Origin of the sequence: Limosilactobacillus reuteri (assembly GCF_034259105.1) — a bacterium.
Classification (GTDB): Bacteria; Bacillota; Bacilli; order Lactobacillales; family Lactobacillaceae; genus Limosilactobacillus; species Limosilactobacillus reuteri_G.
The window spans coordinates 1,761,028-1,818,698 of sequence record NZ_CP139478.1 but is presented as its reverse complement, the minus strand read 5'-3'; the positions used below and the strand labels follow the sequence as shown (position 1 = coordinate 1,818,698).

General features: G+C 39.0%; 48 protein-coding genes, 9 pseudogenes, 1 riboswitch and 1 other annotated feature (2 of these 59 only partly in view). Of the genes and pseudogenes, 41 read left to right on the top strand and 16 right to left on the bottom strand.

Features of this window, described 5'->3' with window-relative positions; all coding sequences use genetic code 11:
- The 5 genes from SH603_RS10075 to SH603_RS10055 all read left to right on the top strand — a co-directional run.
- Positions 1-192, top strand: partial view of an ABC transporter permease gene (locus SH603_RS10075; protein WP_169471537.1) — the 3' portion only. Its footprint begins 615 nt before the window's first position; the window shows 192 of its 807 coding nt (coding positions 616-807); its start codon lies off the left edge, out of view; it ends in the stop codon at positions 190-192.
- Positions 192-1,010, top strand: coding sequence for an ABC transporter permease (locus SH603_RS10070; protein ID WP_102816872.1), 819 nt, complete (start codon positions 192-194; stop codon positions 1,008-1,010). The genes SH603_RS10075 and SH603_RS10070 overlap by 1 nt, the downstream gene beginning before the upstream one ends.
- Positions 1,007-2,080 (top strand): ABC transporter substrate-binding protein, encoded by a 1,074-nt coding sequence (locus SH603_RS10065; RefSeq protein ID WP_152744893.1) that lies wholly within the window; start codon positions 1,007-1,009, stop codon positions 2,078-2,080. The genes SH603_RS10070 and SH603_RS10065 overlap by 4 nt, the downstream gene beginning before the upstream one ends.
- A 112-nt stretch (positions 2,081-2,192) precedes the next feature.
- Positions 2,193-2,843 (top strand): hypothetical protein, encoded by a 651-nt coding sequence (locus tag SH603_RS10060; protein ID WP_225436778.1) that lies wholly within the window; start codon positions 2,193-2,195, stop codon positions 2,841-2,843.
- Between the two features lie 9 nt (positions 2,844-2,852).
- Positions 2,853-3,278: a hypothetical protein gene (locus tag SH603_RS10055; protein WP_225436779.1), complete on the top strand. Its 426-nt coding sequence runs from the start codon at positions 2,853-2,855 to the stop codon at positions 3,276-3,278.
- 287 nt (positions 3,279-3,565) lie between these two features.
- Here SH603_RS10055 and SH603_RS10050 read toward each other — a convergent pair whose 3' ends face one another.
- The gene (locus SH603_RS10050) at positions 3,566-4,870 is read right to left on the bottom strand and encodes an MFS transporter (protein ID WP_169471043.1); all 1,305 of its coding nucleotides are present in this window, start codon (positions 4,868-4,870) and stop codon (positions 3,566-3,568) included.
- A gap of 181 nt (positions 4,871-5,051) precedes the next feature.
- The gene (locus tag SH603_RS10045; RefSeq protein ID WP_169471042.1) at positions 5,052-6,443 is read right to left on the bottom strand and encodes an APC family permease; all 1,392 of its coding nucleotides are present in this window, start codon (positions 6,441-6,443) and stop codon (positions 5,052-5,054) included.
- 128 nt (positions 6,444-6,571) lie between these two features.
- Between SH603_RS10045 and SH603_RS10040 the strand changes: the two genes are divergently transcribed.
- From SH603_RS10040 to SH603_RS10020, 5 genes are read left to right on the top strand one after another with little or no spacing between them, the layout of a single operon-like run.
- Positions 6,572-6,982 carry a bis(5'-nucleosyl)-tetraphosphatase gene (locus SH603_RS10040; protein ID WP_169471041.1) on the top strand — a complete coding sequence of 137 codons (411 nt, stop codon included), beginning with the start codon at positions 6,572-6,574 and terminating at the stop codon, positions 6,980-6,982.
- 6 nt (positions 6,983-6,988) lie between these two features.
- Positions 6,989-7,561, top strand: coding sequence for a guanylate kinase (locus SH603_RS10035; protein WP_169471040.1), 573 nt, complete (start codon positions 6,989-6,991; stop codon positions 7,559-7,561).
- A 40-nt stretch (positions 7,562-7,601) separates the two neighbouring features.
- Positions 7,602-8,039, top strand: a complete 438-nt coding sequence (locus SH603_RS10030; RefSeq protein WP_169472945.1) for a Fur family transcriptional regulator — start codon at positions 7,602-7,604, stop codon at positions 8,037-8,039.
- A gap of 59 nt (positions 8,040-8,098) precedes the next feature.
- On the top strand, positions 8,099-8,578 hold the full coding sequence (locus SH603_RS10025) for a hypothetical protein (protein WP_169471038.1): 480 nt from the start codon (positions 8,099-8,101) through the stop codon (positions 8,576-8,578).
- A gap of 18 nt (positions 8,579-8,596) precedes the next feature.
- A complete protein-coding gene (locus tag SH603_RS10020; RefSeq protein WP_153703505.1) occupies positions 8,597-9,436 on the top strand; it encodes a DUF6681 family protein in 840 nt (279 codons plus the stop codon).
- Positions 9,437-9,489: 53 nt separating this feature from the next.
- Here the strand turns inward: SH603_RS10020 and SH603_RS10015 are convergent, their stop codons facing one another.
- Complete coding sequence (locus tag SH603_RS10015) at positions 9,490-9,741, bottom strand: PspC domain-containing protein (protein WP_003664828.1); 252 nt, start codon at positions 9,739-9,741, stop codon at positions 9,490-9,492.
- 318 nt (positions 9,742-10,059) lie between these two features.
- Here SH603_RS10015 and SH603_RS10010 point away from each other — a divergent pair, with 318 nt between their 5' ends.
- The 7 genes from SH603_RS10010 to SH603_RS09980 all read left to right on the top strand — a co-directional run bounded on the left by SH603_RS10010 (position 10,060) and on the right by SH603_RS09980 (position 17,213).
- Positions 10,060-10,596 (top strand): TetR/AcrR family transcriptional regulator, encoded by a 537-nt coding sequence (locus tag SH603_RS10010; protein ID WP_144227591.1) that lies wholly within the window; start codon positions 10,060-10,062, stop codon positions 10,594-10,596.
- A gap of 36 nt (positions 10,597-10,632) precedes the next feature.
- Positions 10,633-13,500, top strand: coding sequence for a YhgE/Pip domain-containing protein (locus SH603_RS10005; RefSeq protein ID WP_169477370.1), 2,868 nt, complete (start codon positions 10,633-10,635; stop codon positions 13,498-13,500).
- Between the two features lie 275 nt (positions 13,501-13,775).
- On the top strand, positions 13,776-14,768 hold the full coding sequence (locus SH603_RS10000) for a D-2-hydroxyacid dehydrogenase (RefSeq protein WP_243678783.1): 993 nt from the start codon (positions 13,776-13,778) through the stop codon (positions 14,766-14,768).
- A gap of 224 nt (positions 14,769-14,992) precedes the next feature.
- Complete coding sequence (locus SH603_RS09995) at positions 14,993-15,175, top strand: CsbD family protein (protein WP_169472947.1); 183 nt, start codon at positions 14,993-14,995, stop codon at positions 15,173-15,175.
- Between the two features lie 2 nt (positions 15,176-15,177).
- Positions 15,178-15,426: a GlsB/YeaQ/YmgE family stress response membrane protein gene (locus SH603_RS09990; protein ID WP_035156102.1), complete on the top strand. Its 249-nt coding sequence runs from the start codon at positions 15,178-15,180 to the stop codon at positions 15,424-15,426.
- Between the two features lie 205 nt (positions 15,427-15,631).
- On the top strand, positions 15,632-16,597 hold the full coding sequence (locus tag SH603_RS09985; protein WP_321533916.1) for an IS30 family transposase: 966 nt from the start codon (positions 15,632-15,634) through the stop codon (positions 16,595-16,597).
- Between the two features lie 91 nt (positions 16,598-16,688).
- Positions 16,689-17,213: an SA1002 family membrane protein gene (locus SH603_RS09980; protein ID WP_169478104.1), complete on the top strand. Its 525-nt coding sequence runs from the start codon at positions 16,689-16,691 to the stop codon at positions 17,211-17,213.
- 67 nt (positions 17,214-17,280) lie between these two features.
- Here SH603_RS09980 and hflX read toward each other — a convergent pair whose 3' ends face one another.
- From hflX to SH603_RS09965, 3 genes are all read right to left on the bottom strand, one after another.
- Positions 17,281-18,558, bottom strand: a complete 1,278-nt coding sequence (gene hflX, locus SH603_RS09975; RefSeq protein WP_169473486.1) for a GTPase HflX — start codon at positions 18,556-18,558, stop codon at positions 17,281-17,283.
- Positions 18,559-18,587: 29 nt separating this feature from the next.
- A complete protein-coding gene (locus tag SH603_RS09970; RefSeq protein WP_169473489.1) occupies positions 18,588-19,241 on the bottom strand; it encodes a histidine phosphatase family protein in 654 nt (217 codons plus the stop codon).
- Between the two features lie 73 nt (positions 19,242-19,314).
- On the bottom strand, positions 19,315-19,965 hold the full coding sequence (locus SH603_RS09965; RefSeq protein WP_321533915.1) for a DedA family protein: 651 nt from the start codon (positions 19,963-19,965) through the stop codon (positions 19,315-19,317).
- A gap of 219 nt (positions 19,966-20,184) precedes the next feature.
- Here SH603_RS09965 and helD point away from each other — a divergent pair, with 219 nt between their 5' ends.
- From helD to SH603_RS09925, 7 genes and pseudogenes are all read left to right on the top strand, one after another.
- Positions 20,185-22,491 carry an RNA polymerase recycling motor HelD gene (gene helD, locus SH603_RS09960; RefSeq protein ID WP_263863262.1) on the top strand — a complete coding sequence of 769 codons (2,307 nt, stop codon included), beginning with the start codon at positions 20,185-20,187 and terminating at the stop codon, positions 22,489-22,491.
- A gap of 153 nt (positions 22,492-22,644) precedes the next feature.
- A complete protein-coding gene (gene tnpA, locus SH603_RS09955) occupies positions 22,645-23,043 on the top strand; it encodes an IS200/IS605 family transposase (RefSeq protein WP_041816984.1) in 399 nt (132 codons plus the stop codon).
- Positions 23,043-24,218 (top strand): annotated as a pseudogene (locus SH603_RS09950) (RNA-guided endonuclease TnpB family protein). Before tnpA (SH603_RS09955) ends, SH603_RS09950 begins: the two are co-directional and overlap by 1 nt.
- 202 nt (positions 24,219-24,420) lie before the next feature.
- A complete protein-coding gene (locus SH603_RS09945) occupies positions 24,421-24,741 on the top strand; it encodes a hypothetical protein (RefSeq protein WP_169471607.1) in 321 nt (106 codons plus the stop codon).
- Positions 24,693-25,548 (top strand): annotated as a pseudogene (locus SH603_RS11410) (FAD-dependent oxidoreductase). Before SH603_RS09945 ends, SH603_RS11410 begins: the two are co-directional and overlap by 49 nt.
- A gap of 28 nt (positions 25,549-25,576) precedes the next feature.
- Positions 25,577-25,756, top strand: coding sequence for a hypothetical protein (locus SH603_RS09930; protein WP_263863514.1), 180 nt, complete (start codon positions 25,577-25,579; stop codon positions 25,754-25,756).
- Positions 25,757-25,851: 95 nt separating this feature from the next.
- Positions 25,852-26,760 (top strand): annotated as a pseudogene (locus SH603_RS09925) (NAD(P)/FAD-dependent oxidoreductase); the annotation flags it as partial.
- On the opposite strand, the gene SH603_RS09920 reads toward SH603_RS09925, so the two are convergent.
- Positions 26,747-27,619 carry a DMT family transporter gene (locus tag SH603_RS09920; RefSeq protein ID WP_169473568.1) on the bottom strand — a complete coding sequence of 291 codons (873 nt, stop codon included), beginning with the start codon at positions 27,617-27,619 and terminating at the stop codon, positions 26,747-26,749. The pseudogene SH603_RS09925 and the gene SH603_RS09920 overlap by 14 nt on opposite strands.
- A gap of 224 nt (positions 27,620-27,843) precedes the next feature.
- Between SH603_RS09920 and SH603_RS09915 the strand changes: the two genes are divergently transcribed.
- The gene (locus SH603_RS09915; RefSeq protein WP_321533912.1) at positions 27,844-28,974 is read left to right on the top strand and encodes an IS30 family transposase; all 1,131 of its coding nucleotides are present in this window, start codon (positions 27,844-27,846) and stop codon (positions 28,972-28,974) included.
- A gap of 148 nt (positions 28,975-29,122) precedes the next feature.
- Entirely contained in the window at positions 29,123-31,219 is a 2,097-nt protein-coding gene (locus tag SH603_RS09910; protein WP_169478098.1) for an LTA synthase family protein, read from the top strand.
- Here SH603_RS09910 and SH603_RS09905 read toward each other — a convergent pair.
- A complete protein-coding gene (locus SH603_RS09905; protein ID WP_321533911.1) occupies positions 31,209-32,921 on the bottom strand; it encodes an IS1182 family transposase in 1,713 nt (570 codons plus the stop codon). The genes SH603_RS09910 and SH603_RS09905 overlap by 11 nt on opposite strands.
- Before the next feature lie 441 nt (positions 32,922-33,362).
- Here SH603_RS09905 and coaA point away from each other — a divergent pair, with 441 nt between their 5' ends.
- Positions 33,363-34,286 carry a type I pantothenate kinase gene (coaA, locus tag SH603_RS09900; protein WP_085650501.1) on the top strand — a complete coding sequence of 308 codons (924 nt, stop codon included), beginning with the start codon at positions 33,363-33,365 and terminating at the stop codon, positions 34,284-34,286.
- Here coaA and SH603_RS09895 read toward each other — a convergent pair.
- Positions 34,283-35,473, bottom strand: a complete 1,191-nt coding sequence (locus tag SH603_RS09895; RefSeq protein ID WP_099979829.1) for an ATP-binding protein — start codon at positions 35,471-35,473, stop codon at positions 34,283-34,285. The two genes, coaA and SH603_RS09895, sit on opposite strands and share 4 nt — an antisense overlap.
- A gap of 514 nt (positions 35,474-35,987) precedes the next feature.
- On the opposite strand from SH603_RS09895, the gene guaA reads away from it, so the two are divergent.
- Both guaA and SH603_RS09885 read left to right on the top strand, forming a co-directional pair.
- Positions 35,988-37,541: a glutamine-hydrolyzing GMP synthase gene (guaA, locus tag SH603_RS09890; RefSeq protein WP_169473437.1), complete on the top strand. Its 1,554-nt coding sequence runs from the start codon at positions 35,988-35,990 to the stop codon at positions 37,539-37,541.
- 299 nt (positions 37,542-37,840) lie between these two features.
- Positions 37,841-38,620: pseudogene (locus SH603_RS09885) on the top strand (OFA family MFS transporter); the annotation flags it as partial.
- 215 nt (positions 38,621-38,835) lie between these two features.
- Here SH603_RS09885 and SH603_RS09880 read toward each other — a convergent pair.
- A complete protein-coding gene (locus SH603_RS09880; protein ID WP_169473439.1) occupies positions 38,836-39,393 on the bottom strand; it encodes a TIGR01440 family protein in 558 nt (185 codons plus the stop codon).
- Between the two features lie 123 nt (positions 39,394-39,516).
- Here SH603_RS09880 and tnpA (SH603_RS09875) point away from each other — a divergent pair, with 123 nt between their 5' ends.
- From tnpA (SH603_RS09875) to SH603_RS09850, 6 genes and pseudogenes are all read left to right on the top strand, one after another.
- On the top strand, positions 39,517-39,915 hold the full coding sequence (gene tnpA, locus SH603_RS09875; protein ID WP_041816984.1) for an IS200/IS605 family transposase: 399 nt from the start codon (positions 39,517-39,519) through the stop codon (positions 39,913-39,915).
- Positions 39,915-41,090: pseudogene (locus SH603_RS09870) on the top strand (RNA-guided endonuclease TnpB family protein). The gene tnpA (SH603_RS09875) and the pseudogene SH603_RS09870 overlap by 1 nt, the downstream one beginning before the upstream one ends.
- 171 nt (positions 41,091-41,261) lie before the next feature.
- On the top strand, positions 41,262-42,422 hold the full coding sequence (locus SH603_RS09865) for an MFS transporter (RefSeq protein WP_169473263.1): 1,161 nt from the start codon (positions 41,262-41,264) through the stop codon (positions 42,420-42,422).
- A 90-nt stretch (positions 42,423-42,512) separates the two neighbouring features.
- On the top strand, positions 42,513-43,580 hold the full coding sequence (locus tag SH603_RS09860) for a LysM domain-containing protein (protein ID WP_321533910.1): 1,068 nt from the start codon (positions 42,513-42,515) through the stop codon (positions 43,578-43,580).
- A gap of 12 nt (positions 43,581-43,592) precedes the next feature.
- On the top strand, positions 43,593-44,057 hold the full coding sequence (locus SH603_RS09855) for a hypothetical protein (protein ID WP_169473267.1): 465 nt from the start codon (positions 43,593-43,595) through the stop codon (positions 44,055-44,057).
- Between the two features lie 215 nt (positions 44,058-44,272).
- Positions 44,273-44,794: a GNAT family N-acetyltransferase gene (locus SH603_RS09850; protein ID WP_169473269.1), complete on the top strand. Its 522-nt coding sequence runs from the start codon at positions 44,273-44,275 to the stop codon at positions 44,792-44,794.
- A gap of 92 nt (positions 44,795-44,886) precedes the next feature.
- Here the strand turns inward: SH603_RS09850 and SH603_RS09845 are convergent, their stop codons facing one another.
- Both SH603_RS09845 and cytX read right to left on the bottom strand, forming a co-directional pair.
- The gene (locus SH603_RS09845; RefSeq protein ID WP_321533909.1) at positions 44,887-45,993 is read right to left on the bottom strand and encodes a low temperature requirement protein A; all 1,107 of its coding nucleotides are present in this window, start codon (positions 45,991-45,993) and stop codon (positions 44,887-44,889) included.
- Positions 45,994-46,054: 61 nt separating this feature from the next.
- Positions 46,055-47,224: a putative hydroxymethylpyrimidine transporter CytX gene (gene cytX / locus SH603_RS09840; RefSeq protein WP_225436817.1), complete on the bottom strand. Its 1,170-nt coding sequence runs from the start codon at positions 47,222-47,224 to the stop codon at positions 46,055-46,057.
- 75 nt (positions 47,225-47,299) lie between these two features.
- Positions 47,300-47,406: riboswitch (TPP riboswitch) on the bottom strand.
- A 312-nt stretch (positions 47,407-47,718) separates the two neighbouring features.
- Here cytX and SH603_RS09835 point away from each other — a divergent pair.
- Positions 47,719-48,234 (top strand): annotated as a pseudogene (locus SH603_RS09835) (DUF4767 domain-containing protein).
- 180 nt (positions 48,235-48,414) lie between these two features.
- Here SH603_RS09835 and SH603_RS11405 read toward each other — a convergent pair.
- From SH603_RS11405 to SH603_RS09820, 3 genes and pseudogenes are all read right to left on the bottom strand, one after another.
- A pseudogene (locus SH603_RS11405) lies at positions 48,415-49,203 on the bottom strand (ISL3 family transposase); the annotation flags it as partial.
- Positions 49,204-49,371: 168 nt separating this feature from the next.
- Positions 49,372-50,975, bottom strand: a pseudogene (locus SH603_RS11400) (IS1182 family transposase); the annotation flags it as partial.
- A gap of 176 nt (positions 50,976-51,151) precedes the next feature.
- The gene (locus tag SH603_RS09820) at positions 51,152-52,117 is read right to left on the bottom strand and encodes an IS30 family transposase (protein ID WP_321533908.1); all 966 of its coding nucleotides are present in this window, start codon (positions 52,115-52,117) and stop codon (positions 51,152-51,154) included.
- A 114-nt stretch (positions 52,118-52,231) separates the two neighbouring features.
- Here SH603_RS09820 and SH603_RS09815 point away from each other — a divergent pair.
- The 5 genes and pseudogenes from SH603_RS09815 (at position 52,232) to SH603_RS09795 (ending at position 56,760) form a co-directional block, all read left to right on the top strand.
- Positions 52,232-53,287 (top strand): annotated as a pseudogene (locus SH603_RS09815) (zinc-binding dehydrogenase).
- Between the two features lie 305 nt (positions 53,288-53,592).
- Entirely contained in the window at positions 53,593-54,207 is a 615-nt protein-coding gene (locus SH603_RS09810; protein WP_321533907.1) for a sugar permease, read from the top strand.
- Positions 54,208-54,230: 23 nt separating this feature from the next.
- Positions 54,231-54,917 carry a matrixin family metalloprotease gene (locus SH603_RS09805; RefSeq protein ID WP_321533906.1) on the top strand — a complete coding sequence of 229 codons (687 nt, stop codon included), beginning with the start codon at positions 54,231-54,233 and terminating at the stop codon, positions 54,915-54,917.
- A gap of 59 nt (positions 54,918-54,976) precedes the next feature.
- Positions 54,977-55,226 (top strand) — a binding site (T-box leader).
- A gap of 78 nt (positions 55,227-55,304) precedes the next feature.
- On the top strand, positions 55,305-55,781 hold the full coding sequence (locus SH603_RS09800) for an S-ribosylhomocysteine lyase (protein WP_003664767.1): 477 nt from the start codon (positions 55,305-55,307) through the stop codon (positions 55,779-55,781).
- Positions 55,782-55,896: 115 nt separating this feature from the next.
- Positions 55,897-56,760 carry a MetQ/NlpA family ABC transporter substrate-binding protein gene (locus SH603_RS09795; RefSeq protein WP_085650571.1) on the top strand — a complete coding sequence of 288 codons (864 nt, stop codon included), beginning with the start codon at positions 55,897-55,899 and terminating at the stop codon, positions 56,758-56,760.
- A 490-nt stretch (positions 56,761-57,250) separates the two neighbouring features.
- Here the strand turns inward: SH603_RS09795 and SH603_RS09790 are convergent, their stop codons facing one another.
- Positions 57,251-57,671, bottom strand: the end of a protein-coding gene (locus SH603_RS09790) for an IS30 family transposase (protein WP_321533905.1). Its footprint extends 545 nt past the window's final position; 421 of the gene's 966 nt are visible here — the last part of the coding sequence; its start codon lies off the right edge, out of view; it ends in the stop codon at positions 57,251-57,253.

Below are 57,671 nucleotides of genomic sequence, written 5' to 3'. Positions count from 1 at the left end.
CTCTCCCTCTTTATGATTACCCGCTTGATTGGTGGAAATCGTGTAATTACTTTAGGGACTGCGATTGAAGAACATTTCCTCACAACGCAAAATTGGGGAATGGGTTCAACGATTGGGGTCGTGCTGATTATCGCAATGTTTATTATTATGTTTATGACTGGTGATAAGAAACAGAAAGGAGGACGCCATTAATGAAAAAGCGGCGATGGTCATGGGGAAAAGCATACCTGGCGTTAGTTTTTGTGATCTTATATGCGCCAATTTTGTATCTAGTTGTTTTTTCCTTTAGCAGCGGACAAACAATGGAAAAATACCATGGCTTTTCTTGGCAACACTATGCGGATTTGCTTGCGGATACGCGAATGATTACCATTGTTATTAATACCTTGTTAGTAGCATTTTTGGCGTCACTATTAGCAACGATTATCGGTACATTAGGAGCCTTGGCAATTAAGGATGCACGGCGCCCGTGGAAGAATAGTTTATTATCCTTGAATAATGTTTTAATGGTCTCGCCCGATGTAATTATTGGGGCAAGCTTTTTAATCTTTTTCACCATGCTGGGGGTAAGACTAGGCTTTGTCTCAGTCCTCTTAAGCCATATTGCCTTTTGTATTCCAATTGTTGTTTTAATGGTGTTGCCAAAATTAAATGAAATGTCCCCAACATTAGTAGATGCTGCCTATGATTTAGGGGCCAGTCGCTGGCAAGTTCTTTCTCGGGTAGTACTGCCGTCAATTGCCCCGGGTATTTTTGCGGGCTATTTTATGGCTTTTACGTATTCACTTGATGACTTTGCTGTGACCTTCTTTGTTACTGGAAATGGCTTCTCGACATTATCGGTGGAAATATATTCGCGGGCGCGGCAAGGAATTAACCTTGAAATCAATGCCCTCTCTACGTTGATGTTTATTGTTTCGCTTCTGTTAGTAATTGGCTATTACCTTATTAGTAAACGGGGCGGTCGACGGACACGGATTGTGGCTGTTAAAGAGGGGGATGCACAATGAAAAAGATATTTACTGCATTCCTCGCAATTGTCGTTATTTGTATTTTGCTAGCGCTTGGGGATGTTGCTCTCAACCAGCAAAAAACTGGTGGTGGAAAACAAACTCTGACAATTTACAATTGGGGAGACTATATTGATCCAGCATTGATAACGAAATTTGAACATCAAACTGGCTATCATGTAGATTATGAAACCTTTGATAGCAACGAATCAATGTTAACCAAGATTCGGCAAGGTGGGACTAATTATGATGTCGTTGTGCCGAGTGAATACACTGTTCAACGGATGAAAAAGGAGCATTTAATTGCACCTCTTAACCATCAGAAATTACCTAACCTTAAGTATATTGATCCGCAATTTTTAAATCGTTCTTTTGACCCCGACAATCGTTATTCTGTACCATACTTTTGGGGAACGTTAGGTATTATCTATAATGATCAAAAAGTAAATGGCAAAGACGTCCAGCATTGGGAACAACTTTGGAATCCGCGCTTAAAGAATAATGTCATGTTGATTGACAGTGCGCGGGATGTGTTTGCGGTTGCACTTATTACTCAGCATCATTCTGTTAATACGACTAACTACCATCAATTGAAGCTTGCGCAGGCCCATTTAAAGCAGTTGACGCCCAATGTAAAAGCGATTATTGCTGATGAGATGAAGATGTACATGGAGCAAAATGAAGCAGCCGTGGGTGTGACCTATTCTGGTGACGCGCGCGAAATGATGAATATTAATCCGCACCTTCACTATGTTGTGCCAAGCGAAGGAAGCAATATATGGTTTGATAACATGGTGATTCCTAAAGCAGCACGTAATAAAAAGGCGGCTTACGAATTTATTAACTTTATGTTAGATCCCCAAAATGCGGCTCAAAATGCTCAATACGTTGGATACGCGACACCAAATAAAGCGGCTAAAAAAGAATTACCTAAGAAAGTTACTAATGACAAAGCTTTTTATCCTCCTGAAACAACGATGAAGCATTTGCAAGTATATCGTGATTTGCCATTACGCGTTTTAGGTGAATACAATGATTTATTTTTAGAATTTAAGATGTTTGCTAAATAAAAAGCTAATAGGACTTCTAGCATTAAAAATCATGTTAGGAGTCCTATTCTTTTTCTTTTATAAGGGGATGTGGTTTACTAAAAATAAAAGGCAAAGTGATCGGAGGTTGCTTATGAAGAAAATTTTAGCAATTAACCATGAATTTGTTGCTCGAAGCTATATTCTATTTCCAACGTTGCTATTTGCATTCTCTATCATTGCCCATGCAAATATAATCACATTTGTTTGGCCGTTCATTTTTGTTTACACCGTTGAAAAAGTAATGCCCTTTATTCTCGATGGACGCCTAAATTTAGCTTCTTGGTCTGGTGTTACTAAGTTTTGTTCGGTTATTGCTTTTATTGGGGGAACCCTTGCTTCTATTGGAATTTATTTTCGCTTTGAGTGGCTTGCTAGCTTGGCGGCGATCTTGATCGGTTTTGGCGTGACAGGATTAAAATTGCTCGGCGATCCTAATAAGGAAATTTCCGGGATTGATTTGAAGCGAGTAAATGTTATCGCGGGCTTTAGTGTAATTATCGGACTGATCGCCCTCGGGATTTTACTGATGAAGCTGCCGTTAGTTGTCGGTTTTGTTTTTTATACTTTTTTCCTGGGCTTGGAAGTTATTTACGCTTACGTTGTTGTTAAACGAGATAAGACACCATTGGATTTAAAATTCTCTTTTAATTTAAAAACGGCTTTTCCTGCCATCGCCGTGCTTACCGTGGTTTTTATTATTAGTTTCTTTAAGAAGACGGGGCAAATTTCTGATTTTAGCTAGGCCCTAATCGTGCTAGCAATTATTGGGATTATCCTTGAACTACGAAATATTCTGGGACAACCTTTTAAACTATTTCGTATTTGGCTCGGAGCGATCAAGAATTATGTCATTATCTATACTTTACTATTTGCTTTTCAACAGAATAAAGCTTATTGGATTTTCATTGTTTTTATCGAATTGATGCTTTCGGGAATGTTAGTAGGCGCATTGAGTCCTAAATTGCAAAAGATTCCATTAACTACTCGCTATAAAACTACCCTTATCTGTCTTACTCTTGGCTTATTCTTAACGTATACCGATTACCTATATTTGCTTGGGACAGCGATAACAGTCTTTTGTGCCATCTTATTAGGAAAGTGGGCACGAAAACAAGTTCCCGATAAATATAGCAGTATCGATCAAAAACTATCCGTATTTGGTTCGCTTTGTAATTAAATTATTTTATTTGGTGCTTTGGAATTAATTTCATATTTTCAACTTGATAATAAGAGCGCGCTCCTTATTCCGTATATCGATCACCAACAGGAGCTGCAATATAGTCGCGGGATGTTTTACTTGCGAGTTAGCATGATTACTTTATTTGTTATTACTGGTATTTTTGTGATTTATCATGATCGTAAGTATTTATTTGTTAAAAATTGATTAGTCTATTGGATTGATGTTTAAAACTAAAAATGGTCGGTGAAAAATTTAAAATTTTTCCGACCATTCTATTATTAATGTTAAATATATTTTGGTGAAGTTTCAGGTGCCCATAAAAGACAGATAGTACCACCTATAAGTAAAACAAGAGTACAAACTAGCATTGCTAAAATGGGACCGCCAAGATGAGTTAAGATTGGTAATAAGAATGTTCCACTAGCAGCCCCAAAACGACTGATAGTGATACAAGTACCAACTCCACTGGCTCGAACCTTAACATCAAATAGTTCTGTTGGATATGGATAATCAAGGACAAGTCCTGAAGATAAGACTATCGCAAAGATCGCAAAAACGCTAATTTGGAAGAAAGGTGAAAAGTTATTGCCAATTATTAATAAGATAAGGGCTGCTGCTGAAAGGAAAAATGTTCTTACCAAAAACATCCGCCTGCTAAGAATCTTGAAGATTAAACTACCGAAAATTACGCCGATAAGGACGCAACTATTATAGATAATCCCAGAGAGGTTGTTATTACCAAGATCCATACTTTTTAGGAGAATTGGTAAGAAGATACTGATACCGAAAAATGAAAATGCCTGACAAGCATAGAATAAGCCACCAACAATGGTTTTTCGGCGATAAGGGGGATTAAATAGGGTTTTAAGAGAGACATCTTTTGGTTTTTTACTACGAATTTGTTTTAATGATAATCCCCATTTTTTCCCGAGATGTTTTTGAATTAGTTTTTGAGCAGTTTTATTTCTCCCTTGACTTGCTAACCAGCTCGGAGATGCAGGAATTTGGAAGATTGACCGATAGATTGCAGCCATCAGTCCCGGAACGACACTTGATGCAAGGATAACTTGCCAATTATGAGCACCAAACCCTGTTACTAAAATTCCCGCGATGTATGAAGTAATAAAGCCAATTGTCCAATAAATGATTAGTTGGCTTTGTAGGCGTCCGCTTTCTTTTGCTGGTAACCATTCTACCAATAGAGCATTCCCAACAGTATAGTCAATGGCAATCATTAAACCAATTAAAATCCGTAAGATAAACAGGATAATAAGATTCATTGTTACTAATTGTAAAAGAGAAAATATAGAAAAAAGATACATATCGAGCATCAACATTCTTCGCCGGCCAAATTGGTCAGCGATTTTACCCATTAAAGCACTCCCAGCGAGTCCAATTAAACTCCCAGCACCAATTAGGCCAACCCAAAAGTCGGTAATATTGATATAATCGATTGCTTGGGAAAGGGCAGTTCCACTAATTCCAAGAGCAAAACCACAAGCAATTTGTCCAAGAGCGAGGGCAAAATATATTCGAAAGTGAATTGATGATAAAGGTGCTTTTTTGTAATTCTTCTTTGTATATTCCATAAAAAATTAGGCATATGTGATCAAAATTTGGCCTAACTAATTGATTCCTCCTTGTGAATAAAAAAGTAAGTAATACTACCTTAACAAAAAGATGGTATTTAATGCAAATTGCTATCTTAAATAAAAAGGGAGTGGAAAAATAATTTTCTCACTCTCTACATAACTCTTAAATTTTTTGCTATTAATTCTTATCTGCTAACTTACTGTGCCAGTAGCCGTAAGTGAAGTAGATGATAATTCCGATTCCAAACCAAATTGCTGCTCCAATATATGTTTCTTTTTGCAACTGGGTCATCATGCCAAGGCAGGCGAGACCAGAAAGAATTGGAAGCACAGGGTAGAGGGGCACCTTAAAGCCTCCACGATTACCGATATCCTTTCGCTTACGAAGCGGAATAATCCCGAATGAAACGAGCATGAAAGCAAACAAGGTTCCGATGTTAACTAAACTTGTAAGTTGATCAAGGGAAACAAGTCCTCCCATGACGGCGATAATAATCGCAACAATCCATAATGCAACTTGTGGCGAGTGGCTCTTTTTATCAAGCTTTCCTAAGAATGAAGGAAGCAAACCGTCACGACCAATTGCATAGATCAAACGAGAACTAGAATAGATCATTGAAACCATCATTGTGAACATTCCGATCAAAGCCCCAATTGACAATAATTCTGCCAGCCAGTCTTGATGAACCATCTGTAAGGCGAATGCCACTGGATTGGCAACGTCAAGTTTGGTGTACTTAACCATCCCAGTTAGGACTACGGCAACACCAGTATATAAGATTGTTGCAACAGCAAGTGTCCCAATAATTCCTAGAGGCATATTTCGTTTAGGATTCTTAACTTCGGCAGCCGAACTGGAAACACAGTCGAAACCAAGGTAAGCAAAGAAACCGATCGTTGCCCCGTGAATCACACCCTTCATGTGGTATGGAAGGAAAGGATGGTAATTTTTGGACTTAATGAAGAAGAAACCAACAATAATAAAGATCAAGATAATTGCAATTTTAAGGAAAACAGCAATGTTATTGATACGCAATGAGGATTGCATTCCTCGTGAAAGCATTACTGTAATTAAAAGAACAATTACAACCGCCACGATATTTATGTAGGTACCATGGGCTGGATCAAATGGACCTGAGAGTGCTTTAGGAAGATGAATACCGAATCCTTCAAGCAATGTATTGAAGTAGGCTGCCCAACCTGTAGAAACAGATGCAACAGCTAACATGTATTCAAGAACTAATGCCCATCCAAGCAACCAGCCAAGGAATTCACCAAACACTACATTTCCGTACGAGTATGCACTCCCAGCAACTGGTAATGCAGAAGCAAACTCAGCATAACACATTGCAGCTAGCGCACAGACAATCGCTGAAAACAGAAATGACAATGACACTCCTGGTCCAGCTGAATTTGCGGCAATTGTTCCAGGGAGAATGAAAATCCCAGTACCAATAACAGTACCGATCCCAATTGCCATGAGATCACGAGCATTCATTGATTTAACGAAAAGCTTGTCTTCACCAAGATACCGATCGAGACTTTCTTTTCGCATAATGTTTAAGCTCATCTTTAACCCACCTTTGCTATAATAAATTGTACGTGCCGAAATGGTTCATCACGTTTATAATTAATAATGATACCTTAGTTAATATTAAAAGTAAATTAGAAAAATTTAATTACAAAAGAGGGATAAAAATGGCAATTGAAGTTACTAGTGGCGCAGTTGTATATCGTCAAGGCGAAAATGGAATTGAGTATTTACTCTTAGAAAGTCAAAATAAGGGACACTTCTGGGGATTCCCGAAAGGTCACATTGAAGGCAATGAATCACTAGAAGAAACAGCAATTCGTGAAATAAAGGAAGAAACGCAATTAGAATTACCAATTGATACAAGTTTTAAGGTGTATACCGAATACGACTTACCAAATGGCAATCATAAGCAAATGACCCTTTATACTGCCGAGTTAGATAACAAGGAAGACATTCATCTGCAAGCAGAAGAGATTAAGAATTGCGGATGGTTCAACTATCAAGATGCTCGTGAACGGTTAACCTACGAGAATTTAAAAGAATTATTGGATCAAGTTAACGATCATTTAAAATAAGCAATTATGAAAAATAATAAGTATGTGTTTATTGTGACAGGAGCAGCTGGCTCAGGTAAAACAACTGTCGCTAACTATCTTCAAAATCATTATGATATGCATCGGGTAATCACCCATACGACGCGGCGGCCACGTCCAGGGGAACAAGGTGGGGTAGACTATCATTTTGAAACACCGACTTCCCTGAAAAAACTCCATTTACTTGAGCAAGTAACTTATGACCAGTTTCAATATGGTTCTTCATTAGAAGGTTTAGAAGAAGGATGGAAACAAGGGGAAAATGATGTGATTGTTCTTGACACAGCTGGTGCGATTACTTACCATCAACAACTTGATGCTCAAGCAGTGATTATTTTCTTGACCGTTACCCATATGGCTTCTTTAGCTAAGAGAATGACACTGCGGGGCGATAAATTGAGTGCGATTCGTTCTCGTTTACATAGCAAAGAGTATCACCGTGATCTTGCTTTACCAGCGGCTTTAAAAGGGATCGCTTATGTTGTAGTTAATGATCAATGGAAAAATACTAAACAACAAATAGATATAATTGTTAGGCAGATATTATCCAAAAAGAATTAAAATATGATACAATATCATCTTTAATCGGGAGGAAAAAAGATTGGAGAAATTAATTGATCAAGCACAGGCCATTATTAAAGACCATCATTTGCGGTGGACTAAGCAACGTAAAATGATGATTGAATCAGTTGCACGACACCCTGATCGTTACTTTCATATTGTAGAAATTGACCAATATCTTCGAGAACAATTCCCTGGATTAAGTCACGATACTATTTATCGGAATTTTAAAGAATTTGAGAAATTGGGCATTGTCGAATTGCGTCAACATCATGATCAGATGCAGGTTAAATATTCGTGTGATTTTACTCATCACCATCACTTTATTTGTGATATTTGTGGACGAGTTCAAGAAATTCAAATGCCACCAATTGATAAGAAATTCTTTGAGGAGCAGTTGCCAGGAGTTAAAATCACTGGGCATCGGTTTGAATTGCATGGGATATGTGCCCAATGCCAGAAAAAATCTTTACAATAAATTCATATTTATTGGGCCAGTTTTCGTGTATTATATACTCTGGAAAAGGAGAATGAGACATGGGAGCAAAGATACCGCCATTAGTAACCCCATTTGCACTTGTATCATTGGTACTTGCGTTGGGTGCCACCAATGTAGTGGTTAATAAAGCAACGCATACTTCTGAGGGTGCAAAAGTAACATCAGTATCAACAAGTCGCCAATTTCAGCAATCGGGTGATGAGGAAAGCAATCAATCAAGTCGGAATTCACAAAGCGATCGTGATGATGATAATGATGAGAGTGCAAGTAGTTCATCAACTACCCGGACAAGTAATAGCAACAATACAGCGGATGATACTGGGGATACTAATCAAACTACACGGTCAGCAGGAAACACTGGCACAGAAACATCGACAAATCGATCAGCAAATACAAATGAAAGTACGAGTGCTAATCGAAACAGTACCTCACAATCAACTGGTACAACAACTAACAATAATACAACGACACAGGACACAGCTGGTGGTAATGCTACCGGAACAACTACGACTGAATGATAAGGAGGCGGGTTATTAATGTTTAGTTTTCTTGATATGATTAACTCGTCATTGAGTTACTTTAACCTTGATGTAAAGTTAAAGAGTCGTATTTATATCATTATTGCTTCACTAGGCGATATTTATTTAGTTTATGTTACGTTCCGACTCTTTATGAATCATGTTTGGCTGCGGGCATTGTTATATTGCTTAGCAGTGATTGGATTAACATATTTTATCTATCTTAATTTTGTCTTTTACTTTCTTGAGAAGACTTCACGATTTGATTTTATTTCACCGCGTGTCGCAAAGATTACTGGTCAAAAATTTGAGGACGGCAAAGCTAAGACCCCTCTTGATGCACAACAACGACTAGCAGCAGAATTGGCAAACCGGTCAAATGGTTTGTTTGCTAATGCCGACACGATCCCAGCAGCAGTGGCAATTGACGAACATGAACAGCATAATTTACAACGTGTTGTTGACCAACTATTAATGGAAGGTGTGTTTGTTAACGGCTATGATGGTCTGAGTGAAAAAGAAATCGTTGAACAATATCAGGCAACTGAAAAACCAGTTACGGCTTTGAATTCACAATCTGTTCCTCCATACTTTGAATTGGTTCATGATGAGTTGCGACACCGTCTTGAAATCTACATCGGAATGAACCAAATGGAACGACGCCCGGTTGGTCATATTACCAAAATCGGCCTAACCGATGTCCATACTGCTCATGATAAGTATCAATTATATCTTGCAGCAGTAGTTGTTACTGGAGGCCCGAATAAGATTGCTGGGCGAAGCGGCTCAACAATTTTAACGGAAGAAGATTATGGACTACAAGTTCAAGTAGCTTATAAACAACGAAATAATGCTTAAAAAAGCTGAGATTGGAATTTCTCCCAACCTCAGCTTTTTTGCTGCAATCAACATTATTTTTCTCTGAATTCACCGTCGACGATATTGTCATCATTATTTGTCTTATTATCATTATATTCAGGCATTACGAGAGCAGCTAAGAGGTAGAAGACTCCTAGCGGGAAAAAGCCAGTAAAGACGAAAATGAGAATTCCGATTATCCGCACGAGGGTTTCATCAAGACCGAAGTAGTCAGCGATACCCCCAAAGACACCAAGAAATACTTTATCTTTGGATTTAGTTAAATGTTTTTTAGTTTTTGCCATTATGAAGCCTCCAATCGCATAGCTTTGATACTTTTATTATACAGTATTTTAGAGAAGAGATTTAGCAAGTTAATAATTATTTAATACGTTTTACTATAAAAGAGCGATAAAGTTATTACTGCCGTGCTTGACCATTTAAATTTAGGAGCATATTATAGTTTTCGTTTGATTAAGATACAAACAAGAGCCTTTTTTTACGAACGAAAAGCTATTTTTGTCTTATTGTAGGATAATTATCTTTAATTACCCCTGTTGTGCTGAATTGCAATAAGTTAGAATAATCATGTTAAATTTGTATTATTTGGGGAGGCAAGAGTTATGCGTGTTACGAGAACTATTCGTGACTTTGAAAATGCATTGATAACGTTATTAGAGAAAAATTCTTTTGAAAGTTTGACGGTTGATCAAATTTGTAAAGAAGCATTGATGCACCGGAGCAGTTTTTATCGCTATTTTAGTGATAAATATGACCTCTTAGAGCAAACGTTAAATGCACAAATTAATAAATTGACGGAGAATACAGATTCTGAAGATGACATTATTAAGCAATTATTATCATACATTGATAAAAATAAGGATGTTATCCGTCATTTAGCACCTAATAGTGCACGAAGCTCTTTGTATACCGAAATTTTAAATATTTTAAGTCAGGTTCTTTTAGAGCGGCGTAATCTTGATACTAATGATCCAATTGTAACGGCGCTGCAAAAGTCTGATAATCCTGAGATGCTTGCTTACGTATTAAGTGGAGCTATTATCGGGACTTTTTACTGGTGGCAAGGCAATAATTATGACGTACCAACTGAGGACGTTATTAAGTTTGCAAGAGCAGCTACCAAGTCATTAACAAACTAAAATTATGAAAGGATAAATTTTGAGGTGAAGTATTAAATGTGGAGCATGATTAAAGGCGAATTTCGTCATATTATTCATAACCGTTTACTGCTTTTATCAGTAACGGTTATTTGCTTCATACCTTTCCTATATAGTATTTTCTTCTTAAAATCAGTATGGGACCCGTATGGAAGTACACGTAACTTACCAGTTGCGGTGGTAAATAAGGACATTCCGGTTGAATACCAAGGCCAGAAAATGGATGTTGGGAAACAGACCGTTAATGAATTGAAGAAAAATCACCAATTGAAGTGGGAATTCGTATCCGCTAAAGAAGCAAAATATGGTATGAGTCATCGCAAGTACTATGCTGTTGTTACGATTCCTAAAGATTTCTCTGAAAATGCAACGACTGTTTTGCAAAAGCATCCTAAGACGATGAAGTTACATTACCAAACTAATGGTTCCTTGAACTACATTGGACAGGTAATTGTCCAAACAGGGATGACACGGCTAAATGAAAAAATTCGTGCCCAGGTTACTAACGCTTACGCAACGGTAATGTTTAAGCAATTACATGTTGTAGGTAAGGGGATGAACAAGGCCGCTGATGGTGCCCAACAAATTGGTACCGGAATGGTGACCTTGAGTGATGGTGTAAATCGTTATGTTGCAGGGGTTTCCCAAGTAAATAACGGGGTTCAAACCTTGCGTGTTAGCGTTGCACCATTAGCTTCTGGGGCGCAACAACTTGCTACCGGGAGCCAAACCTTAGCAAATGGTATCATGCAATATACTGGTGGGGTTAGCCTCCTCGGCAATGGTGTTGGTCAATTAATGGCTAATTCCGGTGCACTAAATTCCGGTGCTAACCAGTTGAGCAGTGGCTTAGGTACTTTGATGGCTAACTCTGGTGCGTTAAATTCTGGTGCTAGTCAGTTGAATGCTGGATTAAATACTTTAATGGCTAACTCTGGTACGTTGAGCTCAGGGGCTAACCAATTAAGCAATGGTTTGAATACGTTAAGTGGTAATTCGGCTCACTTAAGAGATGGTTCAGGTCAATTAGCATCGGGCGCTAATCAGTTGAATTCAACCGTTAACAGTCAGTTAGGAAACATTAACTTTAACGGTATTATGGGGGCCATGGATCAAGCACAAAATCTTCAGCAAGGGTTAGGTCAACTCCAGACCGGTTTGGCAACTGCCAAGAATGCTCTTGCTGGTGTTCAAAGTAATGCTGCTAGTCTTCAACAAGCTTCGGGAGCATTATCTGGTGCTGTCGGTGCTGGTGACAAGCTTAAAGGTATTGCAACTAACGATGGTCAAATTGCTGGATTAGCACAACAAATTCTTAGTGATGATAAAGCTAGTGATCAATCTAAGAAGGCCGCTCAACAAATTGTACAAAATGCTAGTGCTAATGTTGCTGCTATTCAAGGATTAAGTGGAACTCTTGGTCAATTAAGCAATCTTCAAGGAAGCTTGAGTGGTATGCAGCAACAATTAGGTCAGCTCTCACAAATGTCTGCTGTGTTAGATAATGCAGATGGGACTATTCGTCAAGCTAACTCATTATTAGCAACCTTAAATGGTTATAAAGGTACCCTAGCCGCAATGCCAGGTGCTGTTGATCAACTTAAACAAGCCACAAGTCAAATTTCCACTGGAGCAAGTACGCTTAATAGTGGTGTAAATCAATACACTAATGGTGTTGATAGTGCTGCTGCCGGTGCTGGTACGCTTAATTCAGGAATCGGTCAATACACAGCTGGAGTCGCTCAAGCTGGAGCTGGTGCTAATCAACTAGCTAGCGGAATCGGTCAATACACAGCTGGTGTTGCCCAAGCTGGAGCCGGAGCTGGTCAATTGGCTAGCGGAATCGGTCAATATACAGCCGGTGTTGGTCAATTAGGTAACGGAATTGCCCAGCTTAACGCTAATAGCGGGGCCTTGAACTCTGGTGCAGCTCAATTAGCTGGTGCGCTTGGTCAACTAAACGGTCAAGTTCCTGCTCTTGTTGCCGGTGTAAACCAATTAGCTGCCGGAACTCAACAACTTCAAGATAATTCTCCAGCTCTTATTTCGGGAATTGCGCGGTTGAATGCTGGTGCTTCTCAACTGGCTACATCGCTTGCAGGTGGTGCAAAACAAATTAACGGTATTAAGACTTCGCCACGGAATGCCAAGATGTTTGCAGAACCAACTGCTCTTAAGCACACGGATTACAGTTATGTACCAAATTATGGTCACGCCTTAGCACCATACGTTCTATCATTAGCAATCTATGTTGGGGCACTTGTATTTAACTTTGTTTACCCAATTCGTCGGGTTGCTGAATTTGGTAAATCCCCAATCGCTTGGTGGGCAAGTAAGGTAACAGTTGGATCATTAGTAGCAACTGCAATGGCAATCGCGGAAGATGCAATTATGATGGCTTGTGGACTTACAGTTATTCACCCAGTTGCATTCTTTGCGACAACCATATGTTTCGGGTTAGCTTCAATGGCAATTGTTATGTTCCTTTCAATGCTCTTTGATAACCCCGGTCGATTCTTCGCTATGGTTCTCTTAATGCTCCAATTAGGTGGATCTGGTGGTACCTTCCCAATGGAAATTACGATGAAGTTCTATAATGTAATTCACTGGTACTTACCGATGACTTATTCAATCTTAGGACTCCGTGATTCAATTTCTGGTGGTTTGGGAGCACATTACACGATGTTCTGTAACACTGTTCTGATCGTAATCGCAATTGTCTTCTATGCATTGTTATTAGTCGGTATGATCTGGTTACAACACCATCACTATGCTGGTCGCTCAGAATTGGATAATAACCAAGAACTGCTTGGACCAGAAGGTGATTATGACGGTATGCACCTTCAACAACGTCGTCCAAACCAAGGAGACAACGGTGAACAATAATTAAAGATAACAGAGGGAGCGAGACAGAAGTCACTCGTGACTTCGTTTTCAACGCGAAGCTAGCCTCTGGGAGCCCCCGCAAGCAACAGTAGGCCTCCAATGTTCGGTTTTACCGGGCGTTGGAGGCCATTGTTGTACTGCGCCATTTGTCTTTTATGAAAGTAACTTGGCTTAAGTCACAGACCCGATTTTTTGTTGCTAAAATACTGATGATTAAGTAAAGGAGTGTTAAGCTATTAATGTAAGCGGTTTTTATGAAAGGAATGGGAAAACTGATGAAATTAATTATGTATAGCGTTCGTGACGCTGAAAAGCCTTATATTGAAGCATGGGCAAAGAAGACAGGCAATGAAGTCAAGATGGTTACTGAACCATTAAATGCTGATACAGTTAAGCTTGCGGAAGGATATGATGGAATTTCCTTACAGCAAACAACAAAACTTGGGGATGAACAACTGTATGAACAATTAGCAGCCATGGGAATAAAGCAATTAGCTGCTCGAATGGTTGGTGTTGATATTTTTGATTTAGATGCATGTAAAGCAAATGGCATCATTGTAACGAATGTCCCTATTTATTCACCACGAGCAATCGCAGAAATGGGTGTCACACAGGCGATGTACTTGTTACGGCGGATTGATGAATTCGAACAACGCATGAGCCATGGTGATTTTCGGTGGAGCGATGATTTAATCAGTAATGAAATTTACAATTTAACCGTGGGAATTGTTGGTCTTGGTAATATTGGTGGGGCCACTGCTCAGATTTATAAAGCATTAGGTGCAAAAGTCCTTGCATATGATCCATCATACAATGTCGAATATGAACCATACGTTGAATATACCGATTTTGATACTGTTGTTAAGAATGCGGATATTTTATCATTACATACACCGTTGTTACCAAGTACAGAAAACATGATTGCTGCACCACAATTTAAGATGATGAAAGACAATGCTTACTTGATCAACATGGCTCGTGGAAAACTGGTAAATACTGCGGACTTAATTTCAGCATTGGAAAATAAAGAAATTGCGGGTGCTGGCCTAGATACATTAGCTGACGAAACTTCTTTCTTTGGGAAACAAGTTTCACCAGATCAAATTCCAGATGATTACAAGAAGCTAGCTGCAATGCCAAATGTTCTTGTTACTCCCCATGTTGCATTTTTGACTGAAACATCTATACGGAATATGGTTGAAATTAGTTTGAATGATGCTGTAACAATTCTAGAAGGTAAGCATTCACGTAATGAAATTAGAATGTAATTAATTAAAAAACTCTACCAATTTTTGACGGTAGAGTTTCTTTTTAATTAAGATATAAATAAAGTTATTAAAGAAGACTTAAATAAATCAAAAGGATATCGCTTTCTAGGATGATAACTGTTAAGCTTAGAACTATCAAATACCACTAGTCGATTTAGGAAGGAGGAACATCCCAAAGTTGTCAGCCACTAATAGCCATATACATAAGGAAAGGACTGATAATAATGGCTAGCGATAAGCACGGAATAAAAGATAAGATAGCAGGGAAACTAAAAGAAACTGAAGGCAAAGTAACTAATGATAAGACTCGTGAAGGAGAAGGAAAACTTCAGAAACTTAAAGGAAAAGTAAAAGATGGGGTTAATGATCTTAAAGAGTCAATAAAAGGAAATAAAAAGGAGGGCTGATTATGTACTGGATTTGGGTTTTAATTGTTGGTGGATTAATTGGTTTAGCTGCTGGTGCGTTAACCCGTCGTGGCGGATCAATGGGAGTGATCAGTAATATTGTTGCTGGACTAGTAGGATCAGCAATCGGTGAAGCAGTATTAGGCGCATGGGGACCGCAAGTAGCTGGGATGGCAATTGTTCCATCAATTATTGGAGCAGTAATCTTAGTAATGATCGTCTCCTTGATTTTCGGAATTCGAACCGATTGATTAATAATTGGAAGTAAGAGAGCGAGAGCAACCCGATTCTCTGCAAGCAATAATGGCCTCTAACGTTCGGTTAATCTGAACATTGGAGGCCATTATTGTACTGCGCTGTTTATCTCTCGCCGTTTGTAAAATTAAGTTAGAAAAATAGAAAAGCCATTTGTGGTAGACTTTTGAATACCCCTAAACAAAAGAAAGGAAACCACAAATGACTTACACCCATCTTACCACAAACGAGCTGACAATCATCGCCCATTCTTTCGTGCAAAAGCTTAAAGCGTACCGAGTGGCCCAAATGATCAAACGTTGCGCCGAAACCGTTTATCGCGTTTATCGTTGCCTGGAAACCGGTGCCTCAATTGCTGATTATCAAGATCACTATATGCGCAATAAGCAACGTTGTGGCCGAAAACGTACTCAGTTGTCACTGGCTGAACTCACTTATATCAACGACAAAATTGCCCAGGGGTGGACGCCTGATACCATTATTGGGCGCGCTGAGCGCCCAATTAGTTGTAACCGGCGAACTCTTTACCGGATGTTTGAACGTGGCCAGTTCGGCTTCGATGTCCGTTCCTTGCCGATGCGAGGTAAGCGGCACCCGAATGGCTATGTCGAGCGCCGCGGGAAGGCTGGCCAATTGGGGCGAAGTATTCACGAGCGTGCCAAGGACTTTCCGCACTATGCCACTGAATTTGGGCACCTTGAAGCTGATACCGTCCAAGGCAAAAAGCACCAAGGGGCGGTAATGACCCTGACCGAACGCCAATCGAAGGTCGAAATTGTACTCAATGTGCACGAAAAGACGGCTAATGCGATTAACCAACACTTAAGTCAGTGGCTTCGGAAATTCCCGCGGCACTTCTTCAAATCGATTACCTTTGACAACGGAAAAGAATTCGCCGGCTGGCGCGAGATTGCCAATCAATTTGACCTTCACACTTACTTTGCCGAGGTTGGTGCTCCCAATCAACGAGGGCTGAACGAAAACAACAACGGTCTTTTACGCCGGGATGGCTTAACGAAACAGCTAGATTTCCGCAATCTTCCTGATGAATTGGTAACCCAACTGATGAGTAAGCGAAATAACCTGCCCCGTAAATCACTAGGCTATCGAACTCCATATGAAGTATTCATGTCTTACGTCACTGATGAGCAACTATTTTCTTTCTAACTTAAATTGACATTTAGGGTCTTATGACATTATCTTTGACGCTGCATAAATTAAAGGCATAAACTATAATCAATGGACTTGAATTGAGGGGATGGAGAAGATTATTTATTGGGTTTTATTGATCGCTCTAATAGTTATCACAATGGGAATAAATGCCCACCATACTCATAACATGGTATATATCCATTCATTAATTTTGATCACAATTATGGTAGTAATTAGTATGGTTAGTTTTATTGCAATTTTGTATTGTGTAATGGCGTTTATTTTTGACTTACGAATTTTTCATGTTAGCTCCGTTTTTAGTTTGATATTATTAATTGCTGTATTAGTGGGAATTATGTTGTCAAATTTTTTAGGCTGGTTTCAGCACCATTATCATTATCATATGACGAGTCTAACAATCATGGAATATTATATTCAATGGTCACTAATTTATACGACGATTTATCAAGTTATTTTTAACGATCTTTCAAAATCTTCAAAATATATGCTTAAGATTGTGGCCGAGAGTAGGATTATTAATCCCGATTACATAATCATGGCATTATTTCCCGCATTAATTTCAACGTGGATCGCAATTGTTATTTACAAGGTTCAACAAAAACAAATATAAGAAAATTCCCCCTAAGAAATGTTCATATCTCATTTCTTAGGGGGCATTTTCACCTGTAATTACGCCATCATGCTTTTTCGTACTTGTTAAAGCGTTGATAATCTTGAACTGACATTTCTACCGTTAATAATGTCCCATCACTTTCATAAGCAGTATCTAAAATATTAGTGTGTTCATTAAGGTAAGAAACAACGTGACCATCAGTAAATGGAATTAGAAGAGTAGTGGTGACATAGTCCTTAAATAGGTGTTTCTTAATAACATCAACAAGAAGATCTAATGAAGCATCTTGTTTAGCTGAAATTACAACTTGATCGTCACCTTCAAGAATAGGGAATTCAATCTCAGTTTTATCTGCTTTATTAAATACGTTGATCATTGGAATATCAGTAATCCCAATTTGTTTTAAGGTTTCATTAGTTGTTTCCATCATTTCCTTGTAATGTGGATCAGAATAATCAATAACTTGGATTAGTAAGTCAGCATTAGCGGCTTCTGCAAGTGTTGATTTAAATGATTCAACAAGGTGAGTAGGCAACTTGCTGACAAAACCGACCGTGTCACTAAGTAAGAAGCGTTTTTGATCTGGAAGTGTTAGTTGCCGGACACTTGTATCAAGGGTGGCAAATAACATATTCTTTTCAAAAACAGTTTTTTCTTCAGCAGCTCCATATTTTCTTACGAGGCCATTCATAATGGTTGATTTACCGGCATTGGTATAGCCGACAAGAGCAGCTGTGGGAATTGCACTCTTTACTCGTTGTTTTCGCTTGGTTTGTTCAGATTTAGCAATAGCAGCCAGTTCTTGACGAAGGTGGGAAATTTGATGTTGGATAGTTCGCCGATCCATTTCAAGTTTGGTTTCCCCGGCACCCCGGTTAGTAAAGCCGCTTCCTCCACCGGTTTGCTGGTCTAACCGCTCACTTGCACTAGTTTGCAATCGTGGTAAGCGATATTGCAGTTCCGCAATTTGTACTTGGAGTTTAGCTTCTTTGGTTTGAGCGCGGGTTGCGAAAATCTCTAAAATAAGAGCGGTTCGGTCTAGAATACGACATCCGGTTCCTTCTTCAAGATTACGTAATTGACTTGGTGATAATTCATCATTGGTAATGATAGTAGGAACGTGATTAGCATCAGCCACGTCACGAATTTCTTCGACTTTGCCTTTTCCAAAGTAGGTAGCAGGATTAGGACGATCGATGACTTGATCAATCCGATCGATAACTTCCATGTGATTTGCTTGTGCTAATTCAGCCAGTTCAACCATTGAGTAGTCAAAGTCTTCTTGACCAGTATTTAATCCAGTAATAATTACTGGTTCTAGAGTTTGTATGTTAGTCTCCATTGAAGAATAATGTTCCTCCTTTATGGATATTATTCTGGTAATTCAAGTTTGTTATAAAAATCAACAGTAGTATTATTCTTATCTAAAGTTAGCTTAGTGATGCTTCCGTTACGTGGTGAATCGCCTGGATCGTAAGCGTCAGAATAGCGTTGGACGATTGAACGAATAGTGGCTCCGTGTGAAACTACTAGTACTTCTGATCCGTCTGGCAATGCTCGTAAACGGTCAAAACCTTTATCTACCCGCTTCCAGAAAGCAACATGGTCTTCAGCAGTACCATAATTATCCGCGGCTGCAATCTTATCTTTTAATTTGTCTGGACCCCAACCGGCAACCATTTCTGTAAAGCTATGATAACCATCTGGGCCGCCAAGAAAGTCAGCAAAATGTTGGCCATCTTCTCCTTCAAAGTAGCCAAAGAATTCTTCCCGAAACGCTGGCTCTGGAATTGGCGTTGGATTATTACCAGGATGTTCAGCAAGCAAGAAACGGGTAGTTGAAACTGTTCGTGCGAGGTCGCTGCAAAATACATAATCAAATTGAATAGGAGCAAGCGCCCGTCCTACTCGTTTAGCGTCTTCTTCACCCTTTGGCGTTAGCGGACCATCAGCCCAACCTTGCATCCGATTGTAGAGATTAAGATAGGTTTGTCCGTGGCGTACAAAATAAACGTTGATTGCCATAGTTACAGCACTCCTTTAAGCGAAATAAAAATACTTATTACATTTTAACATGATTTCGCTGAAGAAAAAGCAATTATAGCATTCGGTTTCGCTTAATAATTCGTTGACGAATCGCTTTGATAAGTGCTAACAAGCCAACTCCTAACAGTGAACACACAACAAATGCTAAGATGATAAGTGAGAAGTGCTGACAGATAAACGGAATTATTCCAAAGTAATATCCACATCCAGCACCAATCGCTACCCATAATGTAACGCCAATAATATTACCAATTGTGAAACGGTGAAATGGAAACTGCATTGTTCCAGCAATTAAGGGGACAAAGGTACGAATGAGCGGTACAAATCGCCCTAATGCTACAGCTTTGATCCCATGACGGGCTAAAAATTCTTGTGCTTTCTCAAAGCGGGGACCGGCCATTCTTTTTTTGAGCCATTGCCAATGAGAAAGGGAATGACCAATATAATAATTAACTGTGTCACCAATTAGCGCCGCGAAAAAGAAGACGGGGATGACGATTTCCATTTTTAAGATCGGGTTAAAAGCGATAAAAGAACAAGTTAAAAAGACAAGCGATTCACCAGGAAGCCATGGGAAAATCACTAATCCAGTTTCCATAAAAATTAGGATAAAAAGGAGAACATAGCTCCAAGCGCCCATCCACTCAAACATGGGAATAATTATTTCCGCAATATGAGTTAGAAGATAAAAAATATGGCTCATTGTTGTTTTCCTCCTCCTGGATCATGGTTTCAATATATTGTAGCGTTATTATTAGTTATTTTGATGATCTTAGGATTAAAATTAAACGACATTTAATAATTGAAAAAATAGAAGGCGGAAAGTTAACAGACTAATTGGCGAAAATGATATAATAATTGGATGATTTTAAGATAAATTATTAAGTAAGTCGACCTGAAGATGAAAGGTAGGGAGTATGGAATGTCTACGAAAACTGAAAAAGAACTAGAACAAAAGTACCTTGATAATGTGATTGATAAAGTAAAACAGGCCGAACAAAAAGCAGAAGAAAAGATTAAAACGGCTCAACATGATATTAAGGGCATCAATAAGCAAATTGATGATATCCACTTAAATACCACTACTTATTCAGGCATGATGGATACGGCCATGTCTTTTCGTGCTCAACAGCAGATGCTAGATGAACGTCAAAATAGCTGGCAACACGCTGCAGACCGGCTAGCAACTTTACAGCGACTTGAAAAGAAACCTTACTTTGCTCGCATTGATTTTCGTGAAAAAGGTGCCAATGAATCCGAAAAGGTATATATCGGGCTTGCATCCTTTACCGATAAGCCAGATCACTTTCTTGTTTATGACTGGCGAGCGCCGATTTCGTCTGTTTACTATGAAGGGAAACTTGGGAAAGTTAAATATCAGACTCCGGTAGGCGAGCAAGAGGTAGATCTTACTCTTAAACGCCAATTTCAAATTAAAGATGGGGTAATTGTAACCATCTTTGATACCGACGAACAAGTAGGCGACCAGATGCTCCTTGATGCGCTTGGTAACCATTCCAGTACCAAGATGAAAAGCATTGTAACGACGATCCAACGGAAACAAAATGAAATTATTCGTGATACGAAAAACGAATTGTTGTTTGTTCAGGGGGCTGCTGGCTCGGGGAAGACAGCGGCAGTTCTCCAACGGGTTGCCTGGCTCCTTTACCGTTACCGGGGTAATTTGACCTCTTCACAAGTTGTTCTTTTTTCACCTAACCAATTATTTAATGACTACATTGATCAAGTCTTGCCAGAATTGGGTGAGCATAACATGGTCCAGATGACTTACTTCCAGTTCGCTAATCGCCGGGTGCCAAAGCTTCATGTTCAGAACTTAGAACAACGGTTTGAAAGTCACCAAGATGAAACGGCTAAGAATGCGCAACAACTATTAACTAGCTTGCAATATTTCAAAGCAACAGAGCGTTATGCTAACCATCTTGGTCATGCTAATATGCGTTTCCGCAACCTTATGTTTAATGGTAAAGTCTTTTTGAGCAAAGAGAAGATTAAAGAAATTTACTATTCATTTAATAACAACTATAACCTGGGAAATAGGTTGGATGGAACCAAGGAAGAATTGATCAAAGATCTTAATCACCGTGTAAGCACTGAAATGCGCAATAAATGGGTTGAAGATGAAATTCAAAGCTTGAGTAAAGAAGAAATCGATAACTTATTTAATAACCAACCGCGTGAATTTGAGGATGAAGATAAAGAATATAAGTTCCTCGCACGTCAAATCGTTATGCGGGCATTTATGCCAATAAAAAAGGCCATCGATCATAACCAATGGCTTAACATCAATGGACAATTTTTACACCTTCTCCGGGTAACTCCAAAACTTATTAATATTGCTGAGTATGGAATTTCTGCAGAACAGTGGAAAGATTACGTTGATGGGGTAAAAGAAGACCTAAAGAAGGGGAACATCAGTGCCAACGGAATTACTATTTACCTGTACCTGTATGATTTGATTACTGGAAAGCATGGTCAACGTGATATCCGCTACGTTTTCGTTGATGAAGTCCAAGATTATGATGCTTACCAGTTAGCTTACCTTAAGTATCGTTTCCCCCATGCTAAATTCACATTGTTAGGAGACCTTAATCAGGCAATTTTCACTCATGAGAATAGCCGGTCACTATTAAAGCAGTTAGGGACGATGTTTGATCCAGAGAAGACAAAGGTTGTCCAATTAACGAAGTCTTACCGTTCCACGAAACAAATTACCGACTTTACTAAACATATTTTAATTGATGGTGAAGCGATTGAGGCCTTTGAGCGCGAAGGCAATAAGCCACAAGTTTATCAAGCTAAGGATGAGCAAGAAGGGGTAGCGGCAGTTATTGATATCCTTAATAAGTATCAAAATGATCATGATGCCGTCGCAATTATTGGTAAAGATCTCAAAGATAGTGAAGAGCTGTATCAAAAGTTAAATGCTAACAACATTAAGACCACCCTTATTCGGACAGAAAATCAACGGTTAGTAAAGGGCCCGATTGTTGTACCGTCATATTTAGCAAAGGGGTTGGAATTTGATGCGGTTATTGTTTGGAATGCGAATGATCAGCAATACCATGGTAACGATGAGCGACAATTGCTCTATACGATTTGTTCCCGAGCAATGCATGAGTTAAGTTTAGTATCAATTGGCAGCACAACTAGTTTGCTAGACCAAGTGCCGACAGATGAATATGAAAAAGTTAATGTTGACAAATAAATGGCAAGAGTAATATTGCACTTTATCCATAAATTTGCGAGAATACCCCCACTTCTATAAGTAGGGGATGAATCGCTCTCTTAAAGTACGTTAGTGCTTTTTCTTTTGTTCTATGATATATTTAGTATATATCTATAAAATGTGGTGATAACAATAGAATTAGATAGAAATCAGCATTCAGTATACTTACTTAATTACCATTTGGTAATGGTGGTTAAGTATCGTCGAAAAGTAATTAACGATGAAATATCTGAATATCTTAAACATCGTTTTGTAGTTGTGGGACAAGCATACGGCATTAATTTGCAAGAATGGAATCATGATCAGGACCACGTACATGTTTTGTTTAGAGCAACGCCTCATACGGAAATGGCTAAATTTTTAAATGCTTACAAATCGTCTAGCTCCAGAATGGTTAAAAAACAATTTCCAGAAATCAAGCAATATCTTTGGAAATCAGCCTTTTGGACACAAAGCTATTGCTTAATTAGCACTGGTGGAGCGCCTTTAGAAGTTGTAAAACGATATATTGAAAGTCAAGGGAGAAAATAATGGTTCTAAAAGCCGTTAAAATGCGCATCTATCCAAATTCAGCACAACGAAATCAGCTCTGGCAAATCTTCGGTTGTGTTCGTTTTGTATAGAATCAAATGCTTAATATGCAAATTGAACGGCGCAAGAATAATCCGGAAGCTAAATTTGTGAATGCCTTTGGGATGAATAATCTGTTGAAACAACTTAAGGTTGAGTATCCTTGGTTGAAACAAGCAGAATCAACTGCTTTGCAAAGTGCTAATCGCAATTTAGCCGATGCTTTTCAACGCTTTTTTAAAGGTCAAAATAAGTTCCCTCGATTTAAATCCAGAAAATATTCTCAGAGCTACAATTCAAAGTACGTTAATGGCAATATTAAAGTTTTAGATTGCCATCATATAAAGTTACCAAAACTCGGTATCGTCTATTTTAGAGCTGGTCGATTGCCAATGGGTAAAATTAAGAATGTCACTGTTCGTCTGAACGTTGCTGGTCAATATTGCATTACTGTTTTAGTGGAAAGCGAAAACCAAATTCTTCCTAAAACAAATAAATATATTGGTGGCGATTTAGGACTTAAGTCATTACTTAATCTTTCAGATGGATGCAAGGAACCGATCAATCATTTTGAAGACAAATACCATAAAAAGTTGTATCGTTGGGAGAAATTGCGTAGTCGTCGATTCTTAAAGGCTCAGCAGGAAATTGCCTGGGATCATCATAATAAAGTGTTAGTTCCACGGCAATTAGATGATTTTAAGAATTATCAGAAAGCTCGTATTATGGTGGCGAAGTATCGGCAAAAGATTGCCAACCAACGGTTGGATCAGCTACAAAAATTCACTACTAAATTGGTCAAAAAGTACGACATCATTGTGTTGGAAAAATTTAATACTAAGGGAATGATGAAGAATCACCATTTAGCTAGAGCAATCGCTAACGCTAGCTGGTCAAAATTAGTAGATATGTTGCAATATAAGTGTGACTGGTACGGTAAAAAGCTTATTCAGGTCAATCCGTCATATACTAGCCAAATTTGTGCTAATTGTGGGAAGAATAATCATCGGTTAGGATTGAATAAATCGGAATGGTTAGCGGTACGTGAGTGGGATTGTCCAAACTGCGGTAAACATTTAGATCGTGATATTAACGCTGCACAAGTCATCTTGCAAAAAGGATTAGCTATCCGATAGATAAAGTTAGGCTCGGGACGAGCCTTGGCTAATAGTCGTAACCTCTGCTTGAAGGTTCGTTCAGAATCGGTAGGGTAAGTATGCGATGTTTCCAGAATCTCCCACTTCAAGCATTAAACCGTAGGTTTAGCTAAGTGGGAGTAGTTCAAAATTTAATTGTGTATAAAAAAGTGAAGAATAAGTTCGATGAGGAGTAGTTCATATGAGGGTTATTATTATCGGTTGTACCTTTGCGGGGATGACAGCCGCGTCGCAAATTTTAAGAAGTCATCCGGAGACAGAGGTTACGATTTATGACCGCAATGCAGTCGTTCCCTCAATAATGTATGACATCAATGACTACGATGACCAAGATGCGGAACAGCCTCGTTTACGAACTGAATTAAGCTCGGATCAATTATCAATTAAGGGTGCTGACATAAAAATGGGTTCCCTTGTAATGGGTGTAGATCCGGCGCAAAAACAATCAAAGTTATGGGGATGCTGGATGATGCTACTTCCGAAGAGCATTATGATAAGCTGATTATTGCTACTGATTCAAGAACTGAAGCACCCGCTTTAAAAGGAATTGACAGTAGCAATGTAACTTTAATCAAGGACCAGCAAGATGCTAAGGCTGCTCTTTTATTATCTGCCATTGACCAGCAAATTGCTGTGATTGGTAATGATCCTCTTAGCTTGGGACTAGTCGATGCATATCGGCAAAAAGGGAAAGAAGTGACTCTTTTTACAAACGGTGAGCCAATTTTGCACCACAATTTTGAAGAAGAGTATTCTAGACGAGTTGGTCACGCTAGATAATATTAAAGTTGTTACTGATGAACATGTTACCGAATTGGATGATAATGAGATTGGCATCACGGTTGCTACTGATAAGGGCTCGTACAGTGTTAGTCGGGCAATTGTTGCTGCGGGGCAAAAGCCAGATACTTCTATTTTTGAGGGTGTAGTAGAGATGGATGAAAATGGGGTAATTGCTGTTAATGAATTTATCCAAACATCTGACCCGGATATATATGCAATTGGGGGATCAACGACGATTCATTATAACCCAACCGATAAGGACGTTTATAAACCTCAGCCGACTGAAGGCGTTCGTCAAGCAGCAATTGTTGCCCATAATATCCATGGAGAGCAGATGAAAGATTCGGGAACGCAACTAAGTATGAGTCTAAACCTTGATGGAACATATATGGCTTCTTTAGGATTAACCTTTGAAAGAGCTAAGGCAGCTGGCTTTGATGCTGATGTAGTGACAATTGAGGATAACTATCGTCCGGAATTTATGCCAACTACCACGCCGGTCCCTGATGTCATTGGTTTGGGATAAGGATACCCAACGAATCTTGGGAGCACAGATGATGAGTAAACACGATATTTCAGAAACTTTAAGTCTGATTTCGTTATGCATTCAGAACCAAAATACAATTGAGTTTCTTGGAATGTATGATACAATGTTCCAGCCAAACTTTGATCGCCCCTTTAATTACGTTAATATTTTGGGACAAGCAGCAATGGCTAAAGCAGGGACTGAATAATCTGTTAAAATAATAGGTAGGCAATTAGTCGATTGATTATGGGAGTAAAAAAGCTTACCCTTATAAATAGTAAGCAAATAAAATGAGGTGTAGATATGAAAGTAGTTATTGTTGGCTGTACGCACGCGGGCACGATAGCAGCAACCCAGATTTTAAATGCACATCCAGACACTGAGGTAGTAATTTATGAACGGAATGATAGTGTTTCCTTCCTTTCTTGTGGAATTGCCGTTTATTTGAGTGGTGAAATTGGGGACCCAGACGCGATGTTCTACTCTAGCCCTAAACAACTAGAAGAAATGGGTGCCACTGTTAAAGTTAAGCATAATGTCTTAAGCATTGACCCTGATACAAAGACCCTTGAAGTTGAGAACCAGGAAACTGGCGAATTGAGTGCGGATTTTTACGATAAATTGATTATTACCACCGGATCATGGCCAGTTATTCCACCAGTTTCTGGACTGGAAAATAAGAATCTATACTTGTGTAAAACTTATTATCACGCTAAGAAACTTTTCAATGTTGCCAAGGACTTGAAAAAGATTGTTGTTATTGGTGGGGGATATATCGGTGTTGAACTAGTAGAAGCATATCTTCGTCAGGGCCGTGAAGTAACACTAATCGATAGCTCAGATCAAATGTTGATTAAGTATTTTGATAAACAGTATTCTGATCGAATTGGCCGGATTTTCAAAGATCACAATGCCCATCTTGAATTACAACAGCGGGTTACTGGATTTGAAGACGATGGTAATGGCGGTGTTAAAGTACTTACCAATAAAGGTAAAGTTTACGATGCGGACATGGCTGTTCTTTGTGTTGGATTCCGGCCAAACAGTGACTTGGTTCGTGGAAAAATTGACCTTCACCCTGATGGAACAATTAAGACCAATGAATACATGCAAACATCTAACCCTGATATCTATGCCGGTGGGGATGTAACTTCCGTCCACTTTAATCCTACCAATACTGACCGTTACGTTCCATTAGCTACCAATGCTGTTTTCTTAAAAATGGCACATCTTGGAAATTAACTTGCATAATTGCATTGGCTAAAAGTAAGATTAAACCACCCCAAATTAGTTGTGGTGTAAGGGGATCATAGCCCATGATAACTGACATGGTGCTGGCAAAAAATGATTCTAACATCAATAATAATCCAGCAGATGTAGCATCAGTATATTGCTGAGCTGTAATTTGCATTCCTTGCGCTAAGAAGGTTACGACGATCGCTAAAATAGCCAGGGGAATCAGGGCTTGAACCCAATGAATTTGTGTAAGGTTAGTACGTTCAAATAATCCAGTCGTAATCCAACCGAACGTGCCTTGACATAGGCCAATCATGAAGATTACCACCCAGGGACTAGAAACTTTCGGTGCGTACTTTCCAAAGAAGATTAATTGTAAGGCCCAAAAAATAGCAGAAACAACAGTTAGAAAGTCCCCAAAATTTAATTGAAGACCAGTATTAGCAACATTAGTGATGACAGCCATTCCGATAATAGCGAGGGCGACCGCAAAATATGTCTTCCGTTGTGGACGCTCATGCCAAAACAACCACAAGATCAAGGGAGCAATTGCAACATATAAGGTTGTCAAGAAGGCATTTTTAGCAGGAGTAGTATAACGGAGAGCATCAGTCTGCAAAAAATAACCCAGGAAATTAATTGTTCCCATAAGGACTCCTAGTTTGAAATCCAGCCAAGTCATTTTGTTGATCTGTTTATGGAAGATAAGATAACCGGCAATTACACACATTGTTCCCCGGCAAGCATTGATAACTCCAGAATGCATCCCTGCTTGAATCGTTAGTTTGGCAAATACATAGCTGCTTCCCCATAGAATAGCAACCAGTAATAACATTAAATTCGCTTTTTTCTTTGAAATGGTGCTCAGTCCCTTCTGTTAATTAACGACACTCAATCATAACATTTAAGATTCATTTTCAAAAGGTTAACTACGACAGAAAAGGGTGGATTATAGAATGAAGTTAGCCACCCAGTTGGTGGTAAATAAAAAACGCCATTCGGCGTGACATCAGGTATCATATTAAGTGAACCAAACCTATATGAAAGGATGTCCGTCAAATGACGCACTTAAATGATACCATGTCTACTAGTTTATTGACTACTCATAAAAAGAATGCTCATCTTACTAAAGAAGAACGTGTGATGATTGCGACTTTAAAGTCGCAAGGACTTTCCAATCGCGCAATTGGTCGCCAATTAGGAGTTAATCATCAAACAATTAATAACGAGCTCAACCGTGGTACGGTCCGCCAACTTCGTCGTCAAAAATCTAATGGTAAGATTTACGAATATTCTTACTACATCTATAGTTATGAAGCTGGTCAGGCCACATATCTTGAACATCACCGCCATTCTGGTCGTCATCGCTTATATTATTCTTCAAAGCAATTTTTACGATTAGCTGATCAGCTAATGCTTGGTGAGTTTGACGACCACCATTACTCCCCACAAGCGGTTATTTATAAGGCTCGAGATTTAATGAATGATGGCACCCTGATCCCAAAGTCGGTTGTAACTTTATATCAATGGATTAATGAGGGTGTGCTTCGTACGTCCAATTTAGACCTCTTTGAAAAACCTAAACGTAAGCATCATCGAACTCATCCGCAAGCTAAAAGGTGCTTAGGGCCTAATATTGCTCAACGACCTCAAACTGCGGACCAACGGTCCGAAATTGGCCATTGGGAACTAGATACAGTTCAGGGACAGAAAAACGGTAATGACAGTGTTGTACTAGTAATGACTGATCGCCTTTCACGAGTTAATATCACGAGTAAAATTGCTGGTAAAACTGCGCATGCAGTAAATCAGTTCTTTATAAATTTACGCCAGAAAATGGGCACAGATGCTTACTATCGCATCTTTAAGACAATAACCTCTGACAACGGTTCAGAATTTAGTGAGTTAACACAAGTTCACGATCATGTTTTCTATGCTGATCCGTATTCCCCTTGGGAACGTGGATCCAATGAGATCAATAACCGGTTTCTCCGCAAGGAGATTACCAAAGGTGAAGCTATAAATAACTATAGTAGTGCTCAGATCATAGCGACTAATGATTGGATGAATCACTATCCACGAGCTATGTTTAATGGACATTCGTCAATGGATATCTATCGTAAGGCCTTCTACCAAGAGATATCACAGCTCCATCAACCAATAATCAATTGGTCAGTATTATTTATTTGAGTCCAGTGGCTAACTTATTCTTGAAATTTAGGCTACGACAGAAAAGTGACGGAATTTTTAACTTTTTGGAAAAATAAAATTGTACGGTTGCGGTTAGCTAGTTAGTGTATTATTGTTAATAATGATATTTTTTTATGGAGGAACGACTATGAAAACAGCGTTGCAGAAGCTCCGCCGTGTCTTGAATACCAAGCTCGGTTTTTTTCTGCTTGTTGTACTTTTATTTTGTTTAAAGAGCTATTGGGCTTATCAAAATGAATTTAATTTAGGTGTAAAAGGAAGCATGCAACAATTCCTTTTAGCATTTAATACGATTCCAAGTGCCCTTGTATTTTTGGGAATTGCATTATATTTCCGTGGACGCTTGTCCTATTGGATGATGTTGATAATTAATGCGGCATTGTCGACATGGCTTTTTGCAAATATTTTGTACTATCGAGAATTTTCAGATTTCATTACCTTTAACGTAATAAAGGGATCTGGAGCGGCTTCAAATAATCTTGGTAAAAGTTTAATGGGGATATTACGTCCCGAAGACTTTTTGGTTTACCTGGATGTTGTAATTTTAGCACTCATCTTACTTTTCCACTTTGTCCGTGTTGATATGCGGCGCTTTAAGGTTAGATATGCGATGACGATTACTGCCCTTGGCTTTGTTCTATTTGGAGTTAACTTAGGAATGGCGGAAAGTGATCGTTCACAACTACTTACGCGAACATTTGATAATAATTATATTGTTAAGTATCTAGGACTCGAAGCATATACAGTTTATGATGGGGTTAAGACGACTAATAACAGTGTAGTAAAAGCGCGTGCTAATCGTGACGAATTAAAGCCGGTTTTGCATTTCATCCATAGTAATTATGCTGCGCCAAACGTTGAATATTACGGTAAGGCTAAAGGAAAGAATATTTTTATCATTCACCTTGAAAGTCTCCAGCAATTCATGATCGACTATAAAGAAGATGGTCAAGAAGTAATGCCAAACCTGAATAAGTTGTACCATGCTAATGATACTTTGGCGTTTGATAATTTCTTCCACCAAGTTGGTCAAGGAAAGACGGCGGATGCAGAAACAATGCTCGAAAACTCGCTATTTGGTCTTCCAGAAGGATCAGCAATGGTTACTGATGGGACGACTAATACCTTCCAATCTGCGCCAGCGCTTCTTCATCAAAAGCTAGGTTATACGACGGCCTCATTCCACGGGGATGTTCCTAGTTTCTGGAACCGTGATAATGCTTATAAGTCTTTTGGTTACCAATACTTCTTTAGTAAGGAGTATTACCCAAAGACCAAGGATTATGATGCTGGATATGGAATGAAGGATAAGATCTTCATGAAAGAATCAGCCCACTATATCGAGCAGCTTCCACAACCATTCTATGCAAAGATCATCACAGTTACTAACCACTATCCATATATTCTTGATAAAAAGAATAAGGATATCGAAGCGTGGAAGACTGGTGATGACACGGTCGACCCTTATATTCAAACTGCACGATACTTAGATGAATCACTTGGCGAATTTCTTGATTACCTTGATAAGACGGGGTTACGGAAAAACAGTGTGTTAGTTCTTTATGGTGACCACTATGGAATCTCTAATAACCACCAACCAGCCATTGCGCAAATCTTAGGTAAGAAGAAAGTAACTAATTATGATCTAGCAATGTTCCAAAAAGTACCATTTATGATTAATATGCCTGGCCTAAAAGGTGGCATTAACCATACGTATGGTGGTGAAATTGATGTTTTACCTACTCTTGAGGATTTGTTAGGAATTAGCTCTAAGAATTATATTCAATTCGGCCAAGACTTGCTCTCACCAGAAAATAAGCAAATTGTACCGTTTAGAAATGGTGATTGGGTAACGCCAAAATACACTAAGTATAATGGTGACTACTATTACACTAAGAATGGTAAGCAGATTACTCACCAAACCGCAGCGCAACGTAAAGAAATTGGTAAGATTCAAAAATACGTTACAACTGATCTTGGATTATCAGATAAAGTCGTGAATGGTGACTTGCTTCGGTTCTACAAACTTCCAGGATTTAAGAAAGTTGATAAAAAACAATATACTTATAACCTTAAGAAGAGCTTGAAGAATTTACAGAAGCAGCAAAAGAAACAGAAGACAAGTTTAAAGTCGGAAAATAATAACCAGAGTACTTTCGATGATTACACAACCGATGCACCAGAGTTAAAGAATTATCCGAAATTAAACTTCCCTAAACCATAATCAAATGAAAATGGAGAGGCTGGGAATTAACTATTAAATTCCTTCCTCTGAATATTAAAATCCGAACCATAATTTTTGATTTTCCAGAAATTATGGTTCGGATTTTTCCTTTTTTAATTAATTTTGTCCCTGCTTGAGCTACTAACTTTCCCAATTTTGTTAAATTCATAGCCATTAGTGTAAATCCGGTGTCATTTTCCACAGCGCGTTGCCCACGTAAATGTGTTCGGCGTACGCCAAAATCCCTCTTCATGTGACCGAAAACGGGTTCAACGTCGTACTTACGTCGACGATAAATTGCCTTACCTTCGTCACTTGAGAGGGTTGCTTTAACTTTAGCTTTATAGTAATTCCAAGTTGGATTAACTTGCATATAGCGTTGACGTCCACTTGGTGTTTTCGCTAATTGATCTAATTGTACTGATAATTGATGTTTATCTGCCCGATAAAGTTTAAAATCACGTTTAAATCCATATTTATCAATTCTTCGACTGTAACGATAAAAACTAAAACGAACTCCTAGATGGTCAATGTAATAATCATCTTCGGCATTATATTGCCAGTTTTGTGATTTAGTTGGATCAGTTTTGTATTTTCGTTTCTGTTCCTTTTGGTAAGTCGTATATGGAATAACAGGCTGTTTTTCAAACTGATCAATAATTGTCGTGTAATTATATTCACTACCATACCCTGCATCAGCCACGATATGATCAAAGAAATCTAAAGAATGAAATTGAGCAAGAAATGGTACTAATGTTCTAGTATCTGTCGGATTAGAATATAAGGCATAATCAAGAACAAATTGATTGTGGGTAGCGATTTGTAAGTTGTATCCAGGTTTCAATTCTCGGTTTTTCATTGGATCTTCTTTCATACACATGAATGTGGCATCATGATCTGTTTTTGAAAAGCTATTGCGGCCCTTAAAAATATCTTCTGCTTCTTCATACTTATTAGCACGAGGTATAAAGTCTTCTTTTAATTGTCGACGAATCTTTTTTAAGAAACGGCGTCGTCGTTTCTTAACTGAACCACCCTTGATTACTTTAGGTTCTTGAGCTATTTCTTCATTCAATTCACTGATTTTATCATCAATATTTTCAGCCATAAGAGCCATTCCATTAGCGGTTTCCACTAGTTCTGGACTCATCGCTTTAACTACCCGTTTTTCGACTAAATCTTCGTAAAGTTTGATTGTTTTTTCTTTTAATTTTGCATGATATTTTTCAACAGCTCGACGCCAAGTAAATGAATACTTATTGGCATCTGCCTCAAGCTTTGTCCCATCAATAAAGAAAGCATCACTTTGAATTAGTCCGTGATCCTTTAATGCCATCGTAAAGTACACAAAAGAATGTTTGATTAAATTATTAGCGTGTTGACTTTGGCGAAAATTATTAATTGTATGGTAACTATAGGTATGATCACGTGCCAACCAACGCATTGGTAAATTCTCTTCAAGCATCAACTCAATTTTCCGACCAGAATAAGTTTGACGTGAATAGGCAAATAATAAAATTTTAAGCATAATCGCTGGATGAGAAAGTGGGCGACCGGTAGTCGCTACTTTGTCATCCAATAAAATTTCTTGTGGAATCGAATCTACAAAAGCATCAATCATACGTACAATATGTCTTGATGGAACATTATAATCATAATTTAGTACGAATTCTGTTTGCCCTGTGATATAATTTTGATACATGAAAATCGCTCCTCTTTGTTTGTTTTTAGGGGTAATTACATCATATCAGGAACGATTTCCTGTGTACATAAAAATCCGTACAATGAATCTTTGTAGAATTCATTGTACGGATTTTTATTTTCAACTAGGAGTTTTTTCCCGGCCTCTCAACTGTTTTTACGAACAATAGCAAGATAACATGAAAAATAATCACAAGGCTCGAGGCTAAGTACGAACGCTAATCAGCCCGTGCCGTGCTAATCATCGTTCTAGCTTAGCCCACCGCCTTGTCGAGGAGATTATTTCTCACTTCCCTATTTCAAACAGTTGCGTTGCGCTAATTATCTGGTAAAATGTTTAGGTGTTCACAAGCTAGATTGAGCTTTAATTATGTTTATAATATGTTACTATTAAACGTGAGTAACCGTTTTCATTGACGGGTGAAATAAAGGATTTTGCATAATGGATGAATGGATGAACTACGAACAATTTGATCGGCAAACATGGCACGGCTTTTTCCCAACTGATTCAGTACGGTTAACCCAGGGGAACTTGGATGAAATTAAATCGTTGAATGATCGAATTTCAATTGAGGATGTGCAGGATGTATATTTGCCGCTAATAAAATTAATTCAACTGCGCTACCAGAACTTTTTGGAATGGCAGATGCAAAAGGCAAACTTTTTACAGCGTTCCACGATGCGCATTCCATATATTATTGGGATTGCAGGTTCGGTTGCAGTTGGGAAGAGCACCATCGCTCGGTTGATTAGTATCTTACTAAATAAGATGCTGCCTGATAAGCGGGTAGAATTAATGACAACGGATGGGTTCTTATATCCTAATGCAGAATTAAAACGGCGGGGGATTATGGATCGGAAAGGCTTTCCCGAATCATATGACATGGAAAGGCTCCTCCAGTTTCTTAATGATGTTAAGGCAGGGGAACCAGTTGTCAAGGCGCCTACATACTCCCATCAAGTTTATGATGTTCAGCTGGATAAGCCCTTGGTAATTGATCGCCCAGACATATTGATTGTAGAAGGGATTAACACGTTGCAATTGCCAAGTAACCAGCAACTATATGTCAGTGATTACTTTGACTGGTCATTGTATGTTGACGCAGATCCGGACCTGATTGAGCATTGGTATCTTCAACGGTTTGGGATGTTGCTAGAGACAGCCTTTACTGACCCATCAAACTATTACTATCCTTATTCGAAGGGTGACCGTCAGGAAGCATTTAAAATGGCAAAGGATGTTTGGCAACGCGTCGACCTTCCTAATTTACGAGAGTTTATCCTTCCAACCAAAAGTCGTGCTGACGTAATTTTACATAAGACAACGGGACATGTCGTGGATAAGCTTTATCTGCGACGAGGTTAATTGGTTAGCCAACTATACAAGTCAATAATTTCAATATCAGGATCTAAACCAGCGTAATTGAGCGCTGGTTTTACTGTAATTAAAAGCTTTTTATATTTTGAGGAAAGTTGCCGTAATCCGCTGATCGCCCGGCGATAGGCACCATCATCAGCAAGCGAATAAGCGATTTGGATACAGGTAAAGATATCATTTTTAATTGCGACAAAGGTAATCTCATTATCTTTGATGCGGCCGCTATATACTTGGTAGCCTTGGCTCAATAAGTCAATAAAGACAATATTTTCAAGGATTCGTTGAGAAAGGACATTCTTTTTCAGTGTGAGAGCTTGCCGAATACTAGGATCTACCGGATAATAACGAATATTGGTACTTTTGACGTGGCGACGGGAAAAATCATATTCTTTGCATGGGTAAAAGATAAAGGACCTCTGTAAGAACTGTAAATAAAAATCGACCGTCTTATTGGAAGTAGTGATGTGGTGACGTTTAAGGCTATCGACAATTTGGGAGATATTTTGTGTGGTTCCAGCATGATGAGCTAAGTGATGGGCAAGTTGCTTAGTCAGGCCTGGATTGCAAAGGGTCGCCTGCTGGGTGAAATCGGTAATAATAATTGTGTTGATGATCCCATTCACGTAATTGCGGAGGTTGATTGGACCGTGGATTTCGTGAGTATAGGGGAACCCGCCCTCATTTAAATATTGATATAACGCTTGGGAATCAGCTTCTTGTTGGTTCCTTTTTATGTATTCACGGAAGCTGCAAGGGAAAACGGGGATGATAGTATAAGAAACCATTTGTTGAAGATTTTCTTTCTCCAAAATGGTTTTGTTGGAACTTGTAATATAGATATCAGTATTAGAGAGTGAATTTAGGGCATTTACAACGCGGGCAAACTGGGGAACCACTTCGACTTCATCAAGGAAGATATAATTCATCTGGTGTTTACTAAGTCGATCAAGAATAAATTGTAAGAGATATTCTGGATTGCATAATTCATTTTCTAGGAGATATTCAAAGTTGATCACTTGAATTTGACTTGAGGAAATTTCTTGACGCCGGAGAGTTGCCCGAAACTGGTCAAGAATAGTCGTTTTACCACACCGCCGAACGCCAACAAGAATCTTAATTGTTGACTGGTTCATGCTGTTTATTAGTTGGTTAAGATATTTTGTCCGAATAAACATATTGCACCTCAAGTAAAAAATAACTAACTAAATTTTATCAAATGCAGAAAGCGCATTCAAATCAACCGAATTTGGAATGGATTACAAATCCTGCATTAGAAAATCTAGTTAAAACATCTAGTAAAAGTAAAAAATAAATCTTTTTAATCCTAATGTATCAATGTTCGAAACGGTTGCACGTGATATTTATGACTCATTTTTATTGACAATTACTCACAGACCACTTAAGAAGGATACAGATTAAATGAGATGAGGAGGCTGTCGAAATGATAAAAACTGATAAAGATACTAAAACACTTGAGGCACAAGCAGTTGATGAAGAATTACGTCTATTAAATATTGATTTAGAACACTAATTAAATATCCTCAATAAAATTCCATCTAACGAAAAAGGCGTGAGAAAATTTAGCTCCCGTCTTTTTTGTTATGGAATATTAAATAATCATTGACCATGCCATGTTCAGCCTGTAAACTAGCCTTTAAGAATAAAAATTTGAACAAAGGAAGTGTCATTGTGGCAAACATCAATTTAGATGCGTTTGATAAGATCATTGTCTTGGATTTTGGTAGCCAATACAATCAATTGATTACTCGTCGGCTTCGTGATTTCGGTATTTATTCCGAATTGCTTTCTCACAAGTTAACCGCAGACGAGATCAAAGAGATTAATCCTAAAGGGATCATCTTCTCTGGTGGCCCTAATAGTGTTTATGATCCAAACGCATTCAAGGTCGATCCAGAAATCTTTAAGCTTGGTATCCCGATTCTAGGTATTTGTTATGGAATGCAATTAATGTCATACGACCTTGGCGGAAAGGTTGAAAAAGCTGATAACTCCGAATATGGACGAGCAGATATTGAAGTACTTGATGACGAGGCTGTATTATTCAAAGGTTTGCCAAAGAAGCAATATGTATGGATGAGTCATGGTGATTTAGTAACTCAAGCCCCAGCTGGATTTGAAGTTACTGCTACTAGTAAGAACTGTCCAATCGCATCGATTGCTGATAATGACCGTAAATTCTATGGTGTTCAATTCCACCCTGAAGTTCGTAATTCCGAATACGGATTAGACATTTTACGCCGCTTTGCTTTTGATGTTTGTGGCGCTAAAGCAAACTGGACGATGGATGACTTCATCGACATGCAGATTGATGAAATCCGCAAAGAAGTCGGTGATAAGAAGGTTATCTTAGGTCTTTCTGGTGGGGTTGATTCCAGTGTTACCGCCGTTTTGATTCATAAGGCAATTGGCGATCAACTTACTTGTATCTTTGTTGACCACGGATTGTTACGGAAGAACGAAGCTGACCAAGTGATGGATGCGTTGAGTCGCGACCTTGGTGTTAACATTATTAAGGTTGACGCAGCAGATCGCTTCTTAGGTAAGCTTGAAGGTGTTACTGATCCAGAACAAAAGCGGAAGATTATCGGTAAGGAATTTATCGAAGTCTTTAACAAAGAGGCCAAGAAGATTAAAGATGCTGATTTCTTAGCTCAAGGTACGCTTTATACGGACGTAATTGAATCTGGAACAGACACCGCCCAGACAATTAAGTCTCACCATAATGTTGGTGGTTTGCCAAAGAAGCTCGGTTTCAAGTTAATTGAACCATTACGCAAGCTCTTTAAGGATGAAACCCGTGAACTCGGTGAAAAACTTGGAATTCCACATGAATTGGTATGGCGTCAACCATTCCCAGGTCCAGGTCTTGGAATTCGTGTTATTGGTGAAATTACTCCTGAAAAGCTTGAAATTGTTCGTGAAAGTGATGCAATCCTTCGTGAAGAAATCAAAAAAGCAGGTCTTGATGAAGAAATTTGGCAATACTTTACTGTCTTACCAGGTATTCGTTCAGTTGGTGTCATGGGTGATGGCCGGACATATGACTATGCAGTTGCTATCCGGGCCGTTACCTCAATTGATGGGATGACAGCCGATTTCGCTAAGATTCCATGGGATATTCTTCAAAAGATCTCAGTCCGAATCGTAAATGAAGTCGACCACGTTAACCGCATTCTTTATGATGTTACGAGTAAGCCACCTTCGACGATCGAGTATGAATAGAATTATATAATGTAACTTAGAGTTGGAACTGCGATATGATGGTACTTTGGTAGTTTTAAAACTAAGTCAACTCAATTAAAAACAACATATTTGCCAATGAGAAACATCCAGTGTAAAAGCTGGGTGTTTTTTGCTATTAAAGGTAAGTTTCAAGCAGTAATAAATGCTATCGCTAAATTAGATTGTTCGTTTTTTTCTTATTGATAAGTTAGTTGCTCTATGATATTTATAAATAGACGAACTTATAGAGCTTAATTTATTACAAAGTTCGTAAATTATGTGGAGAAGGAGTAGTGAAGATGCCGAAAACAAGAAATCGTTATGGAGTAGCTATTGCAGGAGTAATTTTGCATTTGATGATTGGTAGTGTCTATGCATGGAGTGTGTTTACCAAACCAATCTCTGGATATACAGGCTGGAAGGAAACTTCAGTATCGTTTGCATTTAGCTTAGCTATCTTTTGCTTGGGGATGTCAGCTGCCTTTATGGGGCGTTTAGTAGAAAAATTTGGGCCAACAGTTACTGGAACTATTTCAAGTATTTGCTATGGGAGTGGGATTGCCTTAACGGGATTAGCGATTCAGTCTCATCAATTATGGTTATTATATGTCGCATATGGAGTAATAGGTGGCTTAGGATTAGGGTCAGGATATGTAACCCCGGTTTCTACTATCGTGCGTTGGTTTCCCGATAAGCGGGGACTAGCTACTGGTTTAGCAATTATGGGCTTTGGTTTTGCAGCGATGCTTACGGGGCCGATTGCGCAAAGTTTAATGGCGAACGTTGGCGTTGTAAATACTTTCTACATTCTCGGAGGCTTTTATTTTGTTGTAATGCTGGTTGCTGCCCAATTTATCAAGAAGCCACGATCACATGAACTCCCTCCAGCGATTGCTAAGAATGCTGAACGGATAAGTTTGACTGGTCGCGAATTAACTGCTAATCAGGCTTTGCGGACACGGACATTTGCTTTCCTATGGTTTATGTTTTTTATTAATATCACTACCGGAATTGGGCTAGTTTCAGCTGCTTCACCAATGGCCCAGGACATGACGACAATGACAGCGAGTGCGGCTGCCTCGGCCCTCGCTTTTTGGGAATTGGGTAATCGGAAAGTTAAATAATTGAACGAAAAAGGGAATAGAATTAAACTTGCTTGCGAGTTTTTAGTCCCACTCCTGCAAGGATGGCTACAACGCAAAGCTAGTCTACAAGGATTTCCACGATATCGTAACAAGATTCGTATAAAAAAAGAGGCTGTTGAAAAAGTTTTCTCGCAGCCTCATAATTAAAATTATTTATTGTCAAACGGATCCCATTCGTATTTTGCGCGCGCACCACCAATCAATTTTGGTCGGTTGCGGAGATAAGTCGTATGAGCCAGTCCAATTTGTTTTATCGAAGTGCGAACTGGAACTTGGACAAACTTAACATGCATGCCAATCGAGGTATCACCGATGTCCATGCCGGCTTCAGCAGTAATGTGTTCAACTTCAATCGGATCGTTAAAGTTTTCAAAAGCAGCAATTTGTCCTGCACCACCTGCATGGAGCGAAGGGAAGACAGTAACTTGTTCAAAGCCGCGCTCCTTAGCTACATTTCGTTCGACAACAAGTGCCCGATTAAGGTGCTCGCAACCTTGGACTGCTAAATGGAGTTGGTGTTTTCGTAAGATATTAACAACTGTCGAAACAATCGCCCAGGCAATCTCAATGTTAGAGTCCTTTCCGATTATTCCGTCATGGACTTCACTAGTTGAAAGACCTAACACTACGAGGTCATCTTTTTCTAACTGAGCTTGATCCAATAATTCGGTTAAACCTGTTGCTGTTTGTTCTTTAATTTTATCCATAAATTTGCGAGAATACCCCCACTTCTATAAGTAGGGGATGAATCGCTCTCTTAAAGCACGTTAGTGCTTTTTCTTTTGTTCTATGATATATTTAGTATATATCTATAAAATGTGGTGATAACAATAGAATTAGATAGAAATCAGCATTCAGTATACTTACTTAATTACCATTTGGTAATGGTGGTTAAGTATCGTCGAAAAGTAATTAACGATGAAATATCTGAATATCTTAAACATCGTTTTGTAGTTGTGGGACAAGCATACGGCATTAATTTGCAAGAATGGAATCATGATCAGGACCACGTACATGTTTTGTTTAGAGCAACGCCTCATACGGAAATGGCTAAATTTTTAAATGCTTACAAATCGTCTAGCTCCAGAATGGTTAAAAAACAATTTCCAGAAATCAAGCAATATCTTTGGAAATCAGCCTTTTGGACACAAAGCTATTGCTTAATTAGCACTGGTGGAGCGCCTTTAGAAGTTGTAAAACGATATATTGAAAGTCAAGGGAGAAAATAATGGTTCTAAAAGCCGTTAAAATGCGCATCTATCCAAATTCAGCACAACGAAATCAGCTCTGGCAAATCTTCGGTTGTGTTCGTTTTGTATAGAATCAAATGCTTAATATGCAAATTGAACGGCGCAAGAATAATCCGGAAGCTAAATTTGTGAATGCCTTTGGGATGAATAATCTGTTGAAACAACTTAAGGTTGAGTATCCTTGGTTGAAACAAGCAGAATCAACTGCTTTGCAAAGTGCTAATCGCAATTTAGCCGATGCTTTTCAACGCTTTTTTAAAGGTCAAAATAAGTTCCCTCGATTTAAATCCAGAAAATATTCTCAGAGCTACAATTCAAAGTACGTTAATGGCAATATTAAAGTTTTAGATTGCCATCATATAAAGTTACCAAAACTCGGTATCGTCTATTTTAGAGCTGGTCGATTGCCAATGGGTAAAATTAAGAATGTCACTGTTCGTCTGAACGTTGCTGGTCAATATTGCATTACTGTTTTAGTGGAAAGCGAAAACCAAATTCTTCCTAAAACAAATAAATATATTGGTGGCGATTTAGGACTTAAGTCATTACTTAATCTTTCAGATGGATGCAAGGAACCGATCAATCATTTTGAAGACAAATACCATAAAAAGTTGTATCGTTGGGAGAAATTGCGTAGTCGTCGATTCTTAAAGGCTCAGCAGGAAATCGCCTGGGATCATCATAATAAAGTGTTAGTTCCACGGCAATTAGATGATTTTAAGAATTATCAGAAAGCTCGTATTATGGTGGCGAAGTATCGGCAAAAGATTGCCAACCAACGGTTGGATCAGCTACAAAAATTCACTACTAAATTGGTCAAAAAGTACGACATCATTGTGTTGGAAAAATTTAATACTAAGGGAATGATGAAGAATCACCATTTAGCTAGAGCAATCGCTAACGCTAGCTGGTCAAAATTAGTAGATATGTTGCAATATAAGTGTGACTGGTACGGTAAAAAGCTTATTCAGGTCAATCCGTCATATACTAGCCAAATTTGTGCTAATTGTGGGAAGAATAATCATCGGTTAGGATTGAATAAATCGGAATGGTTAGCGGTACGTGAGTGGGATTGTCCAAACTGTGGTAAACATTTAGATCGTGATATTAACGCTGCACAAGTCATCTTGCAAAAAGGATTAGCTATCCGATAGATAAAGTTAGGCTCGGGACGAGCCTTGGCTAATAGTCGTAACCTCTGCTTGAAGGTTCGTTCAGAATCGGTAGGGTAAGTATGCGATGTTTCCAGAATCTCCCACTTCAAGCATTAAACCGTAGGTTTAGCTAAGTGGGAGTAGTCCAATTATACGAAAGGAGCTAAGGATATGTCTAAATTTCGCTTGCAGTCCGTTGTTTTTGTCTTAACCGCATTTTTATTAGGATGTAATGAATTTATGGTTGTGGGGGTTATTTCTGATATTGCCAAAAGTTACCATGCTTCATTATCAACGGTTGGCTTTTTAGTTACTAGTTTTGCAATTATTTATGCTATCTGCACGCCTTTAATTACCACTTTGACAGGTAAGTTTGATCGTTTTAAGGTTTTGATGGTGCTAATGCTAATCTTTTTAATCGGTAACACTTTAACCGCAGTTGCGCCTAACCTATTTTGGCTATTTGTTTCGCGGATTGTAACAGCTGCGGTCGCGGGGACAATTATTTCATTGATTCTTGTATTTGTAAGTATGATTGCGCCAATTGAAAAACGGGCAATGCTGGTCGCTTCAACTTTCGCTGGTTTTAGTATTGCTACGATTGTAGGGGTCCCCGTTGGAACGGCAATTAGTAATGCTTTTTCTTGGCGGGATAGTTTTGCCCTCATTTCGGTTTTAACCGTAATTATTTGTGGCTTTTTATATTGGCTGACACCACGGGACAGTCGTCAAGAAAATGCTTCGTTAAGTAACCAAGTTCAACTTTTTAAGGATCGGCGAATAATTCTTGGGGTTATCGTAATGGTAACATTAATGTCCGCTGAATATACCTTCTATACTTATGTTCGCCCAATTATTACCAATGTTCTTGGGTTTAGTACGACTAACTTAACATGGCTATTAGGACTTATTGGAATTACGTTTATTCTTGGTAATATATGTGCCGGCGTAATCGCAAATCGTTTTGGGATCACTAAACTTACTGTTATTAGTAGCACCGTCCTTATTTGTTTATTGTTGATGAATGCAATGTTCCATGTTGCATGGTTAGGGATCCTGTTATTGTGTGTTATTTGTTTTGTCCTAGGAATGCCCGGTTCAATTCTGCAAGTAATGTTTCTGAATATTGCTGATCGAGAGTATCCAGAAGCAATGAATTTGGCTTCTTCATTAAACCCGATTTGTACTAACGTGGGGGTATCGATTGGCTCCTTGACCGCCTCAATCAGTATTAATTTTGTTCAAATTAACCAGATTGGATACGTTGGAGCAATCTATGCCTTGATTGCGGTTTTTGGTTCGCTTTATCTGATTAAAACAAGCGCCAACTAGAAATGATTATATGCATTTGAAGAATTATTCCAATAGCAGTAAAATTATTTTTGGATTAATAGGTTTGATACTATTTGGGAGGATAATTTTATGAAGTTAAGTAAGAAGCAACTAGCAGCTACTTTTATGACTGCTGTTTTAGCAGGATCAGTAATGATTGGCTCTGTGGCAACTGCTGAGGCTGATAACGCCAGTGGACCACCAGAAGAGCAAGCGGATATTACTAATTGGATTGCCAATACCCCCGAACAAATTTCTAATAATATGGCGATGCAACACATTAATACCAATAACCTTAATGGCACTCGTTACATTATTCAATGGGGTGACACTTTATCGGGGATCTCAGCCGCAACTGGAATTTCTGTGGCTAAACTTTGCTACGATAACAACATTCAAAATGCTAATTTAATCTTTGCTGGGGATGTTCTTATCTTAAACCGTGAAGGAAGCGTTCCTGCTGGTTATGATCCCAATGTAAATCCGAATGTTGTTGCCCAGACAAAGATTACAATCAATAATGGCCCAACAACAGTGAATATTGCCGTTCAACCACAATCTGTTGTTAAGAATTACGATAATTCCGACAATTCTGATCATTCGACAACAATTTACAAGGCAGGCGCGGTAAATTCATTTAACAACAACGACAATGATAATGAACAAAGTGCTAGTCAATCCAGCTCAACTAAGTCTGCTAAGCATCAGAAGCATACTTCATCAGTCAGTGCTTCTGACATTGTGAGCGGCTTGAATGATGCCAATAATAATGACAAACTGTCCTTTGACGAAGGGGATGGGGGTAGTGACGCTGATGAACTTAATGTTGATTCAGCAGCTATCTTAAAGGATGCTAAGAAGAATGACTATGATGCGATCCTTAGTGAAATCGAAAGTGCCCTAGGTTCAAAAGCCAAGAAGGATACGACAGTTTACATTGAAAAAGATGGCAACGAGATCCATGTCTACGCTAGTGTTAATGATGACGCTGATAGCAGCAATAGTAGCAGCACTAAGGATGATGAAGATAGCGATAGCAGCAGTAGTAGCGAAAGTGAAAGCAGCGATGACAGCAGTCAAAGCAGCAGTGATGATGAAGATAGCAACAGTCAAGCTACTACAAGTGACCACGACACCGACACTTCTGACGATGAGTAATAGGGGATAAAAATGCAAAAAAAGACAAAAGTTATTATTTCTGTTTTAGTAGCAGTAATGGTTGTTATTGGCGGCTTTTATCTCTATGCTAGTCGGACAGTGGCTAAACGCCTTCCTGGTCACGTTTATGAATATACATCAGTGTCAGGTAATCAGAATGCTTATATGACCTTTGCCACAAGTGGGGATCAGGTTGTTGTTACTCCCGACAAGAATACGGCAATCAAAGCAAGTAATAGTGCTAGCGATTTTCAACAAGCCTACCAAGACAACGCCAAAGATGGCAAGTGGAATTATAAGGCGCAAGGAAATCGGTTGACACTTTCAAAACTGCAAGATGGGAAAGTCTCAATGTGGCAATATAATCATATGCTAGCATTAGGCAAAAAGATGCGGTCTGGTAACTTTACTTATCAGATTGCCAATGCCGGTCAAGGAATTGATCATAAAGCGACTAAGTTTGAACAAATTCGATGATATAAAGTTAAATAAAAGGGTCTCCCAATTCTAAAGGAGGCCTTTTTATTATGGATAAATATGAGATTCCCTCCTTAAAATGAAAACGCTGTGACAAAACACTTAAACTTAGCTAAAGCCCCATCAGTTTAATAATTAATCGTGATAAAATGACCATACATTAATATATTAGAATTTTGTTGTTAGGAGTGAGAGATGATTAAGGAGAAAAGATAATGGCAATTTACTTACGACGAGCAACTTTGGATGATCTTCAAAGTGTGATGACAATTATTGAACAGGCACGAGCACAATTAAAAGAAAAGGGTAATCCACAATGGCAAGATGGTCATCCTTTCCAGAAAACGATGGAAAATGATATTAAAGCTGGCTATAACTGGGTGCTAATTGATAATCAAAAAATTGTTGGGACGGCTACCTTACAACTAACCCCGGAACAAACGTATGAAGGGATTAAAGATGGATCGTGGTTAAAACCAAATGAGCCATATGCAATCATTCATCGATTAGCAGTCCTTCCTTCCCACAATGGTCAAGGTTTTGGGAAATATATCTTCTCCAATCTACTTACGGTTGGGTATTTGCAAGGAGTAAGGAATTTCCGTTATGATACTCATTACAAAAATATTCCTGTTCAAAAAATAGGCCAAGATATTGGTTTTATAAAACGCGGTACGATTTATATTGATGACAAAATTGACAATAAACATATGGGATTTGAACTGAATTTAAAATAAAAATTCCATCTGCCCTAAATGGTTATTAGGATAAATGGAATATAAATGCGGATGAAAACTAATTATGTGATGAATAGTTGTTGTGAGGCTCCTTAGAGGGCTTTTTTTCTTTGCAGCTTCCATTCCAACAAGCCGAATTCGACCACGTTGGTTAACGCAAATGCGCTCATCAAACTTAGGTTATTTTCGCGACATAAAATAATGCCAAGTGATCCTAGTAAAAGGACGATCGCCATTGCCCTAAGATCTCGACCATTAAAGCGTAAATGGCGGCGATTATAAAAACTATAAAGCCAGAGACAAAGGTAGAAGACGATGAGGTTAGATGCGACAAAGCAACTAAGAAACAAACGTGATACTTCTTCATCAGCCATATAGATAATCCCAGCCGTAATCGAGAGTAGGCTGATAATCATTACTACATGAGTGTACATCGCAATAAAGCCGCGAGTATGCTGATGATGATTTAAGAAGCGTTCTACTAGCAATGTATAGACGCCGAATAGGGCAGCTACTCCTAGAAAGATTGCGATTGCTAATGGTGAATAGATAGCGCCCTTAAAGTAATGGGTAATGTTAACAAGTGTTTCTCCGAACGTAATGATAATTATTAAACTTAGGCGTTCTACGAGGTGGGGAAAGTTGACTTGTTCCGGCCTAAACATGCGGTACATCACTAAGGGCATTAAAAAGCCGATTAAACCACCGGCAACGCAGAGATAGACACCATACTGATAACCAATAATCAGCCCGGTTACAAGAAGAATAAATTCTAAGTCAAGCGCAATAATAAATCCTTGGAGATCATGATCTCGTTTAAAATGAGTGCTAGAGCCAAATAAATATTGAAAGATTAAGTTAATAGTTGTTAGTGCTGCCGAAAGATTGAACGCATGAAATGTTAACCGCCATTCAGTATTAATATTATTAGCTAAATAGATGGCGGCAAACATACTAATCAATAAGCCAACTGTATCGACGGCCCGACTTGTTCCAAAGTGATTAATATAGACTGTCTGATAAAGCCAAATTTGTAAAACGAAGATAACGACAATGATAAATTCAACATATATTCTTGGCGGCAAGCTACCATCGATTGGATGATGAATCATCATTGTTATTCGAGAGATCGCATAAACAAAAATTAAATCATAGAAGAGTTCAAGCATTGATACTTGTTTAGCAACTATTTTTTTCATAAAAGTAATTCCTTCCTTGTAATTGCATTAATAATACCATTACTTAGTAGGAAAACTATAATTATTTCACTTTGACCAAATTGCGAACTTGCTGTGTACCCCAGGTCATTGCGATGATGACAATGATGGTAGTAACGGTACTGCCGAGCGGAAATGAATAATTTAGCAGAATTCGGTAAATGATAAAACCAATCAACCAGAGAATTAGGTTAGTCCATTGGCAATTTTGTTGACGATAATCTACTTTCAAAATGAAGTAATCTGTAATTTGAATCGCAATCATTGGGGCAAAAACTGAGCCAATAAGATAAAGAAAATTACTGAAGTTATCCATGGGGAAAATTAATGCACTAATTGTTCCTAGAATAGTTGCACCAATTGCGGCCATTGTTCCCGACCATTTATTGAAAATCGTTTTTGAAGAAACACCAGCAGAATAAGCGTCCATAAATGTCGTTGTGATTGTGGAAAAAATAATGATAAATAAACCGGCAATTCCCAAGCCGGCCCGTAAAATAATCGTGGCGATGTTAATGTCATGGGTAAGGATAGCAGCTCCTAAACCGATGAAGGCCATCCAACAACTAGTCAGGCCATAGACAACTGCACTAATCCCGCTAGTTGGCACGGGTCGTTGAGCAACACTGGTGTAATCACTAATAAGTGGCAACCACGATAATGGCATGGCGATAACTAGCTCCATCCCCTGGGCCCATGACAATGTATCAGTTGATGAACTAACAGAATGGTGGGTAAAAATTGCTGCGCATAGGAGGCCGCTTAAAATTAATAACGTCGAGATGGTTACAAGATTAAGATAATAAAGGTGCCGAACCCCAACGAGCAGCCAACCAATGATCAGGGCGCCGATTAAAATGACCCATAATGCTTGATTAAGGTGCCAGACCCCATTGGCTGCTAATGCACCGTCATAAATCATGATTCCGGTCCAGCCGATCAGTTGGAGAACGTTCAATAAGACAAAAAACTTACTGCCATTTTGCCCAAAACTAATTTTTGCAGCATTCATTGAACTGAGACGTTGCTGACCGCCGATAATTCCAGCTAAAAATAGCAAAAAACAGCCGATAAGGTGACCGATGATAATTACGGCGATCCCTTTTGTAAAACCAAGGGGTGCCAAGTAAGTCCCGGTTAGGATTTCGGCAATTGAAATTCCAGCGCCACACCAAATCATGCTGTTTTCGGTAATTGTTGTCTGTCGTTGCATAATTCCACCATCCTTATGTTTAATTTGATTAAGATAGTGCAAAGTAAAAAGCGACCAGTAATCACTTTGATCCTGGTCGTCCTTTATTAATCCTTCCTACGTTGGCATTATCCAAATCAGGTTCATTGGGTCGAGACGCATAGTCCCCTCTCAGCCTGTCTGCAAGCTCCCCGTTTATGCAATTCAACGTTAACCTTAGCAAATCTCAGTTGAATGTCAATTAATGATCTTAATTTACTGATTAAGCCAGACACTGCTCCTGTGATGTGATATAGTAAGGGTGTAATTTTTAAGTAAAGTGAGGGAAGATCATGGCTAAATACACTGTTGAATTAAGTGAAGAAGATATCCAAATGATCAAGGATTGTCATTCAAAGAATCCTTCTATCATGAAGGCAATGAACGACGCTAAAAAAGTTGAAGATTAATAGGTAGACTGGAAAGAAGAGGGAAGCATTCTTTCTGGTCTTTATTTACGTTTGGGGAGGATAAAATTGAAAAAATTAATGGAAGTTCTTGCGATTGCTAGTTTGGGCGTTGCCTTAACTGGTTGTGACAACTAAAGCACGCAAAGCAGTAGTGAATCGCACCACGATAGTTCATTGTGGAATAATCAAAAGAATGAGCAGTTGGCATCGTTTATGCAAAAATGGGGACCAACAATGCACCAATCCTATGAACAATATGATGGTCAAAATGAATTGAAGGTTTCAACAGAAATAACATACCCCGATGGTTTAAGCAAAGAATTAGTAGAAGGTCAGTCTGGCTTGATTGGCTGGGCACCATCAGGCAAGGGTGATTATGAATATAATGTTGTAGCAATCTATAATCATGACGGGACAGAACCGCCATTGCCAAATCGAATTACATACTTCTTTGCCTTCCATAATGGTAAACCGGTTGTATTAGTTGACCAATCAAATAACGGTGATCCAGATTGTCATCCGACGACTAATATGGATCTTGAAAACAATTTTGAACGAATCGCAACAGAATCTACTAAATAATCTTGGAAATAGATCCTTTAGTTTGTTATACTAAAATTAGTTTCGCGTATAATGGTCCAGCAAACTCAATTTGAGTGGCTGGACTTTTTTTGGCTCTACGTCAAGTAGTGTTGATACGCAAATATGAATCATCGCCAATTAAATTGGTCTAGTTAGAACTGTCATTCGTGACGGTTCTTTTTAGTTAGCTTGAATTTGGTGGCCAATAATTAAATAAATCCGAGTTTTAAATGCCGTAAAGTAACGATAACCACAGGCAACTCGTTTGATAGTCTTAATTCGATTATTAATCCCTTCGGTTCAACCATTTGAGAACTTAGTCTCAAAGCCACGCTTAATCCCCTCTTTATAACGCGCTAAAACCTGGCAACGGTGGATTGTATAATGGCTAACACTGTCTGGCCGAAGTTTAAGTAATTGAAAGAAAGTTGTAAAATCACGTTGATTATAAGCATGCTTCAAGGATTGGATAAAATTATAAGTGGCTCTTAACTCTTGGTCATACCCTAACATTAAGTCTAAGATTATCATGGAATTAACAACGCGATTAAAATAACGTCCTTCGTAATACAATTTTGTACTTAAATTTTCTCGATCTTGAAGAAATAGCCGCCAATAATGTTTAAGACGACGAGCTTGTTTCTGCTCCGCTGAACCACCTTTTCGCAAACGGTTAAAGACATGAATTCGTACATGATTCATCGTGTCATTAAGGTGTTTGGCAATGTGAAAGCGATCATAAATAATTTGAGCACAAGGAAAAACTGTTTTAACTAGTTGGTCATAAGCAGCGTTCATATCCATCACCAGATATTTCACTCGGCAACGAGTACGACGCTTAAACTGTTGATAATGTTTAAATAAGCTACGTAATCGGCGATCTTCAAGGAGCTCAAATAAGCAACTTCGATCACCATCAACGGCGATAAAACTCATCTTGCCTTTAGCGCTCCGCATTGATTTAAATTCATCAATGCATAGTGTTTCCGGCAGATAGTTTAAATTCGGCTTGTATTGATCAGCGAGGTCCAAAAGGACCCGCTGGACTGAAGCTTCACTGATGAATAAGTCATGAGGCTGGGAATTAACTATTAATTCTTGGTTCTCTAACAATAAAATCCGGACTATGATTTTTGATCGATCCAAAAATCGTAGTTCGGATTTTAAATTATTTATGAAATTAGTCTTCAATCGACTAATTGATTGGCCAAATTTCGTTAGATTTAATGCCACCAGGGCTAGCCCAATGTCATTTTCCACAGCCCCTTGGCCACGGAGATGAGTTCGGCGTATGCCAAAATCCCTCTTCATGTGACCAAAGACTGGCTCAACGTCGAACTTCCGTCGACGATAAATTGCCTTGCCTTCGTCACTTGAGAGGGTTGCTTTTACTTTAGCCTTGTAATAATTCCACGTTGGGTTAACCTGCATATAGCGTTGCCGACCACCTGGTGTTTTTGCCAACTCATCCAATTGCACTGACAGTTGGTGCTTATCCGCTCGATAGAGTTTGAAATCACGTTCGAAACCATATTTATCGGTTCGCTTACTATACCGATAAAAGCTAAAACGGACTCCTAAATGATCGATGTAGTAATCATCCTCGGCATTATACTGCCAATTTTGTGATTTAGTTGGATCGTTTTTAAATTTACGTTTCTGTTCCTTTTGATAGGTGGTGTATGGGATAACCGGCCGCTTTTCAAACCGATCAAGAATCATTGTATAATTGTACTCACTACCATAGCCTGCATCGGCGACGATATGTTCAAAGAAATCTAAAGCATGAAACTGGGTAAGGAATGGCACTAAGGTCCTGGTGTCAGTTGGATTTAAAAACAGCCCGTAATCAAAGACAAATTGCTTATGGGTAGCGATTTGCAGGTTATAGCCGGGCTTCAACTCCCGATTCATCATTGGATCTTCCTTCATACACATGAAGGTCGCATCGTGGTCAGTTTTGGAATAGCTATTACGACCTTGGAAGATATTTTCAGCACGTTCATACTTTTTGGCACGCGGAATTAGTTCGTTGCTTAATTGGTGACGAAGCTTTTTAGAAAACGACGGCGCCGTTTTCTAACTGAACCACCTTTGATGATTTTTGGTTCTTGCTTAATCTCTTCATCTAGCTTAGTGATTTTCTCCGCCAGTTCTTGTTCCATTACTTCCATGCCTTCGGCGAAAGTAACCAGCTCCGGTGCCATTTCTTGCACCACTTGCTTTTCTACTAGTTCCTCATAAAGCTTACTTGTCTTTTCTCTTAACTTAGCGTGATACTTTTCAATTGCCCGTCGCCAAGTAAATGAATATTTATTGGCATCGGCTTCTACCTTGGTCCCATCGATAAAAACTGCATCATTTTGAATTAGTCCGTGATCTTTCAAAGCCATGGTAAAGTAAACAAAGGCATGTTTAATTAGCTTACTAGCGTGCTGACTGCGTCGAAAGTTATTGATGGTATGGTAGCTATAAGTATAATCATGAGCTAACCAACGCATTGGCAGGTTCTCATCCAACATCATTTCAATCTTTCTTCCAGAATAAGTTTGACGTGCGTAGGCAAACAAGAGAATCTTAAGCATAATTGCTGGATGCGATGAAGGGCGGCCGGTAGCCGCTCCTGAATCTTCTAATAGCACATTTTGTGGAATCGAGTCGACAAAATCACTAATTAGCCGCGCAATATGATTTTGTGGTAAATCATAGTTATAGTTTAGTACGAATTTGGTTTGTCCTATGGTATAATTTTAATACATGAAAATTGCTCCTTTTGGTTGTTTTGTGGTAATTACATCATATCAGGAACGATTTCCTGTGTACATAAAAACCGGATGATGAATTGTTCAAAAAATTCATCATCCGGTTTTTATTTTGGACTAGGAGTTTTTTCCCAGCCTCGAAATGTCAATTTAAGTTAGAAAGAAAATAGTTGCTCATCAGTGACGTAAGATATGAATACTTCATATGGAGTTCGATAGCCTAGTGATTTACGGGGCAGGTTATTTCGCTTACTCATCAGTTGGGTTACCAATTCATCAGGAAGATTGCGGAAATCTAGCTGTTTCGTTAAGCCATCCCGGCGTAAAAGACCGTTGTTGTTTTCGTTCAGCCCTCGTTGATTGGGAGCACCAACCTCGGCAAAGTAAGTGTGAAGGTCAAATTGATTGGCAATCTCGCGCCAGCCGGCGAATTCTTTTCCGTTGTCAAAGATAATCGATTTGAAGAAGTGCCGCGGGAATTTCCGAAGCCACTGACTTAAGTGTTGGTTAATCGCATCAGCCGTCTTTTCGTGCACATTGAGTACAATTTCGACCTTCAATTGGCGTTCGGTCAGGGTCATTACCACCCCTTGGTGCTTTTTGCCTTGGACGGTATCAGCTTCAAGGTGCCCAAATTCAGTGGCATAGTGCGGAAAGTCCTTGGCACGCTCGTGAATACTTCGCCCCAATTGGCCAGCCTTCCCGCGGCGCTCGACATAGCCATTCGGGTGCCGCTTACCTCGCATCGGCAAGGAACGGACATCGAAGCCGAACTGGCCACGTTCAAACATCCGGTAAAGAGTTCGCCGGTTACAACTAATTGGGCGCTCAGCGCGCCCAATAATGGTATCAGGCGTCCACCCCTGGGCAATTTTGTCGTTGATATAAGTGAGTTCAGCCAGTGACAACTGAGTACGTTTTCGGCCACAACGTTGCTTATTGCGCATATAGTGATCTTGATAATCAGCAATTGAGGCACCGGTTTCCAGGTAACGATAAACGCGATAAACGGTTTCGGCGCAACGTTTGATCATTTGGGCCACTCGGTACGCTTTAAGCTTTTGCACGAAAGAATGGGCGATGATTGTCAGCTCGTTTGTGGTAAGATGGGTGTAAGTCATTTGTGGTTTCCTTTCTTTTGTTTAGGGGTATTCAAAAGTCTACCACAAATGGCTTTTCTATTTTTCTAACTTAATTTTACAAACGGCGAATAATAAAAAAAGGAGGTCGTTTCAATGAAAAAAGCTATTTTTGAAAAGGCGGGTCAAATGAAGATTGTTGATGTTGACCGTCCAACAATTGAAAAGCCTGATGACGTAATTATTAAGGTAATGCGGACCTGTGTTTGTGGTTCTGACCTATGGAACTTCCGAGGAATTAATCCGGTTGAAAAAGATTCTGAAAACTCTGGTCATGAAGCAATTTGAATTGTTGAAGAAGTTGGTGAAGATATCACTACTGTCAAGCCTGGGGACTTTGTGATTGCTCCATTTACTCATGGATGTGGGCACTGTGCTGCTTGTCGCGCGGGCTTCGATGGTTCTTGCCAAAGCCACAACGATAACTTTAGCTCTGGTGTGCAAGCTCAATACGTTCGGTTCCAACACGGTCAATGGGCGCTTGTTAAAGTTCCGGGCAAGCCAAGTGACTACAGTGAAGGAATGCTTAAGTTCCTCTTAACCCTTGCTGATGTTATGGCTACTGGTTACCATGCTGCACGAGTTGCTAACGTTAGTGAGGGTGATACAGTTGTTGTAATGGGTGACGGTGCTGTTGGCCTTTGTGCGATTATTGCTGCTAAGATGCGGGGCGCTAAGAAGATCATTTCTACTAGTCGCCATGCTGACCGTCAAGCCCTTGCTAAGGAATTTGGTGCTACTGACAATGTTGCTGAACGTGGTGACAAAGCGGTTCAAAAGATCATGGAACTCACTAACGGTGCCGGTGCTGATGCTGTCCTTGAATGCGTTGGTACTGAACAATCAACTGATACTGCCATGAAAGTTGGCCGTCCAGGTACCATCGTTGGTCGGGTTGGCTTACCTCATACCCCAAAGATGGACATGACGGTGCCATTCTACAACAACACTATTGTCGGCGGTGGTCCAGCATCAGTAACCACTTACGACAAGGACGTATTGTTGAAGGCTGTTCTTGATGGTGACATTAACCCTGGTAAGGTCTTTACTAAGAGTTTCAACCTTGACCAAATTCAAGAAGCTTATGAAGCAATGGATAAGCGTGAAGCAATCAAGTCTTACATTATTATGGATGGCTTTGAACGCGATTAATATTTAAAACTGATTGAAACAATAGGGGCTGGGTGAAAATTTTTGTTTTCTCTCAGCCTCAACTACTTTTATGAACAATAGAAAGATAACGTGGAAAATAACCACAAGGCTCGAGTTTAAGTACGAACGATAATCAGCTCGTGCCGTGCTAATCATCGTCCTAGCTTAGCCAACCGCCTTGTCGAGGAGGTTATTTCCCACTCTCTTTTGCATACTTACAAAAATTAAGGACAAGATAAACGCATGAAATCAATAAGCGTGCTAAAATACTGTGATAGAGAATAAGCGTAAACGGGATGATAAAAATGCGTCGGTATGTATTTTTAGCACTGGCGATTGTCTTAAACTCAATTGGTCATTCAATGACGATTGTAACAAACTTAGGGAGTATGCCCTGGCCAGCTTCTATCGTCAATATTATGCATATGATGGGCTGGAATATGACAGAGACAATTTTTACAGAGGGGCTATTTGTCATTGGCCTTAATATTCTTTTGGTTGGCGAATTTGTTCCTAAAGAATTTGGCTGGAAGTTAACATTTTTAGTTCCGTACAGTATTTTCATGCAACTATTTGCGAACTTATGGCGATTTTGGGGAATTGATACGATGAACATTTTTCTGCGCTTTGGTTTTAACCTGCTTGGCTTAGTGATTGCCTTTGCCGGGTATGCCCTTTATCAACAGTGTGATTGTTGTTTTCAACCGCATGATAAGTTGACAGTCTATTTAAAGCGCCGCGCCAGTCTTAAATTCACGAAGTACTTTAATATTATTTTGCCCATTATCATTATCTTGTTATGTTCTCTTAAAAATCATGCAATCTTTGCTTTTAATATTGGAACGGTGATCGGCTTTTTCTCCCAGAACTGGATTGTCAGTTTCTGGCAAGAACGCCTCGAACCGTGTTGTCATTTCTAACTTTATGGAATGGGGATGATTAAATGCGTCGATTTTTAGTAGCACTCTTAGTCGCGGGGATGGTTGGAATTAGCGATTATCATGTCCATGCTGATGCAGATGCGCCTTCCCAACCTTTCCAATCATCATTTTTTAGTCAGGATTCTTCTGATAGTAATGATTTTCAGTTTTCTAATGGCGGCCAACGACCAAATGCAGAACGGCTAAGAATCCCAGAAAATACACCGACACCGCTTGAAGGATTTAGGTGGAAGAAAAAGAATATTACTATTTACATGGAAACTGCTGATCCAAAATTAAAGTGGGCTTTTCGTGATGCGGTCAAAAAATGGAATAAGACGAAAGCAGTTCATATCCGCTGGACTAAGAACGAAGATAAGGCCAATATTATTGCGGCTGATGGTGATCTAGCACGAAATAATATGGGAAACAATGGTGTTGGCTATACAACATCTGAACTCGGCTCAACCCGGACGGAATATGATCCGACTACGAATACCTTGCATAAGGCAACCTCAACTTTGGACCCTAATCAGTTAGACTATACTAATAAAGAGTTTCGAAGTGAGGTTGCACAACATGAACTGGGACATGCCCTTGGGTTAGCCCACGCTCCAGAGTATGAGCATAGTGTGATGATCCCACGAAACATCAAAAACGGAATAACTAAAAATGATGCTAAAACGTTAAGAACGTTATATCGGGAATAATTTTGAAATAGGTGTTGACAATTAGTAAGGATAAGGATATTATAATTACAATTAAATTAGAAAATGCTTAGAAAAGATGAGTAATTATTTAATGCCATTACAGAGAGCTAGGAAAGATGAGAACCAGTATGGTAACGAATAATGAAGATGGTCTTGGAGCAGACTGATGCTGTGAGCATACGTGTTAGCAGCAAGCGATTAGCACCCGTTACCGTGCTGGAGTATTTTTATGTACTTCTTGCGGGTCTTATTGTGAGATAAGGCTAAATTAGGGTGGTATCACGTTAATGAATATTAAACGTCCCTAGGAATTGGTTGGATTGCCGTTCCTAGGGATTTTTTAGTTCCAAGATTCATTCTCATCAGGCAGAAAAGGAGAGATTTATTATGGCTAAAGTTGAAAGTTTTACATTAGATCACACAAAGGTTAAGGCACCTTACGTTCGTTTAATTACCGTTGAAGAAGGGGCAAAGGGAGATAAGATTAGCAACTATGATTTACGATTAGTCCAACCAAATGAAAATGCAATTCCAACTGCTGGTTTACATACGATTGAACACTTACTTGCTGGCTTGCTTCGTGACCGTTTGGATGGCGTGATTGATTGTTCCCCATTTGGCTGCCGGACTGGTTTCCACTTAATTACGTGGGGTGAACACTCAACTACTGAAGTTGCCAAGGCCTTGAAGTCCTCACTTGAAGAAATTGCCTACAAGACTAAGTGGGAAGATGTTCAGGGAACAACGATTGAATCTTGCGGTAACTACCGTGATCATTCATTATTCTCTGCTAAGGAATGGTCAAAGAAGATTCTTGATGAAGGGATTTCAGATAAGCCATTTGAACGCCACGTGGTTGACTAATAATAATTTTGGTAAACGCTGACTAAGGATTTCTCGAGAATAACGACATGTCGGATCCCGTTGGCTATTGCGACTAGTTATGACGAATAGCGAAAACAAAAGTAAAGGGGTAGTTATGATGAGAAAGAAAAAGCATACCGGCTGGTGGATTGTTGGTATTGTAGTAGTGATTTTAGTTGCAGCTGGACTTAGTGTGGGCGCTAATGGTGGGTTTACCCGCAACGATGAGATTACTGTTGGAACGATTGGCCCAGATGTCCAGGTTTGGCAACACATTGCAAATAGTAAACAGGCCAAAAGTGAAGGTTTGAAGATTAAGGTCAAGAGCTTTACTGATCCCGTAGCTTTAAACCGGGCGACTGCTAGTGGTGAAATTGACGTAAATGCTTTCCAATCATGGTCATATCTGCAAGCTTATAATAAGGAAAATAAGAAAGCACAATTAGCGGCGATTGGAACTACCTATTTAGAACCAATGGGCTTATATTCAGATAAGTATAAGAGTGTTAAAGACATTCCAGATGGTGCCACAGTTGCGATCGCTAATAACCCAGCAAACACGGCGCGTGGTCTCTTGCTCTTACAAAGTGCAGGCTTGATAAAATTGAAGCCGGGCTTTGGGGCAACAAGTGGAACCAATGAGATTGCGGCTAATCCAAAGAACCTTCAATTTAAAGAAATTGATGATACCACCGGACCACGAGTATTAAAGTCAACTGATTTAGTATTAATCGGTAATACGATTGCTTTAACTGGTCATTTAAATGTGTTGAAAGATTCTATTTATCACGAAAAAGTTGATCAAAGCACGAAGGATAACATTAATGTTTTAGCAACTGCTAAGAAGAACCGTGATAATAAAGAATATAAGAAGTTAGTCAAGCTTTACCATAATAAGCAAATTCAACAATGGATTGCTAAAAAGTATCAAGGAACAAAGGTGAATGTTGATAAGCCATTAAATTATCTAGAAAATTAATAATAAAATTATAATTAGCCAAAAGACAACATTGTGGTAATTTTAAGCCCTTTTTATTCGCAATTATCGAATAAAAAGGGCTTTTTGTGCGTTTATATTGATGAATTGAAGATTATTATGAAAATTAATAATTTTATCTAATCTTAAGATAAAGACTTCTATTAAACAAATTAATAAGAAACGAGTATAATTAAAGTGATAGAAGATTAGGTTTAACTACAAGGCATGATTTAAGTAAGGGAGCTAAAATTATGAAATGGGTAAGAAAACTTGCACAAAGCGTAGTAACGATTGTTTTACAAGCACTGGTTGCCCGACTCGTGTATCACTTATTTGCAAAGAAGCAACCGAAAGAAACAACGAAAAGTAATGACTGATGTATTGTGGTAGCGGATGGGATTAAGCGTAAAGCGACCATTCGTTTTTTGTTAATTTTGTTTTTAACAATGCCAAGTATAAATTCTATTGGCCCCCGAAATGTCAATTTAAGTTAGAAAGAAAATAGTTGCTCATCAGTGCCGTAAGACATGAATACTTCATATGGAGTTCGATAGCCTAGTGATTTACGGGGCAGGTTATTTCGCTTACTCATCAGTTGGGTTACCAATTCATCGGGAAGATTGCGGAAATCTAGCTGTTTCGTTAAGCCATCCCGGCGTAAAAGACCGTTGTTGTTTTCGTTCAGCCCTCGTTGATTGGGAGCACCAACCTCGGCAAAGTAAGTGTGAAGGTCAAATTGATTGGCAATCTCGCGCCAGCCGGCGAATTCTTTTCCGTTGTCAAAGATAATCGATTTGAAGAAGTGCCGCGGGAATTTCCGAAGCCACTGACTTAAGTGTTGGTTAATCGCATCAGCCGTCTTTTCGTGCACATTGAGTACAATTTCGACCTTCAATTGGCGTTCGGTCAGG

Excerpts from the sequence above, each read along its gene's own strand:
- SH603_RS10070 (WP_102816872.1), top strand. The coding sequence starts at position 192 with ATGAAAAAGCGGCGATGGTCATGGGGAAAAGCATACCTGGCGTTAGTT.
- SH603_RS10065 (WP_152744893.1), top strand. The coding sequence starts at position 1,007 with ATGAAAAAGATATTTACTGCATTCCTCGCAATTGTCGTTATTTGTATT.
- SH603_RS10060 (WP_225436778.1), top strand. The coding sequence starts at position 2,193 with ATGAAGAAAATTTTAGCAATTAACCATGAATTTGTTGCTCGAAGCTAT.
- SH603_RS10050 (WP_169471043.1), bottom strand. The coding sequence starts at position 4,870 with ATGGAATATACAAAGAAGAATTACAAAAAAGCACCTTTATCATCAATT.
- SH603_RS10045 (WP_169471042.1), bottom strand. The coding sequence starts at position 6,443 with ATGAGCTTAAACATTATGCGAAAAGAAAGTCTCGATCGGTATCTTGGT.
- SH603_RS10040 (WP_169471041.1), top strand. The coding sequence starts at position 6,572 with ATGGCAATTGAAGTTACTAGTGGCGCAGTTGTATATCGTCAAGGCGAA.
- SH603_RS10035 (WP_169471040.1), top strand. The coding sequence starts at position 6,989 with ATGAAAAATAATAAGTATGTGTTTATTGTGACAGGAGCAGCTGGCTCA.
- SH603_RS10025 (WP_169471038.1), top strand. The coding sequence starts at position 8,099 with ATGGGAGCAAAGATACCGCCATTAGTAACCCCATTTGCACTTGTATCA.
- SH603_RS10020 (WP_153703505.1), top strand. The coding sequence starts at position 8,597 with ATGTTTAGTTTTCTTGATATGATTAACTCGTCATTGAGTTACTTTAAC.
- SH603_RS10015 (WP_003664828.1), bottom strand. The coding sequence starts at position 9,741 with ATGGCAAAAACTAAAAAACATTTAACTAAATCCAAAGATAAAGTATTT.
- SH603_RS10010 (WP_144227591.1), top strand. The coding sequence starts at position 10,060 with ATGCGTGTTACGAGAACTATTCGTGACTTTGAAAATGCATTGATAACG.
- SH603_RS10005 (WP_169477370.1), top strand. The coding sequence starts at position 10,633 with ATGTGGAGCATGATTAAAGGCGAATTTCGTCATATTATTCATAACCGT.
- SH603_RS10000 (WP_243678783.1), top strand. The coding sequence starts at position 13,776 with ATGAAATTAATTATGTATAGCGTTCGTGACGCTGAAAAGCCTTATATT.
- SH603_RS09995 (WP_169472947.1), top strand. The coding sequence starts at position 14,993 with ATGGCTAGCGATAAGCACGGAATAAAAGATAAGATAGCAGGGAAACTA.
- SH603_RS09990 (WP_035156102.1), top strand. The coding sequence starts at position 15,178 with ATGTACTGGATTTGGGTTTTAATTGTTGGTGGATTAATTGGTTTAGCT.
- SH603_RS09985 (WP_321533916.1), top strand. The coding sequence starts at position 15,632 with ATGACTTACACCCATCTTACCACAAACGAGCTGACAATCATCGCCCAT.
- SH603_RS09980 (WP_169478104.1), top strand. The coding sequence starts at position 16,689 with ATGGAGAAGATTATTTATTGGGTTTTATTGATCGCTCTAATAGTTATC.
- hflX (WP_169473486.1), bottom strand. The coding sequence starts at position 18,558 with ATGGAGACTAACATACAAACTCTAGAACCAGTAATTATTACTGGATTA.
- SH603_RS09970 (WP_169473489.1), bottom strand. The coding sequence starts at position 19,241 with ATGGCAATCAACGTTTATTTTGTACGCCACGGACAAACCTATCTTAAT.
- SH603_RS09965 (WP_321533915.1), bottom strand. The coding sequence starts at position 19,965 with ATGAGCCATATTTTTTATCTTCTAACTCATATTGCGGAAATAATTATT.
- helD (WP_263863262.1), top strand. The coding sequence starts at position 20,185 with ATGTCTACGAAAACTGAAAAAGAACTAGAACAAAAGTACCTTGATAAT.
- SH603_RS09945 (WP_169471607.1), top strand. The coding sequence starts at position 24,421 with ATGAGGGTTATTATTATCGGTTGTACCTTTGCGGGGATGACAGCCGCG.
- SH603_RS09930 (WP_263863514.1), top strand. The coding sequence starts at position 25,577 with ATGATGAGTAAACACGATATTTCAGAAACTTTAAGTCTGATTTCGTTA.
- SH603_RS09920 (WP_169473568.1), bottom strand. The coding sequence starts at position 27,619 with ATGTTATTACTGGTTGCTATTCTATGGGGAAGCAGCTATGTATTTGCC.
- SH603_RS09915 (WP_321533912.1), top strand. The coding sequence starts at position 27,844 with ATGACGCACTTAAATGATACCATGTCTACTAGTTTATTGACTACTCAT.
- SH603_RS09910 (WP_169478098.1), top strand. The coding sequence starts at position 29,123 with ATGAAAACAGCGTTGCAGAAGCTCCGCCGTGTCTTGAATACCAAGCTC.
- SH603_RS09905 (WP_321533911.1), bottom strand. The coding sequence starts at position 32,921 with ATGTATCAAAATTATATCACAGGGCAAACAGAATTCGTACTAAATTAT.
- coaA (WP_085650501.1), top strand. The coding sequence starts at position 33,363 with ATGGATGAATGGATGAACTACGAACAATTTGATCGGCAAACATGGCAC.
- SH603_RS09895 (WP_099979829.1), bottom strand. The coding sequence starts at position 35,473 with ATGTTTATTCGGACAAAATATCTTAACCAACTAATAAACAGCATGAAC.
- SH603_RS09880 (WP_169473439.1), bottom strand. The coding sequence starts at position 39,393 with ATGGATAAAATTAAAGAACAAACAGCAACAGGTTTAACCGAATTATTG.
- SH603_RS09865 (WP_169473263.1), top strand. The coding sequence starts at position 41,262 with ATGTCTAAATTTCGCTTGCAGTCCGTTGTTTTTGTCTTAACCGCATTT.
- SH603_RS09860 (WP_321533910.1), top strand. The coding sequence starts at position 42,513 with ATGAAGTTAAGTAAGAAGCAACTAGCAGCTACTTTTATGACTGCTGTT.
- SH603_RS09855 (WP_169473267.1), top strand. The coding sequence starts at position 43,593 with ATGCAAAAAAAGACAAAAGTTATTATTTCTGTTTTAGTAGCAGTAATG.
- SH603_RS09850 (WP_169473269.1), top strand. The coding sequence starts at position 44,273 with ATGGCAATTTACTTACGACGAGCAACTTTGGATGATCTTCAAAGTGTG.
- SH603_RS09845 (WP_321533909.1), bottom strand. The coding sequence starts at position 45,993 with ATGAAAAAAATAGTTGCTAAACAAGTATCAATGCTTGAACTCTTCTAT.
- cytX (WP_225436817.1), bottom strand. The coding sequence starts at position 47,224 with ATGCAACGACAGACAACAATTACCGAAAACAGCATGATTTGGTGTGGC.
- SH603_RS09820 (WP_321533908.1), bottom strand. The coding sequence starts at position 52,117 with ATGACTTACACCCATCTTACCACAAACGAGCTGACAATCATCGCCCAT.
- SH603_RS09810 (WP_321533907.1), top strand. The coding sequence starts at position 53,593 with ATGCGTCGGTATGTATTTTTAGCACTGGCGATTGTCTTAAACTCAATT.
- SH603_RS09805 (WP_321533906.1), top strand. The coding sequence starts at position 54,231 with ATGCGTCGATTTTTAGTAGCACTCTTAGTCGCGGGGATGGTTGGAATT.
- SH603_RS09800 (WP_003664767.1), top strand. The coding sequence starts at position 55,305 with ATGGCTAAAGTTGAAAGTTTTACATTAGATCACACAAAGGTTAAGGCA.
- SH603_RS09795 (WP_085650571.1), top strand. The coding sequence starts at position 55,897 with ATGATGAGAAAGAAAAAGCATACCGGCTGGTGGATTGTTGGTATTGTA.